Origin of the sequence: Microcoleus sp. B13-B6 (assembly GCF_036705405.1) — a bacterium.
Lineage (GTDB): Bacteria > Cyanobacteriota > Cyanobacteriia > Cyanobacteriales > Microcoleaceae > Microcoleus.
In genome coordinates, this window is sequence record NZ_JAUBUJ010000002.1 from 1 (window position 1) to 56,988 (window position 56,988).

At 44.7% G+C, this 56,988-nt stretch carries 57 protein-coding genes and 1 pseudogene (1 of these 58 only partly in view); 18 read left to right on the forward strand and 40 right to left on the reverse strand.

The genetic code is table 11. The annotated features are described in order from the left end of the window. Positions 1-235: 235 nt before the first annotated feature. Positions 236-2,281, forward strand: coding sequence for a S8 family serine peptidase (locus tag QUB35_RS01080; RefSeq protein ID WP_333138546.1), 2,046 nt, complete (start codon positions 236-238; stop codon positions 2,279-2,281). Positions 2,282-2,552: 271 nt separating this feature from the next. On the opposite strand, the gene QUB35_RS01085 is transcribed toward QUB35_RS01080, so the two are convergent. The 12 genes from QUB35_RS01085 to QUB35_RS01140 all read right to left on the reverse strand — a co-directional run bounded on the left by QUB35_RS01085 (position 2,553) and on the right by QUB35_RS01140 (position 15,851). Next, a complete protein-coding gene (locus QUB35_RS01085; RefSeq protein ID WP_333101727.1) occupies positions 2,553-3,032 on the reverse strand; it encodes a hypothetical protein in 480 nt (159 codons plus the stop codon). A 173-nt stretch (positions 3,033-3,205) separates the two neighbouring features. Continuing rightward, positions 3,206-4,876 carry a glycosyltransferase family 39 protein gene (locus tag QUB35_RS01090; RefSeq protein WP_333138548.1) on the reverse strand — a complete coding sequence of 557 codons (1,671 nt, stop codon included), beginning with the start codon at positions 4,874-4,876 and terminating at the stop codon, positions 3,206-3,208. Between the two features lie 36 nt (positions 4,877-4,912). After that, entirely contained in the window at positions 4,913-6,457 is a 1,545-nt protein-coding gene (locus QUB35_RS01095) for a glycosyltransferase family 39 protein (RefSeq protein ID WP_333138550.1), read from the reverse strand. A 191-nt stretch (positions 6,458-6,648) separates the two neighbouring features. Continuing rightward, the gene (gene pruA / locus QUB35_RS01100; RefSeq protein ID WP_333138552.1) at positions 6,649-9,624 is read right to left on the reverse strand and encodes an L-glutamate gamma-semialdehyde dehydrogenase; all 2,976 of its coding nucleotides are present in this window, start codon (positions 9,622-9,624) and stop codon (positions 6,649-6,651) included. Between the two features lie 83 nt (positions 9,625-9,707). Continuing rightward, on the reverse strand, positions 9,708-10,631 hold the full coding sequence (locus QUB35_RS01105; RefSeq protein WP_333138554.1) for a hypothetical protein: 924 nt from the start codon (positions 10,629-10,631) through the stop codon (positions 9,708-9,710). A 193-nt stretch (positions 10,632-10,824) separates the two neighbouring features. Next, positions 10,825-11,151, reverse strand: a complete 327-nt coding sequence (locus tag QUB35_RS01110; RefSeq protein ID WP_333138556.1) for a DUF433 domain-containing protein — start codon at positions 11,149-11,151, stop codon at positions 10,825-10,827. A gap of 59 nt (positions 11,152-11,210) precedes the next feature. After that, positions 11,211-11,348, reverse strand: coding sequence for a hypothetical protein (locus tag QUB35_RS01115; RefSeq protein ID WP_333138557.1), 138 nt, complete (start codon positions 11,346-11,348; stop codon positions 11,211-11,213). 30 nt (positions 11,349-11,378) lie between these two features. Beyond that, complete coding sequence (locus QUB35_RS01120; RefSeq protein ID WP_333138559.1) at positions 11,379-11,648, reverse strand: FitA-like ribbon-helix-helix domain-containing protein; 270 nt, start codon at positions 11,646-11,648, stop codon at positions 11,379-11,381. Positions 11,649-11,971: 323 nt separating this feature from the next. Continuing rightward, a complete protein-coding gene (locus QUB35_RS01125; protein ID WP_333138561.1) occupies positions 11,972-14,674 on the reverse strand; it encodes a protein-arginine deiminase family protein in 2,703 nt (900 codons plus the stop codon). A 101-nt stretch (positions 14,675-14,775) separates the two neighbouring features. Then, positions 14,776-15,117: a DUF5615 family PIN-like protein gene (locus QUB35_RS01130; protein ID WP_333138563.1), complete on the reverse strand. Its 342-nt coding sequence runs from the start codon at positions 15,115-15,117 to the stop codon at positions 14,776-14,778. Positions 15,118-15,120: 3 nt separating this feature from the next. Next, on the reverse strand, positions 15,121-15,468 hold the full coding sequence (locus QUB35_RS01135) for a DUF433 domain-containing protein (protein ID WP_333138565.1): 348 nt from the start codon (positions 15,466-15,468) through the stop codon (positions 15,121-15,123). 56 nt (positions 15,469-15,524) lie between these two features. Next, positions 15,525-15,851 carry a DUF433 domain-containing protein gene (locus QUB35_RS01140; RefSeq protein WP_333138567.1) on the reverse strand — a complete coding sequence of 109 codons (327 nt, stop codon included), beginning with the start codon at positions 15,849-15,851 and terminating at the stop codon, positions 15,525-15,527. 424 nt (positions 15,852-16,275) lie between these two features. On the opposite strand from QUB35_RS01140, the gene QUB35_RS01145 reads away from it, so the two are divergent. Further along, on the forward strand, positions 16,276-17,532 hold the full coding sequence (locus QUB35_RS01145) for a GUN4 domain-containing protein (RefSeq protein ID WP_333138569.1): 1,257 nt from the start codon (positions 16,276-16,278) through the stop codon (positions 17,530-17,532). A 285-nt stretch (positions 17,533-17,817) separates the two neighbouring features. Here QUB35_RS01145 and QUB35_RS01150 read toward each other — a convergent pair whose 3' ends face one another. Next, the gene (locus tag QUB35_RS01150; protein ID WP_333138571.1) at positions 17,818-18,432 is read right to left on the reverse strand and encodes a COP23 domain-containing protein; all 615 of its coding nucleotides are present in this window, start codon (positions 18,430-18,432) and stop codon (positions 17,818-17,820) included. Positions 18,433-18,558: 126 nt separating this feature from the next. Between QUB35_RS01150 and QUB35_RS01155 the strand changes: the two genes are divergently transcribed. Continuing rightward, positions 18,559-18,759 (forward strand): type II toxin-antitoxin system HicB family antitoxin, encoded by a 201-nt coding sequence (locus tag QUB35_RS01155; RefSeq protein ID WP_333138573.1) that lies wholly within the window; start codon positions 18,559-18,561, stop codon positions 18,757-18,759. A 317-nt stretch (positions 18,760-19,076) separates the two neighbouring features. After that, entirely contained in the window at positions 19,077-19,391 is a 315-nt protein-coding gene (locus QUB35_RS01160; RefSeq protein ID WP_333138575.1) for a hypothetical protein, read from the forward strand. Between the two features lie 145 nt (positions 19,392-19,536). Here the strand turns inward: QUB35_RS01160 and QUB35_RS01165 are convergent, their stop codons facing one another. Further along, positions 19,537-20,232, reverse strand: a complete 696-nt coding sequence (locus QUB35_RS01165; protein ID WP_333138577.1) for a hypothetical protein — start codon at positions 20,230-20,232, stop codon at positions 19,537-19,539. Positions 20,233-20,493: 261 nt separating this feature from the next. Between QUB35_RS01165 and QUB35_RS01170 the strand changes: the two genes are divergently transcribed. Next, complete coding sequence (locus QUB35_RS01170; RefSeq protein WP_333138579.1) at positions 20,494-20,646, forward strand: hypothetical protein; 153 nt, start codon at positions 20,494-20,496, stop codon at positions 20,644-20,646. 59 nt (positions 20,647-20,705) lie between these two features. Here the strand turns inward: QUB35_RS01170 and QUB35_RS01175 are convergent, their stop codons facing one another. Together QUB35_RS01175 and QUB35_RS01180 are read right to left on the reverse strand one after the other, a co-directional pair. Further along, on the reverse strand, positions 20,706-21,296 hold the full coding sequence (locus QUB35_RS01175; protein ID WP_333138581.1) for a PIN domain-containing protein: 591 nt from the start codon (positions 21,294-21,296) through the stop codon (positions 20,706-20,708). Next, the gene (locus QUB35_RS01180; RefSeq protein WP_333138583.1) at positions 21,274-21,753 is read right to left on the reverse strand and encodes a helix-turn-helix domain-containing protein; all 480 of its coding nucleotides are present in this window, start codon (positions 21,751-21,753) and stop codon (positions 21,274-21,276) included. The genes QUB35_RS01175 and QUB35_RS01180 overlap by 23 nt, the downstream gene beginning before the upstream one ends. Before the next feature lie 111 nt (positions 21,754-21,864). On the opposite strand from QUB35_RS01180, the gene QUB35_RS01185 reads away from it, so the two are divergent. Both QUB35_RS01185 and QUB35_RS01190 read left to right on the forward strand, forming a co-directional pair. Beyond that, complete coding sequence (locus QUB35_RS01185; RefSeq protein ID WP_333138585.1) at positions 21,865-22,206, forward strand: DUF433 domain-containing protein; 342 nt, start codon at positions 21,865-21,867, stop codon at positions 22,204-22,206. Next, entirely contained in the window at positions 22,206-22,568 is a 363-nt protein-coding gene (locus QUB35_RS01190; protein ID WP_333138587.1) for a DUF5615 family PIN-like protein, read from the forward strand. Before QUB35_RS01185 ends, QUB35_RS01190 begins: the two co-directional genes overlap by 1 nt. 203 nt (positions 22,569-22,771) lie before the next feature. Here the strand turns inward: QUB35_RS01190 and QUB35_RS01195 are convergent, their stop codons facing one another. The 4 genes from QUB35_RS01195 to QUB35_RS01210 all read right to left on the reverse strand — a co-directional run bounded on the left by QUB35_RS01195 (position 22,772) and on the right by QUB35_RS01210 (position 25,925). Then, entirely contained in the window at positions 22,772-24,181 is a 1,410-nt protein-coding gene (locus tag QUB35_RS01195; protein WP_333138589.1) for an NAD(P)(+) transhydrogenase (Re/Si-specific) subunit beta, read from the reverse strand. Then, positions 24,178-24,471 (reverse strand): NAD(P) transhydrogenase subunit alpha, encoded by a 294-nt coding sequence (locus tag QUB35_RS01200; protein ID WP_006633295.1) that lies wholly within the window; start codon positions 24,469-24,471, stop codon positions 24,178-24,180. Before QUB35_RS01200 ends, QUB35_RS01195 begins: the two co-directional genes overlap by 4 nt. Further along, a complete protein-coding gene (locus tag QUB35_RS01205) occupies positions 24,410-24,613 on the reverse strand; it encodes a hypothetical protein (protein WP_333138591.1) in 204 nt (67 codons plus the stop codon). The genes QUB35_RS01200 and QUB35_RS01205 overlap by 62 nt, the downstream gene beginning before the upstream one ends. Before the next feature lie 163 nt (positions 24,614-24,776). Continuing rightward, entirely contained in the window at positions 24,777-25,925 is a 1,149-nt protein-coding gene (locus QUB35_RS01210) for a Re/Si-specific NAD(P)(+) transhydrogenase subunit alpha (RefSeq protein WP_333101701.1), read from the reverse strand. 583 nt (positions 25,926-26,508) lie between these two features. Here QUB35_RS01210 and QUB35_RS01215 point away from each other — a divergent pair. Next, positions 26,509-27,021, forward strand: a complete 513-nt coding sequence (locus QUB35_RS01215; RefSeq protein WP_333138593.1) for a DUF2808 domain-containing protein — start codon at positions 26,509-26,511, stop codon at positions 27,019-27,021. 20 nt (positions 27,022-27,041) lie between these two features. Here the strand turns inward: QUB35_RS01215 and QUB35_RS01220 are convergent, their stop codons facing one another. Continuing rightward, on the reverse strand, positions 27,042-27,218 hold the full coding sequence (locus QUB35_RS01220; RefSeq protein WP_333138595.1) for a hypothetical protein: 177 nt from the start codon (positions 27,216-27,218) through the stop codon (positions 27,042-27,044). Positions 27,219-27,347: 129 nt separating this feature from the next. Beyond that, a complete protein-coding gene (locus tag QUB35_RS01225) occupies positions 27,348-28,472 on the reverse strand; it encodes an RNA-guided endonuclease TnpB family protein (protein WP_333138597.1) in 1,125 nt (374 codons plus the stop codon). 34 nt (positions 28,473-28,506) lie between these two features. On the opposite strand from QUB35_RS01225, the gene QUB35_RS01230 reads away from it, so the two are divergent. After that, a complete protein-coding gene (locus tag QUB35_RS01230; protein ID WP_333138599.1) occupies positions 28,507-28,683 on the forward strand; it encodes a ribbon-helix-helix protein, CopG family in 177 nt (58 codons plus the stop codon). Between the two features lie 117 nt (positions 28,684-28,800). Continuing rightward, positions 28,801-30,072 (forward strand): MFS transporter, encoded by a 1,272-nt coding sequence (locus QUB35_RS01235; protein WP_333138601.1) that lies wholly within the window; start codon positions 28,801-28,803, stop codon positions 30,070-30,072. 258 nt (positions 30,073-30,330) lie between these two features. On the opposite strand, the gene QUB35_RS01240 is transcribed toward QUB35_RS01235, so the two are convergent. The 3 genes from QUB35_RS01240 to QUB35_RS01250 all read right to left on the reverse strand — a co-directional run bounded on the left by QUB35_RS01240 (position 30,331) and on the right by QUB35_RS01250 (position 34,596). Next, positions 30,331-31,098: an ATP-binding cassette domain-containing protein gene (locus tag QUB35_RS01240; RefSeq protein WP_333138603.1), complete on the reverse strand. Its 768-nt coding sequence runs from the start codon at positions 31,096-31,098 to the stop codon at positions 30,331-30,333. A 158-nt stretch (positions 31,099-31,256) separates the two neighbouring features. Then, the gene (gene glyQ / locus QUB35_RS01245; RefSeq protein WP_242720870.1) at positions 31,257-32,135 is read right to left on the reverse strand and encodes a glycine--tRNA ligase subunit alpha; all 879 of its coding nucleotides are present in this window, start codon (positions 32,133-32,135) and stop codon (positions 31,257-31,259) included. 112 nt (positions 32,136-32,247) lie between these two features. Continuing rightward, positions 32,248-34,596, reverse strand: coding sequence for an NACHT domain-containing protein (locus QUB35_RS01250; RefSeq protein ID WP_333138604.1), 2,349 nt, complete (start codon positions 34,594-34,596; stop codon positions 32,248-32,250). A gap of 140 nt (positions 34,597-34,736) precedes the next feature. Here QUB35_RS01250 and QUB35_RS01255 point away from each other — a divergent pair, with 140 nt between their 5' ends. After that, positions 34,737-34,916 carry a hypothetical protein gene (locus tag QUB35_RS01255; RefSeq protein WP_333138606.1) on the forward strand — a complete coding sequence of 60 codons (180 nt, stop codon included), beginning with the start codon at positions 34,737-34,739 and terminating at the stop codon, positions 34,914-34,916. 56 nt (positions 34,917-34,972) lie between these two features. Here the strand turns inward: QUB35_RS01255 and QUB35_RS01260 are convergent, their stop codons facing one another. Further along, a complete protein-coding gene (locus QUB35_RS01260; protein ID WP_333138608.1) occupies positions 34,973-35,299 on the reverse strand; it encodes an XRE family transcriptional regulator in 327 nt (108 codons plus the stop codon). Then, positions 35,296-35,670: a type II toxin-antitoxin system RelE/ParE family toxin gene (locus QUB35_RS01265; protein ID WP_333138609.1), complete on the reverse strand. Its 375-nt coding sequence runs from the start codon at positions 35,668-35,670 to the stop codon at positions 35,296-35,298. The genes QUB35_RS01260 and QUB35_RS01265 overlap by 4 nt, the downstream gene beginning before the upstream one ends. A 149-nt stretch (positions 35,671-35,819) precedes the next feature. Between QUB35_RS01265 and QUB35_RS01270 the strand changes: the two genes are divergently transcribed. Continuing rightward, positions 35,820-36,950 (forward strand): Rpn family recombination-promoting nuclease/putative transposase, encoded by a 1,131-nt coding sequence (locus tag QUB35_RS01270; RefSeq protein ID WP_333138611.1) that lies wholly within the window; start codon positions 35,820-35,822, stop codon positions 36,948-36,950. A 174-nt stretch (positions 36,951-37,124) separates the two neighbouring features. Here QUB35_RS01270 and QUB35_RS01275 read toward each other — a convergent pair whose 3' ends face one another. Next, on the reverse strand, positions 37,125-37,412 hold the full coding sequence (locus QUB35_RS01275) for an NfeD family protein (protein ID WP_333138613.1): 288 nt from the start codon (positions 37,410-37,412) through the stop codon (positions 37,125-37,127). 113 nt (positions 37,413-37,525) lie between these two features. After that, positions 37,526-37,813, reverse strand: coding sequence for an NfeD family protein (locus QUB35_RS01280; protein ID WP_333101688.1), 288 nt, complete (start codon positions 37,811-37,813; stop codon positions 37,526-37,528). A gap of 392 nt (positions 37,814-38,205) precedes the next feature. Between QUB35_RS01280 and QUB35_RS01285 the strand changes: the two genes are divergently transcribed. Further along, entirely contained in the window at positions 38,206-38,379 is a 174-nt protein-coding gene (locus QUB35_RS01285; protein WP_333138616.1) for a hypothetical protein, read from the forward strand. Positions 38,380-38,862: 483 nt separating this feature from the next. Here the strand turns inward: QUB35_RS01285 and QUB35_RS01290 are convergent, their stop codons facing one another. The 6 genes from QUB35_RS01290 to QUB35_RS01315 all read right to left on the reverse strand — a co-directional run bounded on the left by QUB35_RS01290 (position 38,863) and on the right by QUB35_RS01315 (position 43,556). Further along, positions 38,863-39,333, reverse strand: a complete 471-nt coding sequence (locus QUB35_RS01290) for a GNAT family N-acetyltransferase (RefSeq protein WP_333138618.1) — start codon at positions 39,331-39,333, stop codon at positions 38,863-38,865. Continuing rightward, on the reverse strand, positions 39,330-39,845 hold the full coding sequence (locus tag QUB35_RS01295) for a cupin domain-containing protein (RefSeq protein ID WP_333138620.1): 516 nt from the start codon (positions 39,843-39,845) through the stop codon (positions 39,330-39,332). The genes QUB35_RS01290 and QUB35_RS01295 overlap by 4 nt, the downstream gene beginning before the upstream one ends. 9 nt (positions 39,846-39,854) lie before the next feature. Then, positions 39,855-40,496 carry a type I restriction endonuclease gene (locus tag QUB35_RS01300; protein ID WP_333138622.1) on the reverse strand — a complete coding sequence of 214 codons (642 nt, stop codon included), beginning with the start codon at positions 40,494-40,496 and terminating at the stop codon, positions 39,855-39,857. A gap of 43 nt (positions 40,497-40,539) precedes the next feature. After that, positions 40,540-41,589, reverse strand: coding sequence for a DUF1611 domain-containing protein (locus tag QUB35_RS01305; RefSeq protein WP_333138624.1), 1,050 nt, complete (start codon positions 41,587-41,589; stop codon positions 40,540-40,542). A 73-nt stretch (positions 41,590-41,662) separates the two neighbouring features. Continuing rightward, positions 41,663-42,445, reverse strand: coding sequence for a Uma2 family endonuclease (locus tag QUB35_RS01310; RefSeq protein WP_333138626.1), 783 nt, complete (start codon positions 42,443-42,445; stop codon positions 41,663-41,665). 31 nt (positions 42,446-42,476) lie between these two features. Then, on the reverse strand, positions 42,477-43,556 hold the full coding sequence (locus QUB35_RS01315) for a dipeptide epimerase (RefSeq protein WP_333138628.1): 1,080 nt from the start codon (positions 43,554-43,556) through the stop codon (positions 42,477-42,479). Positions 43,557-43,989: 433 nt separating this feature from the next. On the opposite strand from QUB35_RS01315, the gene QUB35_RS01320 reads away from it, so the two are divergent. Both QUB35_RS01320 and QUB35_RS01325 read left to right on the forward strand, forming a co-directional pair. Further along, positions 43,990-44,391 (forward strand): hypothetical protein, encoded by a 402-nt coding sequence (locus QUB35_RS01320; RefSeq protein ID WP_333138630.1) that lies wholly within the window; start codon positions 43,990-43,992, stop codon positions 44,389-44,391. A gap of 48 nt (positions 44,392-44,439) precedes the next feature. Beyond that, positions 44,440-44,886 (forward strand): NADAR family protein, encoded by a 447-nt coding sequence (locus QUB35_RS01325; RefSeq protein WP_333138632.1) that lies wholly within the window; start codon positions 44,440-44,442, stop codon positions 44,884-44,886. Between the two features lie 454 nt (positions 44,887-45,340). Here the strand turns inward: QUB35_RS01325 and QUB35_RS01330 are convergent, their stop codons facing one another. Further along, complete coding sequence (locus tag QUB35_RS01330) at positions 45,341-46,045, reverse strand: hypothetical protein (RefSeq protein ID WP_333138634.1); 705 nt, start codon at positions 46,043-46,045, stop codon at positions 45,341-45,343. A 190-nt stretch (positions 46,046-46,235) separates the two neighbouring features. Beyond that, positions 46,236-46,505 carry a hypothetical protein gene (locus QUB35_RS01335; RefSeq protein ID WP_333138636.1) on the reverse strand — a complete coding sequence of 90 codons (270 nt, stop codon included), beginning with the start codon at positions 46,503-46,505 and terminating at the stop codon, positions 46,236-46,238. 300 nt (positions 46,506-46,805) lie between these two features. On the opposite strand from QUB35_RS01335, the gene QUB35_RS01340 reads away from it, so the two are divergent. From QUB35_RS01340 to QUB35_RS01350, 3 genes are all read left to right on the forward strand, one after another. After that, positions 46,806-50,084, forward strand: coding sequence for a tetratricopeptide repeat protein (locus QUB35_RS01340; RefSeq protein ID WP_333138638.1), 3,279 nt, complete (start codon positions 46,806-46,808; stop codon positions 50,082-50,084). Between the two features lie 167 nt (positions 50,085-50,251). Beyond that, on the forward strand, positions 50,252-50,968 hold the full coding sequence (locus QUB35_RS01345; protein WP_333138640.1) for a Uma2 family endonuclease: 717 nt from the start codon (positions 50,252-50,254) through the stop codon (positions 50,966-50,968). Between the two features lie 136 nt (positions 50,969-51,104). After that, positions 51,105-52,454 carry a 16S rRNA (cytosine(967)-C(5))-methyltransferase gene (locus QUB35_RS01350; RefSeq protein WP_333138642.1) on the forward strand — a complete coding sequence of 450 codons (1,350 nt, stop codon included), beginning with the start codon at positions 51,105-51,107 and terminating at the stop codon, positions 52,452-52,454. 192 nt (positions 52,455-52,646) lie between these two features. Here the strand turns inward: QUB35_RS01350 and QUB35_RS01355 are convergent, their stop codons facing one another. The 3 genes and pseudogenes from QUB35_RS01355 to QUB35_RS01365 all read right to left on the reverse strand — a co-directional run. Next, the gene (locus QUB35_RS01355) at positions 52,647-55,229 is read right to left on the reverse strand and encodes a penicillin-binding protein 1A (RefSeq protein ID WP_333138643.1); all 2,583 of its coding nucleotides are present in this window, start codon (positions 55,227-55,229) and stop codon (positions 52,647-52,649) included. Positions 55,230-55,467: 238 nt separating this feature from the next. Next, positions 55,468-56,478 (reverse strand): chlorophyll synthase ChlG, encoded by a 1,011-nt coding sequence (gene chlG / locus QUB35_RS01360; RefSeq protein ID WP_333138645.1) that lies wholly within the window; start codon positions 56,476-56,478, stop codon positions 55,468-55,470. Between the two features lie 86 nt (positions 56,479-56,564). Then, positions 56,565-56,988: pseudogene (locus tag QUB35_RS01365) on the reverse strand (RNA-guided endonuclease InsQ/TnpB family protein) (it continues 768 nt past the right edge of the window).

The window sequence follows — 56,988 nt, forward strand, 5'->3', positions numbered from 1 at the left end:
AACGGGCAAGATGCCCGTTCCACAAAAGATGAATTTTCTTGTGGAACAGGCATCTTGCCTGTTCCTAAACAAGTAATTGAGAAGGGTGGAACATCTCAGTTTAACCTAACCTATGCAGACCTCTACAGACTGTCTGTAATGCGCGCATTACAGACTATTTAGGGCGTTTTTAACCACAAACTTAAATTTAAAATCTAAAATTTAGATCGATATACCTCACTAGGAGTACATTTCTATGCCCGGCCCGAGCCCTGACGGTCTTTCCTATCTTTTAGATGATAGCCCCAATAGTTTCGCCTTGACTCCGGGCTTTGTGACTCCTTATCCTAACGGATTTTTTGCCCTCGGCGGCAACGATTTTATTGTCGGTTCGTCGGATGCCGAAATAATTAGCGGTGATAATGGTAACGATCGCATTCTCGGCGGTGGCAATTCCGATACGCTGTTAGGGGGTGCAGACAACGATGTACTTAACGGTGGTGTCAGCAGCGACATCTTGTTTGGCGATGCCGGCAGCGATACCTTGCAGGGAGGTAAGGGAGATGACGCCCTCAACGGTGACTCTGGCAGCGACGTTTTAGTGGGGGATGGTGGCAAAGATACGCTGACAGGGGGTTTGGGCCCAGATACCTTTGTCCTCCGCAGCAACTCCGCAGTCTCCGATCCGGCGGCTGCAGACGTTATTACTGACTTTAACAGTTTTGTGGATTCGATCGGACTGACTGACAATCTTACCGAAGCTGACTTAATTCTCGAAGAAATATCGATCGCCCCGGGTATTTCCAATACATTAATTAAAATTCGCCAATCCAATGCTATTTTAGGCTTGGTAGCCAACGCATCTCCACAAGACCTCGCCGATACATTCATCTCTGCAACTACCGTATTGGGCAACCAACTGGATCAAGCTCGCGATTTAGGCGTTTTGGGCGGCACTCAAACAATCGCAGACTCGCTTAGCAAGGCCCGGCCAGACGGCCTTTACCGCTTTACTTTGCCTGCAACTAGCGACTTTAAATTAACTGTTAGCGGTTTGACGGCGGATGTTGATGTTGCTCTAATTAAAGATCTTAACGGCGACAATTCTATTGACTTCACCGACATTATTGGTTCTTCTCAAGAATTGGATTTATCGCCGGAGTCGATCGATATCAATGGTTTAGACGCAGGAACTTACTTTGTTCGAGTTTATCAATACCAAGGCAGTACAGATTTCACCCTCAATCTGTCTGCAACCCCTGCAACTGTTTCTCCTAACAATGCGAGCAACTTGCAAGGTTTTGACTCTCGTTTTGGGTTCGGTTTGGTGAATGCAGCGGCGGCAGTTGCTAAAGCTCAAGGTACTGCAACTTTTCCTGATGTTCCCGATTTGGGCGGCGACGAGTGGGGCAGAGATTTAATTAAAGCTCCAGAAGTTTGGGCCCAGGGGTTGACTGGAGACGGAATTGTGGTGGCAGTTATCGACAGCGGAGTTGACTACAATCACCCGGATTTGACGGGGAATATTTGGAGCAATGCGGGGGAAACCGGCGTTGATGCGATCGGTCGCAATAAAGCTAGCAACGGGGTTGATGATGACAACAATGGGTTTGTTGACGATTTCCGAGGATGGGATTTTGTCAATAACGATAATGACCCGATGGATGATAACAATCACGGCACTCATATATCGGGTTTAGTTGCTGCGAAAAAAGATGGGGTTGGGATTACTGGAACGGCTCCGACTGCGAAGATTATGCCTTTGAAAATACTCGATCGGGCAGGGGTAGGTAAAATTCGGGATGAAATTAATGCGATTAATTATGCGGTGGCAAATGGAGCGAAGATAATCAATGTGAGTTTGGGCGGTCAACAGTTGAATGCTCAAGAATTGGATGCTATTCGAGCGGCTGAAGCTCAAGGCGCGATCGTGATTTCGGCGGCGGGAAATGATGCTCGCCCACAAGTAGATTATCCGGCTCGGTTTGCCAATGAGGTAGGAATTGCTGTCGGTGGTGTTACCCGAAATGGCTTGTTTGGGGAGTATTCTAACCGGGCGGGTACGGAGACTATTAATTATTTTGTTGCTCCGGGCGGCGATGGCGGCAGGGCGGATTCTGGTGATGTTTATTCAACTGTGCCGCTTTCTCAACCGGGGATTCCCTATCGATATTTTGCAGGTACTTCAATGGCAGTGCCACAAGTATCCGGCGTGATAGCTTTGATGTTGCAAGCTAATCCGAGTCTGACTCCTGCTGATATTAAGAGGATTCTTGCGGAAACTGCGAATCGAGCGGTTTGAATTAATTGATAATTGGTAATTAGTAATTGGGAATTGGTAATGGGATTGACATACTGTTACCAGATTTCGTAGGGGCGGGTTTCACCAACAATATCGAATTTCTACTAACAATATACATAAACCCGCCGCCACACAACTAACAATTTACATCAACATTGATTTGTATTGAATGCGAAAAATGTACAAGGGGTTTACCGTGGGATAGGGGCGGGTTTTATAGATTGTTAATTAACCTAAATATTGTTGGTGAAACCCGCCCCTACAAGCCAAATTAAAAATTGGCGGCGTAAGTTAAGTCAAATTGGCGACACAGGGTGATGCAGCAGTAGGTTGGTCGATCGAATACTAACTCGTAATTCATCTGCCCGTCAATTTTGGTGATCGGCTGCTTTAAGGGGATGCCCTGAATGTCGTATTGGCGGCGTTCTAAGGCACTCCAGTCGATAATTTTAACGTCGATTTGGTTCTGCAACTCAGTTGCGATCAGATATAGGTGCATCTTGTCTTGAACTTTCCCAGTCAGGGGAACTTTTATTAACACTGACTGGGTGACGAGGGGTTTTTGGTCGTTGGGATGCTTCTGGGTGTGGCAGCTTTTGAGTTCTATATCGTAAGGTTCTACCTTGAATTTCTCTCCACTGGCGATCGCAGATGAGTGCAAATCTTTCAGGCACTTTTCTAGGTGAGGAATCAGCCCTAAGTCTGGATCGCACAGCAGCTTACGAATGTTGGAGGTTTCAGTGACTGTCATTTGAGATTTTTGATGTTATTTTTTTATTCTTAACTTTTAGCTTACCACGAAAAGCCAACCTATCGAACTCTACTTGCGACATACTTCCACAAAGGCCGTTTATGGTTAATATGTCGCAGTGAACAAGACATTTTTTTGCACCAAACCCGTGTTTTTTGCCTTAATGTTTTAGATTATTTTTGGGTAAGTTTCCACAAATTAAGATCGACATCAGTGTCAGCCGGATCTATTTGATAGTTTTGTTGCTGAATTGCCGATCGCAAAGTAGAGGACGGTCTGTATAAAAACAACTCGCTGAAACCGCCGGGAATTTGCGGGGGTTGGGGTTTTTTCTTTGCCAATTCTCGATTTTTGTAGCAAGAAGTGTAACAGCGGGGTTCTATTAGCAGTTTGACTTTTGGTTCTAGGTAATAACTTAAAGGCATGATATGTGCGATATTGGCATCGCTGATAATTAGGGGATTGCTGGCTTGATTGACAGTCCCAGCTACTTCCAAGGCGCGCAACCAACCGCTGCCTTTATTCCACCAAATATCTGCTTGAGAACTAACTCCACCGGATATAATACCTGCGGCAAAAACTGTAACTATAACTATTTTCCAAAGTTTTTGCTGTTTAAACTTTTCCAAATTGTTACTAATTTTCGCAGACAGCAGGTAAGCCACTGCTAGCTGAATTCCCACATAACAAGGAACTAAATAGCGCGGATTTGCCGATCGCCTTCCACCCTTGATTATATCAGGGACTGCCAAAAATAAAGCAGTGGTTGCAATTAATAACAATACAATCAACCACACTCGCTTTGGTGTTTGTCGGCATAGATAATAAAGGGCATAGCCGACTAAAGCTAGAATTATGATCCCAACTGGAATTACCAAGGCTAGTTGGGTGGCGTTGGCAGTTCCATCGATGCCAAGATCAAAAAATGCTATGGTGACGGAACCAACCCACCTGCTGACTAATCTTAAGAAATTTGTTTGTTCTGTCCATGCTGTTGTGCTTCTAATTTGATTGAAGTTTTCTAAAGAATTTATCAGGGGAGGGATGGAGGCAATTAATGCTACTACAACTGCTACATAATAGGCAATAAATGTTTTAATATCCCGCCAGTTGGCAATGATTGCGATGTAGATTGCATGGGCGGCGGCGACGCAGACAAATAACAAGTGGGTGTAAAATCCCATTGCTGCTGTGACTGCGTACAGTGCCCAGTGAGACACAAGGGCGAGAGCATTTTGATTTTTGTCAGGGCGCGTGGCTCGCAGTAGGGCTGCACTGGATAAAATAGTAGTTAATGTCCACAAACTGTACTGTCTCGCTTCTTGGGCAAACAAGATGTGGTAGGGAGAAATTGCGAAAAGTGCGATCGCCATCCACGCTACGGCTGAAGATTCAAATAACTCCCAAGCCAGCCAATAAATTGCGGGAAATACTAGCAGGCTAATCACGGCGGCCAAACTTCTCATTGCTGTAACAGAACTGCCGAACCATTGCGCCCAATGTCGCGCTAGTATGTAATACAGCGGCGGGTGTTGGGGGTCTTCTGTTGCTAAAGAATGTAGCGTGTCAGTTAAATTGTGTTCTGAATTTATCTGCTGATATTTTTGTAAATCCGAGGGCGAGGTTATTTTCTGGTACGAAATTTCTGTGATTATTTCGGCTTCGGTGTAGCCAGAAACTCTCAAAGAAGTATATGTTTCGTCGAGCCAGTAAAATTTGCGATCTAGATTGGCGAAGCGAAATAAAACACCTATGACTAATACGGCTATAATTAAAAATCGCAGCCACTTGTCAAGTGAAGGGTTGTGAGAATTGAGTCGATCGCGATCTTTGGTAGATTCCATTTTAAACAAACTCAAGTGCTGTTACTATATAAAACATCATTTAGTGACTATTTTGCCTAGGATAATTTCGTCATTTTCTGCATAAATTGTTTGTATTTTATATTGATTACTTTGGGCAATTTTGGTCTTTAATTCGGGAGAAAGACTGTACAAAAATATCTCGTCAAAATTTTCCGGTATGTCAAGATTATTTGTAGGTGACATTAGTAATAATTTAGCTTTGGGATCGAGTTTGTGACTCAGACTGAGTAAATTGCCGATATCCCATACAATATACTCTGAAAAGTCTGTTATGATTAATGGCTTAGAAGCTGAGTTGATTGTGCGGGCGATCGAAACGTTAAGAAGAGAGCCAGATTTATTCCACCAATTATCTGCAGACACATAGAGGCAGCAAGACGCAATTCCAATTGAGAGCAGAACAACTAGAGCTAATCTCCACAGCTTTTGTAATTGGGCTGTAACTTGAACTTGAGTAAAAAGATAAGCAACAGATATCTGGATTCCTAAATAACAGGGAATCATGTAACGAGTGTTGACCGAGCGAATCCCTCCCCTAATTAAGTCCGCTGGTAATAAAATCCCTACTATCACGAACGTTAAGGTCACAACAAACAACCAAACTCGCCTTTCTGTTTTACTGACAAGTAAATAAAAAGAATACCCGACCATTATTAAAATCATTAAAATAACTGGCAGAGTAGATATCAAATAGGGTCGTGGCAACTCCCAGTAAAATCCCACATCAAAAAATTGATTGCTAATGTTCAATACCCAACTTTTCATCAAGTCGGAAACAGGTCTTCTCAGAGACAGCCAAGATGTTTTATCAGTGGCATTGCCCGAATTTTTTATAAAAGCTATCATCCAAGGACACAGAGCAATCAATCCTGCTATTGATGCTAGCAAATAGCCAATTACCGTCTTGTTAAACCGGAATTTTTCGATAATTAATACATAGATTCCATGTCCTATTGCAACTATTCCAAATAAGAGGTGAGAATAAAACCCAACTACTAATGTTACAGCATAAATTGCCCAACTACTATTAGTTTTTAGGCGCATTCCTCGTAGCAAGACCGCGCTTGACAGTAAAATTAACATGACAAACAAACTGTAAGGTCGAGCTTCCTGAGCATAAACTACCTGAAAAGGCGATACAGCTATTATGACAACTGCTAACCAAGCTGTCACCGATGACTCAAATAATTCTAAGCATAGCCAATACATACAAGGTAATGCCAGCACGCTAAAAACCGCCGACAAACTTCTAGTTACTGCGATTGAATCTCCAAACAGTTGCACCCAAAATCTCACTGCTACAAAGTACAGGGGAGTAAGTTGAGATTCTTCTATTGCCAATCCTTTTACGGTGTCAAAAACGCTTTTATCTGCATTTATCCGCTGATACTTTTGTAGACTTTTTATTTCCTTGATTTGACCGTCACCAAACTCTTGAACAAATTCCGATTCTGTATAACCCGAAATCCGCAGAGAAGTGTAACCTTCGTCTAGCCAGTAAACTTTTTTGTCGAGATTGGCGAAACGAAAAAATATACCCATGACTAATATAACTATCATTAAAAATCTCACCCACTTGTCAAGTGAAGGATTGTGAGAATTTAGACGAGTACCATTTTTTCTATATTCCATTTTAAGTAAATTCAATTAGAACAACAGAATAGGTGCCCCCGACTTTTTGGAACCATGATAGCATAGACCCGACTTCTTTAAGAAGTCGGGTATCAAATCTTAATCAAACGAATTTGAGATTAATCATCCACTCCTTCAATCGGTGCAAAACCCTGCCGCTGAATATTTTCGGTTATGGTGCGGGGTTCGAGGAATTGCAGCAAATAATCCGGGCCACCAGCTTTAGAACCAACTCCCGAAAGTTTGAATCCTCCGAAGGGTTGCCGCGATACCACAGCGCCGGTAATTCCGCGATTGATGTACAGGTTTCCGACTTCAAAATCGGATGCGGCTCGATCGATATGCGAAGGCGTGCGAGAATACAATCCGCCGGTTAAAGCAAAATTCGTGCCGTTAGCAATCGCAATCGCTTCGCTGAAATTATGAGCCCGAATCACCGACAAAACCGGGCCGAAAATTTCTTCTTGGGCGATAGTGGCTGTGGGCGATACTTCGGTAACAATGACTGGGCCGACAAAATAACCGGTTTCTGGTGCCGGCATTTCTAAAGCTATTTTAGCTTCGGCGCGACCTGTTTCGATGTATTCGCGGATGCGCGAATGGGCATTTGCATCGATCACAGGGCCGACTTGAGTGCCGGGATTTTCTGCAGGGCCGACATTGAGCGATCGCGTCGCTTCTACCAATCTTGCCACAAAATTATCGTACACCGATTCGACCACAATTACTCGCGAACAAGCGGAACATTTTTGGCCACTGTATCCAAATGCCGAATAAACTACGCCTGCAACTGCTTGGTCTAAATCCGCACTTTCATCGACAATAATTGCATTCTTGCCGCCCATTTCCGCAATTACTCGTTTCAGGTGTTTTTGTCCAGGCTGCAAAATCGCAGCATCGGCATAAATCCGACAGCCAACTTCCTGAGAACCCGTGAAAGTAATCATGTGAACGTCAGGATGTTTCACCATGTAAGCGCCCACCGTTGAACCTTTGCAAGGCACGTATTGAAATACGCCTTTGGGGATTCCGGCTTCTAGCAATATTTCAGCTATTTTCGCTGCAATTACTGAGGAAACTTCCGCAGGTTTGAGCAAAGTACAATTACCTGCAACCAGCGATGCAACTGTCATGCCGACGGGAATTGCGAGGGGGAAATTCCAAGGTGAAATGATTAAAGAAATGCCGCGCGGCTGATAGCTGTAGCGGTTAGTTTCTCCGGGAATATCGTAATTTTTCCCTTGTTCCAACCGTTCCATTTCATCGGCGTAGTAGCGACAAAAATCAATAGCTTCGGAGACTTCTGCATCGCATTCTCTGACTGGTTTGCCGACTTCAAACACCATCCAAGCTGATAGTTCGTGCCGCCGCTGTTCCATCAATTCTGCGGCTTTGCGGAGGACGCCGGCGCGCTGTCGGACGGGGGTTTTTCGCCAACTGGTGAAGGCTGCTTTTGCTGCTTCAAGGGCTTGTTTGGCCTGTTCTTCGGAAATCAATCCGATGGTGCCGACTACTTCTGTGGGATTGGAAGGGTTGAGTGAGTTAACTGTTGCTTCAGTATTTTGGTACTCGCCATTGATTAGCGGTAAATAGGTTTTACCTAAGTTGGCGCGCACTGATTTGATGGCTGTTTCTGCTTGTTGCCGCAATTTGGTATTGGCGTAGTCGGTATCGGCAACGTTGGGAAATACTTTGCTGTAAACTAGCTGGTCATTTCCACTAGCAACTGGTGCGGCTAACAATTGTTCGATCGGCATTTCTTCGGAACTTTGCCGGATGAAAGAACTGTTGGCGGTATTTTCCAGCAAACGGCGGATCAAATAAGCCATTCCCGGCAGCAAATCGCCGTAGGGGCAGTAGACTCGGACGCGATAACCCCGATCGACCAAAAGCTTAGCCAATTTGTCGCCCATGCCGTACAGCACTTGCATTTCAAAGCGGCGGCGCGGTATATTGAGAGTCTCGGCAATGGCGATCGCCCTCGCTTGCGATCGTACATTATGACTGCCAATAGCTGCATACAAATATTCGTGATTTTCTAACAGCAACTGCGTCATCTGCTCGAAATTGGCATCGGTAGCAACTTTGTCATTGTAGACCGGCTGCGGCCAATCTTTCTGCATGGCTTTGATAGTTTCCTGATCCCAGTAAGCACCTTTTACCAGCCGCACAGTTACCGGATTTCCGCGTTTTTTTGCCCAGGAAATCAGGTTTCGCAAATCTTGGGCACTGTCGCGCAAATATGCTTGCAATGTAATTCCAATATCCGTGCGACTGCGAAACTCTTCCTCTAACAATAAGTCTTTGAGAATTGTCAGAGTTAAACTTTTGTAAGCATACTGTTCCATGTCAAAATGAACAGCAGCGCCCAACTCCTTCGCGCGACGCAGTAAAATGCGAATTCTCTCGCTTACTTTCTCCTCACTACCTTTAGCATCCAAAGGGTCAAACTGAGAATAAAAAGCCGTTAACTTTACGGATACTTGCACTCGCGGCAGAGTTTCGCCGTCAGCTTTGTCAATTGCATCTACCTGCGGCCAATTCTTCGCTGCCTTCGCTAGTTCCTCCATCAATTCCAAATAGCGGTTAAGATAAATTTGCGCCTCAGTTTCAGTGATAACAGCTTCCCCCAAAAGGTCAACTGTAAAACCCATTTTATCTTTGCGAAGCCGCTCTAAAGTTTTAACTACCTGCTTGATATTTTCCCCAGAAATATACTTGTGCGCCAAAGTTTCCACCGCAGGCGCAACCGTCGTCGCGGCCAATTGTCCAGGAATCGACTCAGCGTTAGTAAAATTGAGCAATTTTTTCAAAGCTTCGGGCAATTCTACCTCTTCAGCGGTCAGGTATTCTTGCAAGTGGCGGGCAATTTCCGGCTTGCTGCGGAGTGCCGGCAAACAGTCAATGAATCGAAACAATTGCACCCGCAGTCCGGGGCTGGCCATCGCCCAATCCATCAGTTTGTCGTCCCACCGCATTTGGTCTTGGAGTTGACCGAAAAAAGATCGCTTTTTGTCTTGAGTTGCCTTCAGGATTTCTTTGGCAATTTCTTGGGTTTTTGCTTCGTAGATACTTGGAGATATTTGTGCGACCATTGGTAATAAGTAATTGGTAATTTGTATTTGGCAACAGGGGGGCTTATGTATTTTGTAACTACCCCCTGATACAATTATAGTTGCTATTTGACTTCAATTTTAACTTGGTAGTTTGCTTGGCGATCGCCTGAAATTTCAATAGTATAATCGCCGCTACTGGCTAATTGACCTTGCCACTGACCTGTGCTATCAGCAGTACCTAACTTTTCACCGTTAGGAGCAATAATTGCTGCGCTAACTTGACCTTCTTGAACATTTATTGTCATGCTTTGGCCGCTATTGCACTCCAGTAAGTAGCGCCTGGATATGTTGGCTCGCAAACTACTGCTTAGAGTAGTTCCCGTAGCACCAGCTTGAAAGTAAACTCGCTCGGTTACAGGGGTTTCAACCGCAGCGGGAGTTGGAGTTGGAGAAGGCAACGGCAAAGGAGAAGGCAACGGCGAAGCAAGTTGCGGAACACCAGACAGAGAGGGGATTTGAGTGGGACGGGGCGACGGAGGGAATGTGGCGGGCCGTCCATTTCCAGGGGCTGGGGGAAGTCCGGGCCGACGGTTGACGGGCGCTGTGGCGACAGGCGGAGGGCTTTCGGGGAGGGGTACGTCAGCGGGTAGTTTGATTTGAAGGTTCGCTCTTTCCTGATACATTCTCCACGCTAGCAAACTGCCGAGACTAAGGACGGAACCGACTAAGATTCCGCTGAGAAAAACTGCTAAGATTTGCCACGAGCGAGCTGGTTTGGGTTCGGGGTTGGCAGTTGGAATTGTTGGATGCGGATCACTTGTAATTTGAGTTGTTTCCGGCGTACTATCGGCGGTAACGGGAATTGTTTCGGCTGCGTCGATTGGCGCTGAAATATCTTCGGGCGCGCCAATTTCTGCGGTAGTTTCTGCTGATGCGGAAGTTGAATCAGCCCTGGCAATTTCACTGCGCTCGAACTCATCGCTGCTAGGGGAAATTATTTCCGGGTGCTGAGTCAAAATTTGTTTTTTTTCCTGTTCGTCGCTCATGGGGCTAAAATTATTTTACAAAGACCGCTTTTAGACATTTTACGTTACTGGTGCGATCGCCTGCACTGAAATTATCTAGCAGAAGGAAGAAGGCACTCTAAGAGAGTTTGACACGGATACACGGATTAATTATCGAGGGTTAGGCAAAAGTTAGAAGGAAGATAGTTCATCTGCATACAAACCTGCCATGATATTAGTCTATATTGTTCAACTTAATTACTGCTTCAATCTCGTCAGGAAATGCTTCAGCATAAGCCCAGGCATTTTTCAAGTCGCTAGCACTAAGATGCGGATAATCTTCTAAAAGTTGAGCATCAGTTGCACCTAATCGACGAGACTCTACCAATCCCCAAACAGAAATTCTAGTCCCTGCAATCCTGGCATTACCGCCGACTACACCGGGAGTTTTTTCAATTCCCTGCCAGGTGTTGGCTAAACTTTGAGCTAATATCTGTATTGCTTGAGCTTTCTCGGGCGGACTCAGGGAAAGCAGTTGCGGTTCTAATTCTTTTAGTGTCATAGTTAATCAGGAGTTTGGCTGCTGGGAAGGTCGTATCTCTATTATAGCGATCGAGCTTTTTACTGGTAAAAATAAACCACCCGACAATAAAATGGTACTTGTGTGGAACAGGCATCTTGCCTGTTCATAAAAATGGTACTTGTGTGGAACAGGCATCTTGCCTGTTGATAAAAATGGTACTTGTGTGGAACAGGCATCTTGCCTGTTCATAAAAATGGTGCAAGATATTATTTGTCGCGCTCCTCTCTAATTAAAGCGGTACTATCTAGTATCATCCCCATATTCGCCGGACGAGACTCGCGACGGTGGCTGATTTCTGCCAATATTTCTGTTACAGAGTTTTTATTTTTTCCTGAGAGGGGTTTTGTCTGTGTTGACAACTCGGCTTCTAAAATGGCGATCGCAAACGCGGTAATCGAGAGGTTTTGAGCCGCGGCTAACTCTTGCAGCCTCGTATACAATTCCTCTGGTATATTTTCTATTTGTAGGGTAGCCATCTGTTAAACTCCTAGCATAGTTTTCCTAAATATTAGCATAGGAATGCGGGTTTAGGAGGTATATTGAGATTTACTGTTGGGTGGGGGCGGGTTTACGAGATTGTTCGTTACAGCTCACATCTTGCACCATTCTCAAGAACGGGCAAGATGCCCGTTCCACAAAGAGTAGATTTTCTTGTGGAACAGGCATCTTGCCTGTTCCTAAAAGGCTAATTGAGAAGGGTGCAAGATGTCAGTTACAGGCGAGTATTGTTGGTGAACCCGCCCCTACAAATTACCCATTCCCCATTCCCAATTACCCATTCCTCATTACCAATTACCCATTAGTAATTATTAGGCAAAGACTGCCAAAAAGGCCGCTCTTCTGGCTTCCTCACAGTATTCGTCGCCGACTGCACGTTTCCTTTTAATTCTTGATAATACCTGTCATCCAGAAAACTAACGCTGACGCCAGCAGGAAGCAGCAGTTGGCGCAATCTTTCCTGAGTGTAATCTACACCGTCAATCATTGGCCCGCGCGGATTTGAAACTAACAACTTGCCGTTAACTGGCACCGAATTGACCATATTTGGCCACCAAGCATAACCGCTGTAGCCAAACATCACCGGAACTTGAATAATTTGGTCGTCTCCGAGTAAAAACTCTCTTTTCAACTTCTCTATAATCGGATTAAGTTTCTGATTTTGCAAATAGAGATTGTGTTGAATTAAAGCACGGTTTTTCAAAGCGGCGCTGACAGTTGTTTCAGTGCTCAAACCACGATTGATCGCCACATCGCCGTAACCTCTTCCCTCCAATTCTTCCAACAGCTTAACTCCAGCTTCGGGACTGGCGATCGCCATTACATATTGTCCGGGAGTTTGAGTGGGAATAAAATTGATAATTTCATCGACTTGGCGAGTCAAAAGCCAAGAAGTATCAATATCCACTGGCGGCCCTTGAATTCTCTGAGCTTGAATAAAATCAAGTACCTCTGGATTAAAACTAGCATTTCCCGAATTCCCGTAATAAACTCGACCCATTGGCTGTCCGGGAATCGGCGGCGTCACCTGCAAATTGCCGTATCCGTCAGACCACTGACTTACAGGGTCTAAAGAACGAGGATTGCCAATTTTAAATACTTTCAAATCCCGGTCTTGAGTTGATTTAAGAGGCGGGTTTTTCTCTGGCTCGCTATTGCTTTTTATGGCTACATTAAACTGGCGGATCTCCGATTTTTCTGGGAGTTGAACGTAGCCGTTTTTCTGGGTATCTTGCATCCAAGTGCGATCGCCCTGGAGAATTTTTACTTTAGCGCCCGTGGGTTCTACTGCTTGTTTTAGTTGGGAGATAAATTCGCTGTTGACCGAGCCTCTGTCGCTGACCTGAACTTCGGTTACTGGCGCTGTATTGGGCGCTATCATCCAAGGACTAACGCCCATTTGAATAGTTGTGGAAGCGATTTCTTGACCGTTGTTTTGGGCAGTTGCTTTGAGATTAACAGTGCCGTTCCAGTTGCGATCTGCAAATTGTTTGGCTTCGACACCTAAAACAATATTCGTGCTGAAAACTAGAGGTTTAGCACCGGATATATCTACCGGTTGCCAGCCGTCGCCCGTCTTCTGAAAAACGCTGATGTGAGGGCTAGCAATGCTGTCAGCAGTGATAAATAGTTGAGAGGTTTTGAAGTTTTCAGACAGTGTTAAGTTAACTTGAGAAAGCATTGCTGCACGGCGGGGAGCGCTAACTTTGGTTTGTTTCCAAGTCGGTATCTTGCCGCGATCGTTATTGCGATCGTTAAATAAAATTAGCGCGCCCTTGGACAAAGACCATTGTTCTTTTCCCGCTTCGTCTTGCTGGTTAATTTGGCCATCTCTGTTAGTATCTCCCACAAACAAAAAGTTCGACGGGGACGCAGCAGGCGTAACTGGGGCGGGAGTTGGTGTTGCAGTTGATTCAGGAGTTGGTTGAGAAGTTGCTTGCTGATTTCTCTCTAACTCTTGTCTTTCAAGTTCTTGTCTGGCTAATTCTTGTCTGGCTAACTCTTGCCTTTCAACTTCTTGTCTGGCTAATTCTTGTCTGGCTAATTCTTGTCTGGCTAATTCTTGTCTGGCTAATTCTTGCCTTTCAAGTTCTTGTCTTTCAAGTTCTTTGCGGGCTAATTCTTGCCTTTCAAGTTCTTGTCTAGCTAACTCTTGCCTTTGGAATTCTTGCCTTTCAAGTTCTTTACGGGCTAATTCTTGCTTTTCAAACTCTTGCCTTTCCAGTTCTTTACGGGCTAATTCTTGCCTTTCCAGTTCTTTACGGGCTAATTCTTGCTTCTCAAACTCTTGCCTTTCTAGTTCTTTTCTAGCCCGTTCTTTTTTCTCTTGCTCTTTTCTCTCTATTTCTCGACGAGCAATTTCTTTTTTCTCTTGCTCTTTGCGGGCTCGCTCTCTTATCTCTTCTTCCTCGGCTCTAATTTTCTCAATAGAACGTGCGACTTGCATTTCATAGGTAGCGACACTGAGGTTTCCTTGATATTCGATGGTTTTGTCGATCGCCCGATCTGCCAAAAAAGAATCGTGAGGAATGAGTCGCAGGGTATTGATAGCCAACTCCCACAGCCGCTGGGACTCTTCCCAAGTAGCAGAAGAAGGATTTGAAGTGCGTCCAATTACGACAGCTTGGGCGGCTAATTTAGCAGCATCGTCCCAATTATATTTTGCTCTTTCTTCTATTTGAATCTGACTTTGAACGTTTTGGAGTTGCTGCGTCAGAGTTTGGGATTGCTGGCGGTTGATTGCGGATTTCCAAAGTTCACCAGGAAACGGGGCGCTGTCGGAAGTTTTGGCAAGGTTATCTAATTGTACTTTCAGGCGATCGCGCAATTTGTAGAGCTCGGAAAGGGATTGCGGAGTTTCGCCCTCTGACTGTCGCCCAGAGAGTGCGAGTTGGTAGTTTAGGGAAGGTTGAGCCACTGTTGTGGGGACTGCAACCCAAATAATACCGATGACGACACCGAAACCATTGATAATGGCGATCGCAATATATCGAACCCAGCGCATATAGTTTATCCTCAGACACCCAAATGATTTTACCTAATATTGGGAGCAATGGGGGATTTAATTGTAAGATTTTAGAATGGGTTTGGGCTAGCAGCTTTTTTTCATGTGGAAGGACGGTTAACTCGAATCAATTTACCGTTCAAAGTATCGATCGCAGAAATAGCATCATTAATTCGCGTCGCCAGCCTTTCAAAATTTTGGTCTTCCGTGCAAACAACAATACCACTATGGTCAGAGTTTTGAATGTGTAATCGCATGAAATGACGCCGATTTCGTGTTAAAACTGTTCGGGAATTGCTCGCAGCAAAAGCTAACACATCTTCGTCAGGAATTTGAAGATTTGCATTCCCTGCTTCCCTCGCTGTTAATACATCGTGACCCAAAGCCCGCAGTAATTCTACCACTGCTAGCGGGAAGTTTTCATCTGTGTAAAAACGTGCCAACTTTTAATAAACCTCGCTTTCTTCCATAACTTCATCGTTTTCTCTAATTGTTTGTTCAATTTCCTCTGGGTAAGCATCAGCATAAGCCCACGCATTTACCAAGTCAGCGGCCGTTAGATCGGGAAATGATTCTAGGATGATACCATCGGAAGCACCTAAACGTCGATCGCACACCAGTGACCAAACTGGTATGCGAGTATTGCCGACACAGGCATCGCCTCCGCACACGCCGGGAGTTTTTTTAATGCCTAGAGAACCGTTGGTTAAAGTTTGAGTTAGGATGCTGATTAGTTTAGCTTTATCCGCAAGATTTAAGGTTAAGACTTGAGTTTCTAATTCTTGTATAGTCATAAGTGCGATCGTTCGGATTTGATATTAGTTAGATTATAGCAAATTCGCGCCATGTTTTAAGCTTCCTCATTTTCTTTGATTGCTTGTTCAATTTCTTCTGGGTAAGCCTCAGCATAAGCCCAAGCATTGACTAAATCAGCCGCAGTCAAATGGGGATAGCACTTAAAAAGTTCAGCATCGCTGCATCCGAGACGGCGATAACCAACAAGTACCCAAACTTGTATGCGAGTATTGCCAACGCAGGCATCGCCGCCACACACGCCGGGAGTTTTTTTAATGCCTATAGCACCAGTGCTTAAGGTTTGAAGTAAAATTTCTATAGCCGCTGCTTTGTCGGCTGAATTTAAGGATGCTAGATCGATTTTTAATTCTGTGAGTGTCATTATTTACTATCCCATTTTTACAGATAGAATATCCTAGCTAAATTATAACGGAATAGGGCTTAGCATGGGCCCAGAAACCGGGTTTTTTATGAAAAGACGCGTTGCTGTCGATAGATTAGCTATAAGTGAGTCCACAAAATCTCGATCCCCCCTAGCCCCCCTTAAGAAGGGGGGGGCAAGAGTGCAGTCAAAGTCCCCCTTCTTAAGGGGGATTTAGGGGGATCTAGACTTGGCTACCAGCGAGATATCGAGAGGCTTTAAATCTTCACTTCTCACCTTTGATCGCTCCAATCTCCTTACCCGTAACTACGATCGCAAAAAAATGGTATACTTTCATGTTAATCTCCTACCTGGAAAACAACACATCACTGTTGTAGAAATTATTCATTTACTCTCTTATTCCCTAAAAGTATCAGCAAAATCTATGAAATCCCGCTCTTGCTGGCTAATTTTTACCCTCATCGGACTGTCCTTAACAAGCTGCGGACAGCAGAAGTCATCTCAAGAAATTGCCGAAACAGTTAAAAAGAGCATTGTGCTGATTTCCTACCAGAATGAAGGCGGACACGGTACGGGTTTTATTGTGCCGGGGCCAACGGGAGTTTGCACGGTACTCACGGCACGTCATGTGGTGGAAGGGCGCAGTTTGAACCTGCAAACTAACGACCAAAAACTTTATAAAACTGACAGCATCCAAGCAAGTCCTAATCTGGATTTAGCTGTGGTAACATTTAAGCCTGCTGGGGAAAATTGTCCTTATCCGAGTCTCAATCTTGGCGATTCCGATAGCGTGAAACAAACAGACCAAATCTACATTTCTGGGTTTCCCGATAGGGTTGGAAGCCGCAAATTAGTACAACAATTTGTGCGCGGTTCGGTATCGGGGTTGGATGTCTTGGAACAGGGTTATGGGATTTCCTATGATGCTTCTACTTTTGGCGGGATGAGTGGCGGGCCTGTTTTAGATACTAGCGGGAAAGTGATTGCAGTTCACGGGAAGACAGACGCTCAAATTGTTGCGGATTTGCAGAGTCAGCAAGCAAGTTTGTCTCCGCAGCAGCAAGCTGTGCTGCAACAAGCGGCGGCAAGAGTTGCTGGAGGGGTACAAATTAATACTTTTCGGTGGGGAATTCCGATTCAAACTTATCTGGCAAATCAGTCGAATTTGGAAAATAAACTCATTGCTAAAGCAGACTATACTAAACTGGAACAGTTATTAGCGGCGGGGAAGTGGCAAGAGGCAAATAAGGAAACTGATAACAAAATATTAGAGGTGGCGGGGAGACAAAAAAAAGATGATTTAAGAGTGCAAGATATTGAAAATTTTTCCTGTCCAGATTTGCGAGAGATGGATCGACTTTGGGTAAAATATAGTGGTGGGCGCTTTGGCTTTTCTGTGCAGAAGCGTATCTACGAAAATCTTGGAGGCACTAAAGAGTATAATGAGAAAGTCTGGTATGCTTTTGGCGAGGCGGTCGGCTGGCTGGAGAAAGGAAAGAAAGAAAAATTCGCTTCGGAATTTCATTTTAATATCAATGCACCGGAAGCTCACCTCCCTATTGGGATAATAGGTAGCGGTGGTCGGTTGTGGGGGAGTAGATGGGGGTGTTACTTAAGCGAAGACCTAATGTGCTATTTTGGGTGGGGGTTCTTCTCTCATGCAGAGACTTGTAAATTGTAACCTATAAAAGCTTCAAGTTTTTATTAAGAATTGTGATAGAGTCTAAATCCACAAAGGTATGGAGTGTCTCGGTTTCCGATACCTGGCACTGTGACTTACCAGCCAGGATGTTGCCAGCAACTTGAGGGTTATAACAATTAGCCAAAATAAACTTTTCAATGAATCAGGACTTACGCACTCCGACCAAAGAAACCGGGGTTTTTTCCGAATCTGCGGGATGTGACGAAGTATTTTTGTAAAAAACCCGGTTTCTGAACCCCATGCGTAATTCCTATAAGTTTAATATCAATTAGCAGAATTAGATCCAGCAATCCGATCCTCCTCTGCCAAAAAAGGAGTTAAATCAATCGCTGGCGAAGCCGGAGAAAAATTAGAAGTGGCCACCTTACCATCGCTATTTTGATAAACCCCAGTACCGTTCCGCAAATCTTCAGTAATATCTCGCAACGAGTTATAAGCCTCTGTTTCGTTACCGGGCTTCAACGTCAGCAACAGCGGACAATTATCGCCACTCAACTTAGTTTTAGCACAAATCACATATTGATCCGGCGTATTAGAATCGCCTCGATAACCTAACTTAGTCAAACCATCTTTGCGATAGGTTTCCAAGCGTTCAGAAATTATTTCGCAGCGTCTTATCGGTGTATAACCACCACCCAAAGTTGTCACCATTTTTAGCCAAGGTTGTGCACCTTTCTCGTGACGGTACATGACAGTCCAAACCTCACCGCCCCGCTGAGTATCTGGGCGAAGTTCGCAGAAAAAATGGTCTTTTTTTCCAAAAATTACAGGCGGCCAACCTTGAACAAAAGCAATTCCCGCACCGACAACAGCCGCTAACAAACCCAGTACACCGACAGTCAGATTTGCGGCGTTAAAAAACTTTCCATTATTACTCACGGTACAGAATCCTCGATAAAATTTTGATCGACAACAAGAGCGATAATTAAGTTGAAAAGTTCTACATCAGCCAAGTAACGCATTCCCGAAAACTTGCCTGATGTCGAATAATGCTATTATAGTATTATGAACTCAACACAACAGTTTACAGCCATTATCGAACGAGAACGTGACGGATATATATCTCTTTGCCCAGAACTTGATATTGCCAGCCAAGGTGACAATATAGAAGAAGCGCGACGTAATCTGATCGAGGCGCTGGAACTATTTTTTGAGACAGCCGATCCTTCGGAAGTCAAAAATCGGCTGCATAGCGATCGCCCTTAACTACAACTTACGAAAATCATACACCGCTATTGTAGAAATTATTTGCAGGATTTACGAACTCAAACCAAAGAAACAGATTTTTTAAGATAATCTGTAGCTGTGTACGAAGTATTTCGCAAAAAACCCGGTTTCTGACCGCGCACTCAGACCAAAGAAACCGGGTTTTTCACGGAATCGGTCGCTGTGTACGAAGTCTGTTCGCAAAAAACCCGGTTTCTGCCTTCCCACGAGTCAGTCTTATATTCATTTAGTCGCTTTCTCCATAAATGGAAGTAAAAATCGTGAAATCGCCCTGTTATTTCCTAATTTTTATCCTTATGGGATTATCCTTAACAAATTGCCAACAGCAGAATTTATTTCAAGAAGTCGATCGCACATTTAAAAAGAGTAATGCGATAGAACAACACAATTTTAACTTGCAAGCGGGCGATCGCACGATCGATCGAACTAACAACATCCAAGCAAGTCCGAAGAGTGGGAAGTTCGATAGAACTACCAACTCACCGGAAGAAAGTGCGCTCGTGTTAGGAATCTTCGGGTTTTGTTTGATGTGTTATTTATTAGTTTGGAAGTTTCGCGGGAGGGAAGAAGCTAACAAGATGCTGAGAAGAATCAGAAGAAGAGTGAAGTGAGGATATAGCAATCCTAAATGATTCAGATACATTTGTAGGGGTAGTGCCCCCGTGCCTACCCCCTATCTATCGGGCAACCACGGGGGGATTGCCCCTACAATAATTATGCAAATGATTTAGGATTGCTATAGATACTTGCTAAACCTCATTTTTTCTTAGTGCGGTTGCGTTTTCTCGATTCAGCCGCCGTATTTTTTGCTTTTTTTTGTTTTTCTTTACTTGCTTTAGATTCATTGACAGCACTATCACTTATCGGTTGGCTGGAAAATCCCGATGTATCGGAGTTTTTAGCTGCAATTAGAGGAGCAATGCTAGCATTATATATCTCCTGAAATTGTGTTAGACCTTCCCTTGTACTTATATCAAACCCTGCTTGATGACCGATCGTTACAAAGGATTTGGCAAATCCAAATTTAGAGGAATCTTCCATAATCTCCTTAAATTCGGACTCGATATCCCGCAGGTATTTGATAATTGAAGTGGCATTTCGCAGTTTAAATTCTCGCTTCAAAAATTGCCATAACGCCAATAATTCTGGGATAGCATTTTCACCTTCTTCCGGCGAAAGCAAAGTCACTTTCCTGGGAAACAACTCTTCGACTACAGTTGCCACATCTTCCACTTTCATGCGAGGCAGCGTAAAACCTTCATAGCCGAAACCATAATAAATGAACTGCGAGATCCAAAATCCAACGTCTGGATAAGTTTTACAGTATTCTTCTCCTTCGGGAGAATTGACAAATAGCTCGATTAGCGTTTCCTGATAATCTTCCAGGAGTGGTTCTGCTTCGTCATAATCTAGGTCATTTAGTTGGCGGATGTTAAAAGGTTTATCTGACATAGTTGAAAATTTTTTAATTGAATTGACTTTAGCTCTAAGGTTAGTACAATTTTTGCCGTTATATTAATTCTTTAGGATTTCCTTATATTTAAATAATCTCCGATCGCAGGTATATTTGACTAGCACCGATCGCCCGTGACTATTTAAACCAAGCTAGCATTGTATAGGGCGATCGCCCGTCTCCACCGAACAGCGAAAGATGTGATATAATCTCAAGTAAAACTATAATTGTTTGAGCTTGGCAGTCCGCCACTTCAAATTATGAAGTCAACACAACAGTTGACAGCAATTATTGAACGAGAAGGCGACGGATATGTATCCCTTTGCCCAGAAATCGATATTGCCAGCCAAGGTGACAATATAGAAGCAGCGCGACGAACGAAATCTGATCGAAGCGTTGGAACTATTTTTTGAGACAGCAGATCCTTCAGAATTCCAGAATCGGCTGCATAGTGATCGCCCTTAACTACAACTTACGAAATATTTTCATAATAACGTTGAATCTTATCTGCAAAAACCGGAACTTCTTCCCTCAACCTGACAAGTAATTCATCAACTGTCAGGGGTGGATTTTTCAAATCCTCAACTTGTTGGCTGACTACATTAGCCATCAAATCCGGTGCAACCTCATAAAGACGATTCAGAAAAACATCGGGGTGCATAGCCGTAATTCCCCAAGGATTTAAAGACTCTCGTGGAAAATCTCTCAGGTTGGATGTAACAAGAACTTGAGCTTTAGCAACTACCGCAGCCGCAGCGACATGACGATCGCCTGGATCGTTAGTCATCTGTTGAATCAAATTCTCTGGAACTTCAACCATTGCATTAGGAAAAGCTTCTTTAAGTGCAGCCTCAAAACGCGCCGCCCTCTCACTTTTCATCCTTCCAGTATTAACAAGATTGCGAGTTGCACCGTCTAAAATTTCTTGCGACCAATATAAATCATACAACCCAATCTCCGCAGCACGGAAGAGCGTATCACGCAAGTGCATAGGAAATATCACGCAGGAATCCAAAACTACAGGATAAGGAATCAACCTGCTAGCTGTATACTCTAGTCTCATGCAATTCCTCTTCTTGGCTAAACTCAGCTAATTCCTTGAGAATTTCACGGCGCTTAACACTACGCTGCTGTTTATAGGCGATCGCACTTGCCAAACTTATCCGCCGCTGGTTTCCTACTTTTCCATAGGCAATTTCCCCATCATCGAGCAATTTGACTACAAATTGTGGCGACACATTGAGCAAAGTCGCAGCTTCTTCAACAGTCATATCTTGCTCAATTAGCACTAAAGACACTGCTTTACCAGCCGCCATTAAATGTGCAGCTTGACACAACAATTGATAGAGAGATTCAGGAAGTGCGATCGCTTCCCCGCCAACTTCCACAAGTTTTACTTTGGATCTCTCAGTATCACCATTTTCTTTCTTGAGACATAGCATTTTATCCAATAATTGGATAGCTATTGTTTCTTCCTCAGTCGGTAAAACTGGATCTAGGAGTATTTTTTGCCGCTTCATGAAAATGTTTCCTGAATTCGTTTAATGCTATTATAGTATCAACTCAAGCTTGTAGCCAATGTGTTACACTCAGTATACACTCAAGACTCACAGGAAAAATGCTCGAAAATCATGCAATTAGAAGATTACTTTGAATTTTTAACACCAGAAGATATCCGCATCAAAGGAACCCGCGTCGGTATCGAACACATTCTCTACGAATACATCCACCGCGGCCAAACTCCAGAAGCCATAGCTCAAAAATTTCGGACAGTGACTATGGCTCAAGTTTATGCTACCATTCTCTACTATTTGGAAAATACAAAAACTGTAGGTAAATATGTAGGAGATTGGTTAGAATATTGCCTCAAATCTGAAGCTGAATACGATCGCAATCCATCACCCTTTGTCTTGAAAATGCGTCAAATTAAGGAACAAAAGAACATATCTACACAACGGGATAGAGTTCATTAATGACTGTTAAATACCTGTTAGACGAAAACATAGACCCTGAATATCGGGTGCAGCTTTTGTATCATCAATCCGATATCGTCGTTTTGATGGTTGGCGATGAAGGTGTTCTGCCTAAAGGAACGAAAGATCCAGAAATCTTGTGTTGGTGCGAGGAGAATAACTTTATCCTCGTTACTAATAACCGACGTTCAATGCCAGTTCATTTGTCAGATCATACAGCCCAAGGTCGCCACGTTTTAGGAATTCTCACAATCCGCTTGAATGCAGATATGGGCCAAGTGATTGACGAGTTAATTGAAATTGCGGGAGCATCTTTTGAAAATGAATATCAAGATAGGATTGAATTTATCCCACTGAGATAATTCGCAGGGCGGACAATATAGCAGTATCTTTTTATAAAATTCGGCGATTAAAATTGCTTCTTGTCACACGAATTCCCTCTCTAAGAGACTGAAAGAAAGAGAAGTATTAGCATCTATACAAACCCAAAACAAAAACCCGGTTTCTACAAGAAACCGGGTTTAATCATCAGCGTTAATCCGCCTTCATCAGCGGTTAAAAAATCCTACAACTGCTTCACCTCAGAAACCAATTTGGCAACCACATCCTTAGCGCTACCAAACAACATCATCGTCTTATCCTTGTAGAACAACTCATTATCTACACCGGAAAAACCAGCACTCATCCCGCGCTTAATCACGATCGTATGCTTAGCCTTATCAACCTCCAAAATCGGCATCCCATAAATCGGGCTCGCCGTATCGTGACGCGCCGCCGGATTCACTACATCGTTAGCCCCGATTACCAAAGCAACATCCGTTTCTTCAAACTGCGGATTGATATCGTCCATATCGTACAACTGCGGATAAGGCACGTTTGCTTCCGCCAGCAGCACATTCATGTGCCCCGGCATCCGCCCAGCCACCGGGTGAATTGCGTATTTCACGTCAACACCCATTTTTTCCAAACCGTCGGCTAACTCGCGCACAGCGTGCTGTGCTTGCGCTACAGCCATCCCGTAGCCGGGAATAATCACAACCGATCGCGCATAGCCTAACATCATCGCACTTTCTTCGAGATTGATACTGCGAACAGTTTTGTCGATCGCATCACCAGCAGCCCCAGCAGCCCCAGCACTACCGCCACCGCTACCAAACGCGCTAAACAGCACACTACCCAAGGATCGATTCATCGCCTTGCACATGATTTGCGTCAAAATAATCCCCGACGCGCCCACCAATGCACCAGCGATAATCAGCATATTGTTCATCAAAATGAACCCAGCCACACTCGCCGCAATCCCCGAATAAGAGTTAAGCAGCGACACCACCACCGGCATATCGCCGCCCCCAATCGGGAGCACAAACATGATTCCCAAAATATTGGAAATCGCCACCAAAGCCAGAAATACTGGCACATCCTCCGGGTTAAACAGCATATAACCGCTGCCGGCTAAAAGTGCGATCGCCAGCATGGCATTAAACGGCTGTTGCAGCGGAAACGTCATAGGCGCACCCGGTAGCAATTCTTGCAGTTTCGCAAACGCCACAAGGCTACCAGTGAAAGTAATTCCGCCAATCAACACACCCAAAAGGATCGTGATTGTCGCATCAGGCGTCGGCGATTGGGGGATGCTGAGATAGCGCCAGAATTCGCCCACAGCAACGAGTGCAGAAGCCGCGCCCCCGAAACCGTTAAGCAAACCCACCATCTGCGGCATATCCGTCATCGCGACGGTTTTTGCCATAATTGTTCCCAAAATCGAACCGATGATAATTCCGACAGCAATCAATTCGTAGCTGATGACTTGCTTTTCCAGCAAAGTACCGACGATCGCAATTAACATCCCGATCGCAGCTAACACATTCCCTTGACGCGCAGTTGCAGGGGAACCCAACTGTTTCAAACCGATAATAAACAAAGATGCGGCAACTAAATAACCTAGTTGAATGCCACTGGGCAGAAAATCGCTCACGCTTTAACCTCTTTTTTCTTGAACATTTGCAGCATTCGATCGGTTACTAAGAAACCGCCGACTACGTTAATTGTGGCCAGGGCGATCGCGATCGTCCCCAAAATCGAAGTAACAGTCACATTGCCTTGGCCAGAAATCAGAATTGCACCTAAAACGGCAATTCCAGAAATCGCATTCGATCCCGACATCAAAGGTGTGTGCAGCGTCGGCGGGACTTTATTAATTACTTCAAATCCCACAAACGACGCTAGAGTAAACACCACTAAACCTGCAATCAATCCTTCTGCCATAACAATTGGTAATTGGTAATTGGAAATAACTCGTTCCCGGTTGCGTCCGCCAGTCCGCCAGGGAATGAATTCCCTGACTCATAGCAAAAGTCCTCTTAAGAGGACTAATAAACATCTCCCATAATTCTTGTGGAACAGGCATCTTGCCTGTTCAAAAAAGCCTTTTTTGGAGATATTTAATCAGTTCTTCAGTCCTCTTCAGAGGACTTGAGCTTTGAGGCAGGGGTTTCAACCCTTGCCGGACTATCGGACTATCGGACTGCCGGACTATCGGACTGCCGGACTTTGCCTCATAACGACAGAATCTAACTGACGGCTGAAGCCTGAGCTGCCAAAGCATCCCGAACTCGCTGATTGCTAATTTCACCGTCGCGGGCAACACAAGCACCAGCAATGATATCGTCTTCAAAATTCAAATTGAGTTCCTTATCTTTCACCATCAACTGAAGTAAAGAGGAGATATTCTTCGAGTAAGTTTCGCTAGCGTGGACAGGCATAGACGAGGGCACATTAATCGGGCCGATGACATTAACGCCGTTCCATTCAACATCTTTCCCCGCTTCCGTGCATTCGCAATTGCCGCCTTGTTCGCCCGCGAGGTCAACAATTACAGATCCGGGCTTCATTTGAGAAACCATTTCTCTAGTAACTAAAATAGGTGCTTTTCTGCCGGGAACTTGAGCGGTTGTAATCACTGCATCGGAAGCGCTGACGTGTTGGGTGAGCACTTGGCGGGTGTATTCTTTAGCCGCTTCTGATAGCTCTTTAGCATAACCTCCGGCGGCGACGGTTTCTTCCTTGAGTTCGACATCAAGGAATTTAGCGCCCAAACTTTGCACTTGTTCTTTTGTTTCCGGGCGGATGTCGAAGGCTTCGACTACCGCACCCAAACGACGCGCCGTGGCGATCGCCTGTAAGCCAGCAACGCCCACACCCATTACCAATACTTTCGCGGGGCGAATTGTACCCGCCGCCGTTGTCAGCATCGGAAAATATTTCGGCAAAGCGGCGGCTGCGATCAATACCGCTTTGTAACCGGCAACGTTGCCCTGAGATGACAGTGCATCCATGCTTTGAGCGCGGCTGGTGCGCGGGATCATTTCCATGCTGAAGGCCGTTACTTGGCGATCGGCTAAACGCTGCACTAAAGCTGGATCTCCCAGAGGATTCAAAAATCCGATGAAAACGCCTCCTTCCCGGAGTTGATGAACTTCTGATTCTTGCAGGGCCCCGATTTTGACTACGACATCGGCTTCGCCCCACAGCCTAGCGGTATCGGCGACAACCTGAGCTCCCGCTTCTTCGTAAGCAAGATCCGAGAAAAAGGATTGTGCGCCGGCACCGGCTTCAACCCAAACTTCGACGCCCTGTTTGACTAATCGGGCTACAGCGTCGGGTACTAAAGCCACCCGGCGTTCCCCTGCTGCTATTTCTTTTGCGATCGCTAATTTCATGAACTCTCCTTATTTAAGCCTTCCCAGGGCGGTTGAAGCCGCGCCTACACAGACAAAACCTGCCTCCGCAGGTTTCTTGAAGTGCGATTTTTAATCGCCCGATGCCTTGCTTTACATTGAAGCAGCCCTTGCCCTAAACTTCTCTCGTTGATACTAAAGCCGATCGCCCAAATTCGACCCGTATCTTTAACTTATCTTATACATTCAAATTCGCTAAATGGTTAAGTTGGCCACCGATTATGATATAATTTTATGTCGCCTAATTCTGTAGTTAGAATGTCAGTTATCAGTATTACGCAAAAATTACGCAAAAAATAATTGACGATCGAGCAATTTGTTCGGAGGTTCCCAGATTCAGCGTTTCGGAGACTTAGGATGGAGGCACAGAAAAGCGTCGGGTTCTAACCAGCCCCCAGATTCATTCTCAAAGCAGACGGGAGTAAATCTAAAATCTAAAATCTAAAATCTAAAATCGGCTCGCCCTCATCAAATTGCTGAGAGATTCGATATATTGTAGGCACGATCGCAAATTTCGGGCGAGCAATATTAAATGTTCACCAAGAGTTTAATTAGAGGAGTTGTTATGCGACGATTATTTTCAGCACTAGCGGTTACAGGTTGCTTGGTGGCTGGATTACCCGCCATCAGTTTAGCCCAGTCAATGCCAGGATTCACGATTTTCGGCGGCCCCGATCGCGCCAACCAATTAAACTATCGCTTGGATTACGGTACAGCCGGGATGAGTGGCGATAGATATCGGCTGCGAATTCCTTCCAAAAAAGTAAGTTTGGCGATCGCCCAACTCAACATATCCTATCCCGACTACTACAAAGGCGAATTTGACCAAAAAGACATTAAAGTGCGCGTCAAAGACAAAACAATAGAATTGCAAGAAGTAATCTGGGACAAAGAAAATCGATTCATAGAAATTTATCCCAAAGAACCAATTGCCGCCGGCAACAATGTTGAGGTTGTACTCTCCAACGTCAGAAACCCATCTCCCGGCGGAATGTACCATTTCAACGTCCGCATCCGCACCCCTGGCGACGTTCCCTTGCTGCGTTACCTCGGCACTTGGCTGTTGAGCATTAGTTGAGGGAAGGAATTTCTCGTTAGTCAAGCGATCGCGACAGAAAAATTTAAATGTGGCGATCGTTTTGCTACGGGCAAAAATTTAACTCTACTCAAATCTTGGTTTTCCTCACATCTTGCACCATTCTCGCTTAACAGGCTTTTCGGCCTGTTCCACAAAGAGTGAATTTTCTTGTGGAACAGGCCGGAAAGCCTGTTCATAAAAAGCTTATTGAGAATGGTCAACATCTCAGTTTTCGGCAGTTGTGAAAATAGAACCTCCGGCTCATATCGCAATTCTCAATGATTCTTGACATACTCCCCCGGCTCTTATCACGGGGGATTCTAAGCTCAGACAGCGATTGCAGGCATAGCCTGTCTAACATCGCCTAACTTAACGGTTGATGCCCCAACCGCACAAATATTCTTAGCTGCATTCTCGTCTCTGTCGTTCACGTTCTGACAGGACGGACATCGCCATTCTCTCGTATTCACATCCAACTTTTTTAGGACGTGTCCACAATGATTGCAAGTCTTCGAGGATGGATACCACTGATCAATGAAGATCACCTGCTTATTTTTTTTCTTGGCAACCCATTCGAGAACTTGGAGAAATTCGCCGAATGCAATGTCTGAGATTTTACGTCCCCAAAGTCGTTGCATTCCTTTTAGATTCAACGTCTCAAAGCACAGCACGTCGAACTTATCAGTTAGTTCGTGAGCCAATTTCCAGAACCAATCAGAGCGACGATTCACTACATCCTCGTACTTGCGAACTAAATTGAGTCTTGCTCTTTCCCGGTTCGCTGAGCCTTTCCGTTTTTTGGAATGCTGACGATTTGCTTTCTTAATAGCGTTAAGGGACTGTTTCAGAAATTGCGGTGATTCGATTTTCGTTCCATCTGAGCAGGTGAGAAACGTTTTTAAGCCGAAATCAAAGCCAGCGATTCTACTCGTCTCGACTTTGGTTTCAGGTTCTTCAACGCTGTCAACGACCACAACCATAAATAGCTCTCCTAATGTCGTGCGTTTAATGGTTAACGTCTTGACCGTCCCCTCTATCTCTCTGGAATTCCAATACTGATAAACGCGATTCCCAATCTTAATTCGATTGCCGCCTAAGAATTTGTAGCCAGCTTGCTTGAGAGTGAACGATTTGTATCTGCGAACTTTCTTGAATCCGGGCGGTCTAACTCCTTTCTTGTGATGCTTAAAAAACAGTTGGTAGGCTTTCTCAATTCGTTGGCAGATATCCTGCACAGCTTGAGAGCCGACCGTTTGCCAGAACGCTTTACGCTTTCTCTGTTTGGCAATATGCGATTGAAGTTTTGCACAATTCAAATGCTTTCCCCACATTCGGTAGTACCGTTTATGGAGTGCAATGCAATGGTTGTAGATCACCCCGGCAGCATTGATACTTCGCTTGAGGTGTCTATTCCGCTTGCTTTGATATAGCTTAAACTTCAATGTTTTCATGCTATTATTGTAGATCATCTAGCTATACTTTGCCATGAAAAAGAGCGTATTTCTTAGGCTGACTGATGAAGAGTTTGAGAAGCTAGAATCTTACTGCGAATCACGCGGTAGATCGAAATCAGATGCTCTAAGGGAGCTCATTAGAAGCCTTAAGCTCAAAAAAAGCCGTCAAGCGAAGGACGAGGCTTTAAACCCAATTTTTCGGTCATAATGAGTCTAGGGGCCGTCCCCCGATGATTGCCCTTAGCTAATTAGGGGTAGGCTCAGGGACGCTACCCCAAAAAAATGTTTACCAATCAAATAGGATTGCTAAGGCCGTACTTGCAGCATGAATCTACTAGCAAAAATCAAAACAATAGAACTTCCTCCAGCGCTGCGATCGAGAAATTATCGCCTGTTTTTTGCAGGACAAGGCCTCTCACTGATTGGCAGTTGGATGACGCAAGTCGCTACTGTTTGGCTTGTCTACAATTTGAGCGATTCACCTTGGATGCTGGGCGTGGTGGGATTTACAAGTCAAATCCCCACATTAATTTTACTGCCTTTTGCAGGAGTTTTAATCGATCGCTGGAACCGCCACCGAGTCATAATTGCCACTCAAATATTAGCGATGGTTCAATCCTTAGCGCTAGCATTTTTAGCGCTAACAGGAGTCGTTAACATTTGGCAGATCCTGGTACTGAGTTTCTTTCAAGGCGCAATTAATGCGTTTGACGCGCCGGCACGGCAAGCTTTTGTGCCGGAACTTGTAGAAAAGAAAGAAGATTTAGCAAATGCGATCGCCCTCAACGCTTCCATGTTCAACGGGGCCAGATTAATCGGCCCAGCAATTGCAGGTTTGCTGATAGCTACAGTCGGCCCAAGTTATTGCTTTCTCATTGACGGACTCAGCTACATCGCTGTAATTGCAGGCTTATTAGCGATGCAGATCAAAGCCCGTAATATTGCAGCAACTAATACCAAACCCTTACAAAGATTAAAAGAAGGATTCGTTTATGCCTTCGGATTTCCCCCGATTCGAGCAATTTTACTGCTATTAGCATTAGTCAGTTTTGCGGGAATGTCCCACACAGTTTTAGTCCCGATTTTTGCTACCAAAATCCTGCACGGCGGCCCAGAAGCCCTAGGCTTTTTGATGGCTGCTTCGGGAGTCGGAGCCTTTGGGGGGGCGATTTATTTGATTTCGCGCAAAAGTGTAGTTGGCATCGGCAAATGGATTGCGATTTCACCAGCAATTATGGGATTCGGGCTGATAGGTTTGGGTTTGTCTCGCGTCTTATGGCTGTCATTAATCATGATGTTGTTTGTGGGGTTTGGTTTCATTTTGCAATTTGCAGGAGGAAACACATTTTTGCAAACAATTGTGGAAGATGACAAACGCGGAAGAGTGATGAGCATATACACGATGGCATTTTTTGGAGTGACACCGTTTGGGAATTTAGTTGGCGGCGGATTGGCAAATTATATCGGCGCTCCCAATACAGTCATCATTGGAGGTATAATTTGTGTTTTAGGCTCGATAGTTTTTACCAAACAGTTGCCAGCTTTAAAAAACTTCGTCCGGCCACTTTATCAAAAAATGGGTTTAATTCCGCAGTAACAATTTAGCGTAAAAGCACAAATGCCAACATTAAACAACATTCCCAAAGCTAATATCTGACTGTATCTCTAGCAATCCTCAACAATTGGTAAACTTCTCTCTTTATCTCTTCTCTTCTCTTTCTCTGCGCCCTCTGCGCCCTCTGCGGTTAAAACATCCAAATTAATTACGCAACCAGAGGTTAAACCAAGCGAATTTAGAAGAAGGTTCTGGGATTTCCACCGCGTATCTAGTCGCAGAAAATGTTTTTTAGTTTGTTCACCATTCTTGTTGAGCTTCTGCTTCTGCTTGGATTAAATTTTGCCGCAGTTGCACCCAATTTATTTGATGAGAGGGCAAGTCTTCGATGAGCTTTCCGCGCTGTAAATGCAGAATTCGCGTGCTAAATTGCTCGGCTAATTCTAATTGATGGTTTACCATTACAATTGTGGTTTGGCCGTTTGTTAGCTGTATCAATACTTGCAAAAGGTGGGCGGCTTTTCCTGCGTCTAGGGCAGATGTTGGCTCGTCTAAAAGCAAGATTTTTGGTTGTAGGATGATGCCGCGGGCGATCGCCACGAGCTGTTTTTGGCCTGTGGAAAGCTGGAATTCGCTGCGATTGAGCCATTCTTGGGGTATGTGCAGTTGTTCGATCGCCCCGCTAATTCTCTCAGCAATGTTTGATGAAGTCACGCCCCGCAGCTTCAAAGGATAAGCCAATGCTTCTCGCACCGACATTCCCAAAAGCTTGGATTCTTGCAGGATGAGGGTGATTTGTTTGCGGAGTTCGATCGCAGGTATTTGGCGATATTCTGTATTTTCCAGATAAATCGAGCCGCTGGTGGGACTGCTGAGCCGATTTAGCAACCGCAACAGCGTTGTTTTCCCCGCACCTGAAGGGCCAACAATTGCCACGCGAGATCCCTTCTGTACCTGAAATGATATATTTTCCAACAAATGACTTGAGGCGATCGGTGTTTTTAAACTAACATTATCAATTCGCAGTTGAGGATTTGTTTCTGTATTATTTTCCGAATAATTAGGCATTTAATTAATTAAAAATATGGCTTTCGTGGAACGGGCATCTTGCCCGTTCTTGAGGCAGGCAAGATGCCCACTCCCCAATCCAACTCACTCTTTGTGGAACGGGCATCTTGCCCCTTCTTAAGGCAGGCAAGATGCCCGCCCCACAATCCAACTCAAACTCAAACTTTTACAGCTTTTTCTAAAGGAAAACCCAGTTTTTCGCGCTGTTCCAAATAAAGCTGAGCAACTCGCCGGGCCAAATTGCGAATTTTGGTGATGTAGCGGGTTCTTTCCGTTACCGAAATCACACCTCTAGCATCGAGTAAATTGAAAGTGTGAGAACATTTTAGCACATAATCAAGACTAGGCAAAACCAATCCTTTTTTGGTCAATTGTTCTGCTTCTTGCTCGTACAGTCCAAATAGAGTAAACAGCAATTCGGGATTGGAAGCTTCAAAGTTATAAGTACACTGTTCTATTTCTCCTTGCAGGTGAACGTCGCCGTAAGTGATGCCATCTTTCCACTGAATTTTCGTCATGGCATCGACTTCTTGGAGATACATTGCGAGGCGTTCTAGTCCGTAGGTAATTTCAATGGAGACGGGGCGACAGTCAATGCTACCGCACTGTTGAAAGTAGGTAAATTGGGTGATTTCCATGCCATCGAGCCAGACTTCCCAGCCGACCCCCCAAGCTCCGAGGGTGGGCGATTCCCAGTTGTCTTCTACGAAACGAATGTCGTGGTCTTCTGGGCGAATTCCTAATGCTCTGAGGGAGTCTAAATAGATGTCTTGGATATTGGGAGGAGAGGGTTTAATTAAAACTTGATATTGATAGTAATGTTGGAAGCGGTTGGGATTTTCGCCGTAGCGTCCGTCGGTGGGGCGGCGACAGGGTTCTATGTAGGCGACTGACCAAGGTTCGGGGCCAATTGCTCTGAGAAAGGTGTGGGGATTCATGGTTCCTGCACCTTTTTCTGTGTCGTAGGATTGGGCGATCAGGCAACCGCGATCGCTCCAGAATTTGTTTAAGGTGGCAATGACTGATTGAAAGTTCACTGGTTTAAATATGGTTAGCGAGTGTCTAAGATTATTTAAGCATACTCAAGGCACGGTTTATTGAAATAAACCCTGCCGAAATTAGATAAGACAGGATTTATAGCGAATTGCCCTACTCTGCTTTTTCCAGTTTGCGTTTTTCGATTTCCGTGATCGGTAATAGTAGAGCGTCTTCAATTTGTTGCCTAATTGCGAAGCTGCAATTACTTGAATGCAAGCAATTCCACAACAATACATTGGCATTATAATACTTGTCAAACAGACTTTGCTGAGAATTAGTAAATCTTTTATGTTGTCCAATGTTACGATACTTAATCATGATAGAGCGCATTATACTTCTACATCTTTTCCACTCTGTAGGTGAGGTAACTAGAGCAAGTAAAATATCATCTATAAGAGACTGTAGAACGAGTTTTAACTGAGGAGGGGTTTCAAGCTCAACTATAGCTTGTTGCATATACCTGATAGCCCAAGTTAATAGAACATCGGCATCAAAAAGAAGAGCAAAAGCAATATCAATTGCAATGTCATTTGACAGACTAAAGACAAATTCGCTAGGAGCGGTATTGTGGCGTTTGTAACTATCAGCTACATCTTGCCTAAAATTAGGATCGATTTTATAGGCAAGAATATCCCTAATAGCAGGATGAAGAAAATATTGAATACAATTAAAATGAATCTCTGCAAAATAAATATAAAATGACCGTATGGCTGCTGGTTTATATCGGGCATCTCGGAGAGAATCAGTTTTATTTTGTGCCCAAAGCAAGAATTTTTGAAGCTGCTTATTATGTTTAATTAAATCATTAATACGATCTTGGAGCAATGTCAATAACTTTTCTGAATCAGAAGCTGATAACATACTTACGATTAGTGGGAATACCTCCTTCCAATGTCCTTGATACATATAACAAATGAGTTGCTGCAAATCTTGATGCTGAATGAACCATTTTGCTACAAGAAATTCTTGAAATGTCAAGTGCGAAAATGACCATATTTGTTGCGATCGCTCAATCAACAATCCATGCTGCGCTTCCATCGCCCTCAACACCGATCGACTATCCCGCTGCCCAATTCCCAAAAACTCCGCAATATATCTCTCAATTTCCGCCTGCTCAAACAACACATATTGCTCTTGCTCAAACTTCTTCACTGCTAGAAAGCTCAATAACTCCAGCTTCCGCTCTAGCAACAAATCACGATAAATTTCATCCCGATCGATCGCCCGATCCTTATCCCATTGCTCCAGCAATAACTTCAACCCTTCTTCATAAAGCTTAGAACGCTTCGAGTGAAACTTCCCCGTCGGGTGAAACACTGCACAAGTCAAACTCAGCAAAATCGGCGTAATTGCCAAGTCCCGAATCGGCTTATTTGCCTCTAAAAATAGTTGTTCTAAAAACTCCTTCGCTTTTGCCAGTCCCCCCGACTCATCCCGCATCACCGCCTTATACCAATGTTCTGAAAACGATCGCACCTGCGACTCATTAAAATCAGCTACTTCCACATAATCAAATCGCTCAAACTGTGATTCCTGACTCTGCGTTCGACAGGTCACAATTACCTGCACCTGCGGATAAGTGCGAGCAAACCGCTTGATTTCCTTGGCGATGCTCTTCCCATCTTCTCCCGTCACTTCATCCAACCCATCCAGCAGCACCAGCGCCCGACCTCGATCTAACGCCAATTGAGTTTCGGCATCCGATAACCGCCAGCACCCTTCTAGATAACGCTCTAGCGAGTAGGCAACCTCACCCCCATCCTCGACAAAATCTCGCAGTTTAATCAAAACCGGAATGCGGTGCGCTTGTAAATTACCTGCGTTGCACTCCATCACCACTCGCTGCAAATACGTGGTCTTTCCCGAACCCGGTTTGCCCACTACCATCAGGTTCGCATTCTTTGCCAGCACCTTTAAACCTGATACCCGTTTTAGCTTTTTGCCCAAACCAATGCGATCGAAACTGCGGTAGCTGCGATTTTGGCTAAAGTCCTGCCACAAGTCATCCAATTCCGATCTACGACTACTACTGAGTTCCTCCAGAATATTGACATCCACAAACAAGTCACTCAACGGCACGCAACGATCGACACCCCAAAGCGGCATTCTGCCGTGCAAGGGTTGGATGTCATCGTGGAGGCGCGATCGTACCTGCTGAACCAACGCATCAACAGGATCTTTGACGCTCTCGGCAGGCAGATTTGACAGTGAATTCGGTGGTTTACCTTTCTCCTGAACCTGTTCAGCGTCGGGTTCCCATTTCAGTTTGAGCTTTTTGCAGATGCAAAGAAACTGCTTGCGCTGAACAGCTTCACCTTTGAAAAATTTGTGGATGGTAGTACGCGACATCTTTAATTCAGCAGCCAAATCGGATTTGCTACCAAATTTTGCTAATGCGCTGTCCGCGTTTTTCAGTTGAGTTGGCGATAACCTCAGAGATCGCCCGGTACGTTCTGTCATGTAGTGGTTTCAGGTTTCTCCAATTATAGCGACGCGATCGTAACTTGGACAAACTTGTACATAACCTGAGCGGTAGGCGATCGTATCTAAAACCAGCCTCCTATCTTGCATTTGGCAGATTGTTGAGAGTTTCAACAAAGATGACCAACATGAAGAGTTCAAATAAGAAAAAATGGCTCAAAGTAATCGAGTTTACTGTAGTGGGTGTTGCCACCTGGCTCAATCCCCAAGCAGGATTTCTGCTCTTTCTGCTTCGGCTGTGCTTTCAAATCTTGGCTGCGTTGCAGAAAGATGAGGAGAGTGAAATAGATAAAAGCTAGAAGTCCCCGATCGCCTTTGCGAAAAAATTCAACAGGGCGATCGGTTCCCCAAAGTCCTATAGCGAGATCGCAATTTCAGCAGATTGATTTCCCTTATTACGAGGGCGAAGATGTAAAGTAATTTCCGTATCGAGTCGCTTGAGGAAAAGCAGTAGTTTTCCCTCGCTGAACCGTTGAAACTCTCCCTCCATTAAATGAGAGACTTCTGGTTGTGGAATGCCCAGTAACTCGCTCATTTCACGCTGTTCCAAGTTGCGCTGTTTCAACAGACGAAGTACCTGAATTCCGATTTTACCCCGCGCCAAAAGTTCGTCAGCATCTGCCAATCCAAGGTCAGCAAATACATTACCGCTGCTTTCTTCAAAAATGGTTTCTTCTGTCATAATTGTTCCTCCCTCGCTAGTGCGTCTTGATAGCGTTTTTTAATTAAGTCAACATCAGCCTGTGGGGTTTTAATCCCTTGCTTTGATTTCTTCTGAAAAGCGTGCAACACATAGATTTTGTCACCAATCTTGAGAGCATAAACCGCCCTGTAAGTATCCGTATCGTAACGTTTGACGATTTCATACACACCGCTTTCCACCCCTTTAAAGGGCTTGGCTGACAAAGGTGTTTCCCCAGCTTGCACCAGTTGTAGCGCATAACCTACCGCTTTTTGTACCTCTTCAGGAAACTCGCGGATATTTTTGCGAGAGTCTCCCATCCAAACAAGAGGTCGTAAAGGCACTTCTATAGTATCTTTGTTATCGACCATTTTATACCAAATTTCCTGTAAAAATCAAGTTTGACAATAGCATAAAATGTTGCCCTGCCTAAAAATCGATTTCTCCCATAATGGGTTCTTGTGTCATAGTTCTCTCTCGGCATGGTATAGTACCCATCTTCGATTCGCATCGACAACTCATGAAAACAGACACCATTTTCTACAGCCTGTTTCAGGAATTTCCCCGCTTCTTCTTTGAACTGATAGATCGTTCCCCAGACGAAGCCACCGCCTATGAATTCACCTCCCGCGAAATCAAACAACTCGCATTCCGCATCGATGGCTTATTTCTCCCCAAAACCGAAGAACCTGAAAAACCATTTTACTTGGCTGAAGTTCAGTTTCAACCCGATGCCGACTTGTACTACCGCATCTTTGGCGAACTCTTTCTCTATCTGCGACAATACAAACCCCTCAATCCTTGGCGCGTGGTTGTCATCTATCCCAATCGCCGCATCGAACACGAACAGATGCTGCAATTTCAGGAACTCTTAACGAGTCAGCGCGTCCAACGGATTTACCTCGATGAATTGCCAGAAGCCGCAGATCGATCGCTGGGAGTCAAAGTTGTTAAACTGGTAATCGAGCCAGCAGAGACAGCAGCAGAACAAGCACGCCAGTCGATCGCAATGGCCCGACAACAGATATCCGATCCCACCGTTCAACGCGATTTAATTAACCTCATCGAAACAATTATCGTCTACAAACTCCCCCAGAAAAGCCGCGAGGAAATTGCCGCCATGTTGAATTTAAGCGAACTCAGACAAACTCGATTTTACCAGGAAGTCAAGCAAGAAGGTTTAGAAGAAGGACTCGAACAAGGTGAGCGGCAGGCGAAGTTAGAAGCCATTCGTCGCACGATAGGGTTGGGGATAAATTTAGAGACGATCGCGCAATTATTAGATTTGTCTCTCGAATTTGTTCGCCAAACAATTAACAAAATCCAACGGGAATCGATGTCACTCCCCGAACAAAATATCGACTCGTTTATCGAACTATTAACTCAGCAGCGATCGCTCTTCGGGGTCGAACAATTAACCGAACTAGCGCAGCTAATTGAACCCTTATCCGATGATATCGATGTCCTTTCAGAAGCGATTTCATCCTGGGCTGAAAATTACCCTTCAATTCAGGAAGCTCAAGCCCAACTGCTCGAACCACTACCGATCGCTAAGGCATCAGAAAAAGCAGCAGTCACCCGAGAAAGTAGCGAATCTCAACTCGGCGATCGCCTCAACAAACAAGCTCTCAAAAATGCCATTTTATTGTAGCGCGATCGGCCATATTTCTACTGGCAAATAAACTGAGGCAGATATTGCTGTCTTGCGTCAGATGTTGAGTGGAAGCGATCGCCAAATAGCCACAAAAAAACAGAATAGTCAGAACCCCGACTTCTTGAATAAGTCGGGGCTCAGACAGTGAAAAAGTTGAGATTACTTTCTAGTTTAGTTTGCAGGAGCGAGGGAAACTAACAGAGTGATGTTGTCAACGCCGATGACATAAACCGTGTCTCCCGGTGTGAGGGTGATTTGGCGATCGCACCGTGCGGGCCACCAGCTACCTTGGAAGCGGACGCGACCTGTTTGATTCGGGTAAATCGATTCATCAACTACTGCTTCTTCGTTGAAGTAGTGGAAATTGGTGTTGATGTAGTTATCCATTAAGATATTCTTTTCTGTGCTGTAGGTGTGAAGAGAAAAAATAGAACCGAAAGCTTTTACTACGTTAAACATTTTGTTGACTCCTTTTGTGTTAAAATATATCGAAGTTTTATGGCCTATTTGAGGCTCTTTGAAAAGTAGCATTTCCTGGTTGAAATTGATTACCAGGTCTCTCATGCTCTGATTTAGTCTGCCGGAGCGAGGGAAACTAACAGAGTGATGTTGTCAACGCCGATGACATAAACCGTGTCTCCCGGTGTGAGGGTGATTTGGCGATCGCACCGTGCGGGCCACCAGCTACCTTGAAAGCGGACGCGACCTGTTTGATTCGGGTAAATCGATTCATCGACGACAGCTTCTTCGTTGAAGTAGTTAAAATTGGTGTTGACGTAATTTTTGATAAGCATATTGTTAGCTGTGCTGTATCCTTGGGTAGAGAAAATCGAGCCGAAAGCTTTTACTACGTTGAACATGATATTTACTCCTGTTGTGTTAAAATATATGGGGATGTGTAATTGTCGGTTTATGCTATTTGAGAGGCTGCATTTCCTCGGTTAAGATTGATTGATTGCCTTGATATTTCATTGTTCTTGCCTTCCGTGGTTTTATCAGGATAAAAGGCAAAGAATTTTTGAAATGTTGAGGGGATTTGAGAAGCGGTTGCGGGGAGTCTAAATCCCGTAATTCCGAGGTATTGAATTAAGGATTTAGTGGTTGAGCAGTTGGTGGGATTTACCTTAAGGGTAGATGTTGTTAGCTACATTAGAGATTGGCTGATTCCGCATTACTGCTGCTGTGAAAATGTTTTATTTTTGGGTTTTATGTTTTGATTGGGTTGTGACTCACTTGCTTTACACTTACTAATTTGCCAGGAGTCCAATATCTTTGGGGCGATCGCCAGTCCACTTTCCGAGTCTGGTACTGGCACATGACACTGAGAAACCTGCAAACAACGATTTTGCAGAGGTTTCTGCCTACCTATCAGGCTGCTGGCTGTGCCAATTTAGCCAACTGGACTACCGCCAACAGTGAATTATGAGCTTACGCAGTCTCGATCGCCCAATCCGGAATATCCATACATATCTAGTCCGTAACTGACGCACCAAACCCCTAAAAACCCGGTTTCTGACACCCAGTGCGCCATTAGGGGCCCGTAAGCGGATCTATGATATAAGCAAGTAAACTTGGCAACTCACCCGCCCTCCCCATGCGATATTGAGGTGTACCTACCTATTTAGGCCTAGACAATAGACCTCTTGCAAAAATCCTTTTCATCAATTGATGGGACGGGCTCTCCGGCCCATCTCCCAAGAAAAAATAACTCTTGTGGGATGGGCCGGAGAGCCCGTCCTAATTATTTTTGCAAGAGGTCTAATAGGCGATCGAGAGTTACGCAGATATCAGGAGGCGGTAGGAGTTTTTGATCGATGCAGGTCGATCGCACCCTGTTATCCAATTATTGAACAGGTCGAACTTAAAATCCATTCATAAATTCAGAATCTTAAATTCATAAAAGTCATACTTATAGACAACCTGCTGGATACTGCATAATTGTTACAGGAATTTTGAATAAAGTTTTAGCTAATTGAGACAAAGCGAACTTTAATTTAAGCGACTGTGGCAATTCTTGTACGGAAACTTCTACGAAGCCAAAGCGAGTATAAAATGATGCGAGTCGCTTTCCCAAACATTCTAAATATAGCGGTTCTGTAGCTTGTTGAATTAAATATTTTGTGAGGTAACTTCCCAAACCTCGATCGCGCCAATTTTTCGCCACCACCAAACTGCCCAATTCTTGCGCCCCCGCAAATTTCCGCAACTGTCCGCAAGCTGCCAATTTTCCCTCGCATTGGATGACCCAGAATTGCTCCCAGCGCAACTGAGTTGGATCGAGTCTGGCGCTCCACACTAAGATTCTAATTGATTTGATGTCTTGAGCACAGGCCGGGCGGATAACGCATTGTGGCGGCCACGAAAAAGAACTTTCATTCATTGTGATTCCTGTTGACTGTCTCGTTTGGATTGAGCTTTCAACATCCTTTCTTTTAACCGCACATTTCTCTCGGCAATTTCGGGATTTCCCTTATACCAAGGCGGAACATCGTCATAATCGGGAATTCCATCATCTATCAGATAGCGCGCGTTGGGCTGCTTGGGATAACCTGCAGCCAATCCTCCAGTACAGATAACAAACAAGGCTGTATTTTCAGCAGCTTTTAATGCTCTCTTTGCTGCGGGAGAAACTCTCACAATATCGCCGCCCTCAAGTGTCAATAGTTCCCCATCTACAACCATCAGGCCTTTGCCTTCAACTACAATATAAACTTCTTCTTGTTCTGCGTGGCTGTGAGTAAATGTGTAGCCATCGCCAGCAGGCAAGCGAATCAAACCTAAAGCTACTCCTTGTAGATTTAGCTGTCGCCAAGGGTTGGTGAGTTGGGGCAAATTGTTAAAGTCAAAGTGAGCTTTAGTGAATTTATTGTTACTTTCAGAATCTAGTTCCATATTATGTATTTAAGTATAAGAGGTGTTACTGGAAATTATACCAGCTAGCTGCTTCAAAATGCGAAAGACTTCGTAAAGTTCGTTTCCTGGACTCCCAATATCGAAAAGTTTAGACACGGCATACTGCGGTGTGCCTTGTTTGGTCACTTTGATAAATCGAAAGCTGCTGCCATTTGTCAGAAGCCCAAATGTTACTGGTTCTGGGCTGGGGTCATTCAGCATATAAAATAGTAACTGAGGAAGCCCAGCTTCAACGGAATATTGAGAGCGTTTGGCTTCGATCGCAACTACCCAAAAAGATTTCAGCAATAGCAGGACATCGATGCTACCCCTGACAATTGTATCTTCATCTTCAATAGTCAGTTCTACTGATTTTTCTGCCTCTATATGAAACGGAGTCAAGTAGAAATCTGCTAAAAATAGCAAGGGAGCCAGTACCACCATTTTTACGGTATCTTCCAGCATCGCGTACTTGACACTGTTGATATAACCTGCTTTTACGTTGTCGAGCGCTCGCTTTTTGTCATCGCTAATTTCCGGTAAATCGTCAATCCACTCCCGGAAGAATTGCTCATCTTCACAAAGTTGAAAATTAAATTTTGTTTCGACATCTAGCAGTGTCAGTGTTTTTGCTTGAATGCTTTGTGTCATAGTTTTATGTAGCTATTTGCTGGTTGGTGTTAATTGTAGCATATCAACTGTCGATCGCCTCCCACAAAACCTCCGCGCCAAACCTTACCGGATCGGTACAAGGCAATCCCGTTTCTGCTTGAACTTCAGCTATTGCTAACAGCGCATTTGCCTCATTTAAGTGATGAGTGTTGAGGGCGATCGCGCTCACTTTTCCCCCTGCAAAAGCACCCGCAGCAGCAGCTAACATTTCGTACAATTCAACCACTTTTGATAACCTGGGAATCGATACGTGCGGGTGATTGCGAATGCTAGTTTGTCCGGCTCGGTGCGCTAAAATTAAGTGAGTTGGCTGCGAACCCCGCAGCAGCGGCAGAGTCGCCGTCGAACCCGGATGCAATAGCGAACCTTGCCCTTCTACGTGCAGAATATCGCACTCAGAACCCAATTTAATCACCATTTCTTCGACAGCACCAGCCGCAAAATCAACTCGCACTGCATCCAAAGGAAGGCCTTCATTTCCAATCATTAAACCAGTTTGTCCCGTTGCTAAAAATTTGGAACGCCAACCCCGCCGCAAGCAAGTGCGATTGAGTTCCAGACTGGTTGACATTTTGCCAACGCTCATATCTGTGCCGACAGTTAATACGCGGCGACAACTTAATTTAGCTGCGGCAGCAGAGGCGATCGCACCCACAGATTTCGGTTCCTGACGCACGTCCCAAATCCATTGATTTTCGGTTAAAGGAACTGTTACCAAAGGTGCAAGTTTCGCGTGCAAACCATTGACAACTGACAAACCCGCTGCTACCGCTTGATTAATTTCTGGCAGCCATTCTGCAGGCAAAACACCGCCGGAAGGAGCGATACCAATTAGCAGAATATCCGGCGCAAATTTCAGTGCTTCTGCAACGGACGCAACTATCGGTACTTGTTGAGGAATGCCCGTTAATTCAGCCAAAGATTGTCCTGCACATTGGCGGTCTATTACTGCTACAATTTGTGCTTCGCTGTAGCGCAAAAATGCTAAACCTGTTTTGCCGGAATAACCAAGAATACCCTCGTGCAGCAGGATTGCAACTTTACCATTTTTGATCGGATAGTTTTTAGTCATTGATTCACTTTCAAGAGGGGGATTTTAGATTTTAGCTTCAATCTAAAATCTAAAATCTAAAATCGATTAGGTGTTAGCTGTGATTTGGGTTCAGGGTAAGATCACTCGGATCTTCTCCCAATTCTCGCAATCTGGCCTCTAGTCGCGAGGCTCGCTGGCGTTCCTGTTCCGCTTGCTGTTGAGCGGCTTCGGCTTGCTGTTGAGCGGCTTCCTCTGGCAACAAAACTAAATTGCCAGATTCATCGAAAAAACGCACCCAAGTCGCTGTTTCTCGATCGACAATTCCTTCCCAAGTGCCCAACCAAAAACCTAGGGTTTCGCACCACAGCCAACCCCGCTCGTTGGGCACTAACGGCTGATAACGCAGGGTGACATCTAAACGCCATCCTTGCAAAGAATTCGGCTCGAAAGGATCGAAAACAAAGTAATCAGGAGTTCTAAAAACCTGCTCGTAAATATCCTTTTTTTTGCCTGTGTCCTGATTTGCCGTTGACGGCGACAGCAGTTCCACAATGACATCCGGGTAACGTCCGTTTTCTTCCCAAACTACCCAGCCTTGTCGGGAAGTATTGCTGTCAACACCCAACACAGCGAAAAAATCCGGGCCTCGGAAATCCTGATTCCGAATCTGTTTAGCGCTGTAATAAATAAACATATTGCCACCGACAAAAAAATCGTTCCGGTTAGCTAAACCTTGTTCTACGGAACGGATTAAAACGGTCATTGCTATACGGTGGCGGTTGCTTTCCATTTCTGCACCATCATCAAAAATTAAATCAGTCGGCGGCTTGTGTTCTTCAAAGAAAAGCTTGGCTTCTCTATTAATTTGCTCTCCTATTGATTCTACTGGTATCATACTATCTCCAGATTGGTTTTGAGCGATACTTCTATTCTACAATCTCAATTCGTCGCACTCCCAATCCCGATCGCCCGTTTGGCAGCAAACACCCATTTTCGACGATCGCACCGGTGAAAGGATCGTCTAATAAATTTAAGTGACTGTCCAAATCCAAATAGTCAGCTAGTGGTGAAAGTTGTGCTGCTGCTGTATTTGCGATCGCGCTATCTGAATAGCAGCCGAACATTACTTGCAAATTGCAGGCTTTTGCTGTGTGAATCATCCGCATTGCTTCAGTCAATCCCCCTGACTTCATCATTTTGATATTGATGCCGTGGACGCAGTGCGCTAACTTGGGTATATCGGCACTATTAAAGCAACTTTCATCAGCAAAAATTTGTAGGGGCGATTGACGGTACAGTTCTGAGAATTCCTCCATATCTGCGACGGGTGAAAGTGGCTGTTCAACATAATTTATCTGGTATTTTTCCAGCCAGTGACACATCTCTATTGCATCTTTTAAACTCCAACCACCGTTAGCATCTACACTGATTTGAATGTTAACTGGTGCTTCGTCTAGCACTGCTATTAACATAGCTTTGTCGGCTTCGATTCCTTCGGGATTTCCTAATTTAATCTTAACGGCGCGGTATTTGATGCTTGCTGGATCTGTCGCATCTTTACCAAACCAATCGCGCACTCTTTCTCTTGCACTCCTCGGCGAATTAATGCCGATTGTGACGGAGGTGGGCACGATGCGCGATCGATCTAATCCCCACATTTTCCACAGGGGCAAGCCGGCTTTTTTGCCCAGCCAGTCGTGCATTGCCATGTCGATGCCGGCGCGGGCGGCTGAGGGTAAGTTGACCTCTGTTAATACTTGTTCGATTTTTTGGCGATCGCACGGAGTAAACTTTTCTAGCAGCGGTGCAACTTCCTGCAATGCGGCTAGCAGAATTTCGGTAGTTTGGGGTCGAGAACCTGTGGAAAACGGCGAAGCTTCTCCCCAGCCTTCGATGCCTTCGTGTGCTAATTTTACCCATAAATTGGTACTTTGGGCTGTTGTACCGCGGCTGATGGTAAGGGCAAACCGCTTGCGGACAGTGAAGGTTTCAATTTGAAGGTGCATTGTCAGTGATTGGTAATTTTTTATAGATAAAAATCAGAGGTGGCGGATTGCGCCGCTATTGCCATTTTTAACTTTTTACTTTAGAGTTTGATTTTGCTTGTTCTAGTTTATCAAAAAGTTGAGGAAATTCCTTATTTCTGTTTCGCCGAAGAGAGTTGCTTTCTCTCTCAGCATTTGGGTTCTATTCTTTGCTGTTGCTGGTTGCATCATACAAGTTCTGCGCTACGTTTTTAACTATTAAGAACGCTGGATTAGTTGATTTAAATTAGACAGATAAATAAATTATCCTTCGTGGTACTCGTCATTTACTTTGCTGTTTTGCGCGATTTGGCTAGGTATTATTGCTACGGCTAAGAAGAAGCAGGGCGATCGCTATTTTGGGCAATGGAAAGCGCTGGGGTTCATGTTTGGATTTTTTTGTTGACATGAAATCTTGAGTCTGCACGAAATATTAATTATTAACGATTTGGGAAAAGCACTGCATTTAGGAGGATTTTTTTACTTCATTTGGGTAATTCCGGGGGCGCTTTTTGTGGTGGTTACTGGGCTGGCTTATCTCAAGTTTCTCCTGCACCTACCCCGGAAAACAAGGGATTGTTTTTTACTGGCAGGCAGTATATATGTCGGTGGAGCACTTGGCATGGAAATGGTTACTGGCTATTATGCAGATGCGGTAGGTCAGCGAAACTTGATGTACGGTTTGATGACTTCTGTTGAGGAAATTATGGAAAGGGTAGGGGTGATCGTATTCATTTACGCCCTGCTGTCTTACATCGGTTCCCATCTTGAAACTATTGATTTGCGGTTGAAGATAGTGGATAATCGAGAGAGGTAAAACTGACGATCAACCAAGATTATTAACGAAATAGAAATCGCAGACTTTATGCCTATCTACTTCTACACCACTGGCAGCGAATACGGCTGTTTTTCTAATTTTTCCACTCATGGATTCGAGTTAGACGGAGAATATTGGCCAACTACTGAGCATTATTTTCAAGCACAAAAGTTTCCCCAAACGGCTCATTGTGACCAAATTCGCCAAGCAAAAACGCCGAAAGATGCCGCAAAAATGGGGCGCGATCGCTCTCGTCCCCTCCGCAAAGATTGGGAAAAAGTAAAAGATGATATCATGAGAAAAGCCGTACTCCGAAAATTTGAAACTCATTCCGAAATTAGAGAAATTTTACTAGCTACTGCGGATGAGGAAATAGTCGAAAATTCCCCGGTTGATTACTATTGGGGTTGCGGTAAAGATGGCAGCGGCAAAAATATGTTGGGCCAGATTTTAATGGAAGTAAGGGAAATATTGCGAAAACGCACGTCAGAGTAAAACAGAACTTAAATTTCCCAAACTAAAGCAGGACTTATTTAATCCTAAGTCCTGCAATGCTCGTCAGCGAGCATTTCCTCAATTTTCTTAAACACTGAACTTAAAAATCGGCATGAGCAACTGTCAAAACTTGTGTCAATCTCGTCGGGCTGTTCTAGTAGAGGGTTTAGCCTCTCCTCAGAGACTGCGAAGCAGGGGAAACGGTAAAAACCCTGCACCACTTTTTTTGTTTTAACAACTACTCTCAACCGGAATTAACTTTTATGGTTGGAAGTACAGCATTGTTAGCCAGTCGCCTCCCGGACACCGTTCCCCTAAAGTTGGCGATTCACAGGTAAAACAGCAAAACACCTGTTCTGGTTAAAGTTTGTTTTTTATTTATGCTGTATCTTTACTATTGTGTACGATTTGTGGAAAGTGTCAGCAGTGCTACAGAATTCTTTACATTTGTGATTTATTTGGATACCATCGCGCCACTCTGTCGCAGTTGCTGTTGAATTTTGTTAAATTCTTTCTGTTCTGCGCTTAGCAAAGTATTGTCGATCGACGATTGCATATCCCACTGCCATTCTGACAGCAAAATTAGACTGCCTGCCAGAACAATTCCCGTTGTCAAATACTGCCAAGGTGCGACAAAGGGCAATAATCCGATGCTAAATAGATGAGTTAGTCCGCTGAGGATAAAAGTGCGCGATCGCAAACCGAGTCCCGTCAACAAATAGCCGATCGCGCTCAACCCCAACCACAAATCGCAAAGGTGCAGCAACAAACCTGCCCAACCGGCAAAAATACTGCAATCGGTCAAAACCAAACCAGTTATCATCAAAATCGCCCAAGAGTAAAGAATCCAGCTAACTCGCTCGACTCTTACCCAAAACAAAGTCAAAACAGCCATTACCGCAGTGCCAACTAAAGTCAAAGTTGACCACAAAATCGCCTGAAAGCTCCAACTGATGGGGAAAAACTGAGCGGTGAAAAAAATCCCCCCTGTCACCAAACCCCAAAGCAGAAAAGTTTGGTCGATGCGGGTATAAAATCCTGAGAAAAGAGTAATATTTCCAATTTGCCAGCGGAGTTGCAACAGGCCTTCGATGTCTTGTACGTCGAGATGTTCCTGTTTGCAGCGGATTAGGGGTTCGGAGGCGTTGAAAAAGGTCATCCAGTGTTGGGGAAAGTATGAAGTTTTGTGTATTGTAACAAGTCTTAAGGAATATTTTTCAGATTTTTTCTTGTTCCCTGGCTCTGCCTGGGGACGCAGATTTGGAGGCTCTGCTTGCTGTTTTCCTGAGCAACCGAAGAGGCAGAAGGCTGCGTTAAGCTTTGGACTAACGCAGCCTTGAGATTTGAGCTCAAGCAAGTCTCCAATTCTTATCTGTTGGAGAATAAATGATGGCAACATTCACAAGAATTGAGCCATCTTTTTTGCCTGTCGAGTCAATTTGCCATGTACCTGTATCACCCTTCCGTAGATACGGTTTATTTTTCCTGAGTTGGTAGTAGATTGAGTTTGGTGAGCGGTCTACTATTTGGGCGGCACGTTTAACAGTGCAACCAAGTTCCACCGTAACTGCGATCGGCTGGGTGAACAGATTGAGCTGTTCGCTGTTATAATTAGTCATGAGAAATCCTTGGTCTATATAGACCATACACAACATGAGAGTGCTACTGGTTGCAGCCAGTGGCTCCCAAAAACTGATAAGCGATCGAAAGCGTCTCTAGTAACAGCTAGGGGCGCTTGTTTGCTTGTTAAGGGCAGTCTAACACTGCTTTAAAAAATATACAATACAAATAACGTACATTTTTTAAATATATGGTAAATTAGACGTACCAACTTCAAAAGCCTTGTATAACAAGCATTTCATGGAAAACGTATCAACCAGAATTTCTCGTTCCCAGTTACTATCCAGGGGGTTGACAGTATGAAAGGTACACTTGTTTCTCGCTTCACGCCCAGTCTGATGAAGCACGAAGATTTAGAGGAGATGTTGGTGCAGCGTCACGATTTGGCAAACGAGCTAGTCGAGTCAATCCGGTTGAGCATCCTCCAGCCGATCGAGCAGCATCACCTATTGATTGGGATGCGAGGTATTGGGAAGACGCACTTAGTCTCGCTAATGTATCACCGCGTTTCCAAAATGGAGGATTTGCGGGAAAAAGTGCTGATTGCTTGGTTGCGGGAGGAAGAGTGGGGCGTCACGTCGTTTCTCGATTTGCTCCTGCGAATTTTGCGATCGCTCCAATCAGAATATCCGGCTGAATACAAGGCTGAATTGTTCGATCGGGTAGAATCGCTTTACGGTGAATTACCCGATACCGCTCAACAGAAAGCAGCAGAATTGCTGAAAGATTTTGCGGCCGAGCGCACTCTGCTTTTACTTGTAGAAAATTTGGATGACTTGTTTGAAGGGTTGGGCGACAGCGGGCAGCAGCAATTCCGAGACTATTTAGAAACTTATCATTTCTGTACGATTTTCGCGACATCTCAGCATTTATTCAAAGGAATTGACAATAAAAAAGCGCCTTTCTACAACTTTTTCAATCTCCATTATTTAGAAAAGCTAAATTTAGAGCAAGTTGTCGGCTTATTGAAAAATATCGCTAAATTAGAGGACAACAAAGAACTAGAGTTATTCATAGAAACGCCAAAGGGACGTTCTCGAATTGAAGCAATCCATCACTTGGCTGGCGGCAACCACCGCGTTTATATGATTTTTGCGGAATTTTTGACCCGCGACTCGCTCGATCGACTGGTAAAACCGTTTTTGCAAACGCTGGATGAATTGACACCGTACTATCAGGCGCGGATGGCGTGGCTTTCGCCGCAGCAACGAAAGATAGTTGAATTTTTGTGCGATCGGCGCGGGGCTGTGATGGTTAAAGAGATTGCCCAACGCTGTTTTATGACGCATCAGACAGCATCCAGCCAACTCAAACAACTGTCGGGAATGGGTTATGTGACGAGCGAGTCGATCGGGCGCGAGTCGTATTATGAACTTCAAGAAGTGCTGATGCGCTTTTGCATGGATGTGAAGAAGCATCGGGGCGAGCCGATTAGTTTGATTGTGGATTTTTTGCGGTTGTGGTACACGCAAGAAGAGCTGAAACAGCGATTGTATACCTTGGGAGTAATACCATTTCCCAAAAATTATATGGCAGTAGCTAGGGTAGATCGAAGGTCATCCCATCCGGTTCAGGAGGTGATTATACCATTCCCAAAAGGTAAGGGCATAAGATTTACTCCTATCGGGAAACAGCTAGTTGATAATAGCTCTGAAAAAAGTCATTTGAATTATCATCTCAATCTGGAAAGACTACCGCCTAATGCTGTAGTTGAGCAAGAATATTTGCTGCGTGCACTTCAGGCAAGAGAAGCAGATGATTATGAAAACCTTCGCGTGGCAGCTTACGTGCAGGAAATTGAAAATTTAAAAGAGAAGAAAGACTATGTTTCGGCTTTGAATATAGCAAATAAACTGTTGGCAATTCGCGGTCAGGCACATGATTGGTTGGAAAAAGCAAGTTGCTTGCACAAACTCGAACGTTATGATGAAGCATTAGAATCCTTAGATCGGGCGAGCGAGCTAGACCCCAATGATTGGGAAGCTTGGATGATGCAAGTCAGTGTATTCTACAAGCTCGATCGCTATAAAGAAGCCTTAGCGTCCTGCGACAAAGCGATCGAGCTTGAACCCAATCGTGCGATTATTTGGCATATGCGAGGCATTGTACTCAACAACCTTGAACGCTATGAAAAAGCCTTAGTATCTTACGACAAAGCGATCGAGCTTGACCCCCATGATGCGTCGGTTTGGGACAGTCGAGGTAGTGTACTTGAAAACCTCGGACGCTCTGAAGAAAGCTTAGTATCTTACAACAAAGCGATCGAGCTTGATCCCAATGATGCGTCGGTTTGGGAAAGTCGAGGCAGTGTACTTGACGACCTTGAACGTTATGATGAAGCTTTAGCATCCTACAACAAAGCGATCGAGCTTGACCCCAATGATGTGTGGAGTTGGAACAATCGAGGCTCTGTACTCAACCACTTCAAACGCTACGATGAAGCTTTAGCATCCTTAGATAGAGCGATCGAGCTTGAATCCAGTCATGCAATTACTTGGTGTATGCGAGGCTATGTACTCAAAAATCTTGAACGCTATGAACAAGCTTTAGCATCTTGCGATAAAGCGATCGAGCTTGAACCCAATCGTGGGAGTATTTGGCATCTTCGAGGCAGTGTACTAGACAACCTTGAACGTTATGAAGAAGCTTTAACATCTTACGACCAAGCGCTCCAGCTTGAATCCGATCGTGCGAGCAGTTGGTATCTTCGGGGTCATGTACTCCAGAACCTCGGACGGTATGAAGAAGCCTTATTATCTTACGACAAAGCGATCGGGCTTGAACTCGATTATAACTCGGTTTGGGTTGACCGAGGCTTTGTACTTAATCACCTCGATCATTATGAAGAAGCCTTAGTATCTTACGACAAAGCGATCGAGCTTGACCCCAATCGTGCAAGTATTTGGCATCTTCAAGGCAGTGTACTCAACAACCTCGGACGGTATGAAGAAGCCTTAGCATCTTACGACAAAGCGATCGAACTTGATGCCAATTATAAGTCGGCTTGGTTTAGCCGAGGCTGGACGCTGGATAATCTCGGCCGCTATGAAGAAGCTTTAATATCTTGCGACAAAGCGATCGAACTTGGCGATCGATATTCATATGTCTTCTTCCATCGCGCCATTGCCATTCTCGGATTAAATCGTTGGGATGAAGGCCTCGCCGCCTTAGACGACGCATTCCAACGCATTGAATCAGACGAGGAAGTTAGTTCTGAAGATGCCAATTTAATTACCCGCAACCTATTTGCAAACACGCACGAGCCGATAACTAAAACTCGCATTATCAGCCTAATTGCAGTTTACGAAAAACACAAATGTCTCTCAATATTAGGAAATGGGATTGTGCGAAACATCCCCGCGCTAATGTCAGAAATGGTAAGCGACAAAGCCGCACGCACTTGGTTAGAATTGTGGCAAGAATTAACCAGCAAGTACGAAGAATTTCAAATTCCCATCCGCCTGCTGAAAGCGGCTGTCCGCTATAAGGAAACCAAGGGCGACAGACGAGTTTTGCTAGAACTTCCCATTGAAGAACGCAATTTATTAGAACCGTTGGTGTCAACAAAACCCGAATAAGTAAAACAGGACTTACGCACTCCGACAAAGAAACCGGGTTTTTTACCTAATCTTCGAGTACGAACGAAGTATTTTCGTAAAAAAAACAGGTTTCTGGGTCCCGTGGGTAAGTCCTATAAAATAGGTATAAAATAGAAATTGATGATACTAGCAAAGGACTCATCCCCATGACCGCAACAATTCCAACTAAAACCTCAGTAGAAATCATCTACCCAGACAGCGACGGCAAACCCATGTCAGACAATACAAAACAGTTTGAACTAATTGTCACCATTCAAGGCGGAATAGATGCCTTATACAAAGACAACGAAAATGTCTTTGTAGCAGGTGATTTGCTGTGGTATCCCGTGGAAGGAGATAACAAAACTCGCCAAGCACCTGATACGATGGTAGTGTTTGGCAGGCCGAAAGGTTACAGAGGTTCCTACCAACAGTGGCTTGAAGATAATATCGCCCCGCAAGTAGTCTTTGAAATCCTCTCGCCCGGAAATCGAATCGGAGCACTGTTTAAGCTGTTTAATTTCTACCAGGATTATGGAGTCGAAGAATATTATGTCTACAGTCCAGAGGATAATGAATTAATTGGTTGGCTGCGTTCTGATGGAAAACTCAACTATATTGAATTAATGGATGGTTGGGTGAGTCCGCGTTTGCAGATCCGTTTTCAAACTGAATCGGGAGACTTGGAAATTTATCGGCCTGATGGACAGAAGTTTTTGTCTTATGTGGAGTTGTCAAGACAACAAGAATCAGCACAGCGACAAATGGAACTAACACAGCAACAAATGGAACAAGAACGGCAAGATAAAGAGTTAGCACAGCAAAAAGCCGATCGCCTATCCGAGAAATTGCGAGAAATGGGCATCAATCCAGAGGAAATTTGAAACTTTTAGAGACCACCGGCGGTTTAAACCGTTAGGTTTCTTCAACTAGCGAAGGCGAGTTTTGTCTGTGTAGACGCGGTTTCAACCGTCGGGTATTTGAATCACCTATAATAACTTGACATATCAACAATTCCCCATGCAAAATCCCCGCCAAATAGCCTTTCTCGCACTCCGCGAAGTCCACCGCCGCGGTGCATTCGCAGATGCCGCACTCGATCGCGCTTTCAGCAATTCTCAACTCAACGACCTCGATCGGCGTTTAGTGACAGAATTAGTTTACGGTAGCGTCAGGAGAATGCGATCGATCGACTTCATCATCGACAAACTAGCAACAAAGAAATCCTCCCAACAACCGCCAGAACTCCGCACCATCTTACATTTAGGTTTATATCAACTCGAATATCTCAACCAGATTCCCCCCTCCGCCGCCGTCAACACCACCGTTCAACTAGCAAAAGAAAACGGATTTTCAGGACTCAGCAGTTTTGTCAACGGTTTGTTGCGCCAATACATCCGTTTAACAGATAATAACTTAAACCCATTAACAGTTACGAATTATAAATCAACCGTCGAACGCCTAGGAATTCTGCACAGCTTCCCCGAATGGTTGGTAAAATTGTGGATCGAACAAATAGGCGAAACCGAAACCGAACAACTCTGTGAATGGTTCAACCAATCCCCCACAATTGACCTGAGAATCAATCCCTTAAAAAGCTCGATCGCCCAAATTGAAACCGCCTTCAAATCCCACAACATCTCAACTAGCAGAATCCCCAACTTGCCCCAAGCATTAAGACTAAATGGCAGCATCGGCGCAATTCAAAACCTCCCCGGATACAGCGAAGGTTGGTGGACAATCCAAGACAGCAGCGCTCAATTAGTCACCCATTTACTAGCGCCCCAGCCAGGGGAAACTATTATCGACGCCTGCGCCGCGCCGGGGGGAAAAACCACCCACAGCGCCGAATTAATGCAGGATGAAGGGACAATTTATGCCTGCGACAAAACCGCCAGCAGACTCAAAAAACTTAAAGAAAATGCAGACAGACTCCAGATGAAATCTATTAAAATTCATACCGGAGACAGCCGCCATTTCCCAGAGTTTGTCAACCTCGCAGACAGAGTTTTACTAGACGCACCTTGTTCTGGCCTCGGAACCCTCCACCGCCGCGCCGACGCCCGCTGGCATCACACGCCCGAAAACATTCAACAACAATCTCAACTGCAATCGGAATTGCTAGCAAATGCAGCGACATTTGTCAAGTCCGGCGGCGTATTAGTTTATGCAACTTGCACAATTCATCCCTTGGAAAATGAAACTGTTATTCGATCGTTCTTAGACAACAATCCTCACTGGGAAATAGAACCGCCAACAATTGATTTACCCGTACAGCCATCACCCGAAGGATGGGTGAAAGTGTGGCCGCACAGACATCACATGGACGGCTTTTTTATGGTGAGGCTAAAGCAATTAAAAAACGAGTAATACCAATTTTTTATGAGGCCCCGTAGAATCCGATCCCCCCTAGCCAAGGGCGGGCACGGGGGCACCGCCCCTACTAAGGGGGGGACAAGATTCCGATCTTTCGTCCCCCTTCTTAAGGGGGATGCGAGGGGGATCGAGATATGTGCAACTTCACATTAAATTGGTATAAAGTCCTTACTCCAAACCGATAGTTTAATAAGCCGGTTCTTGATAAGCTGGCTCTTCATAAGCAGGCTCTTGATAAGCCGGCTCTTGATAAGCTGGCTCTTGATAAGCCGGCTCTTGCGGTGGGTAATACTTCGGTTCAGGATTAGGATTGTACGGTACGATCGCACCATCCTCATTCACAATCATCCCGCGAATAATCCTCTTAGGCTCCACCGGTTTGGGCTTAATACTGCGTTTGCGGCCCTCCAACTCCGGCAACTTCGGAAACTTCTCAACCGGCATTCCCTTAACAGCTTGACTCATAAAATCGCGCCAATTATAGGCCGCCGTACCGCTAGTTCCCCAGGTGGGATAATTGTCATCATTCCCTAGCCAAACCCCAGTCACAACCTGTGGAATGTAACCAATAAACCACAAATCCCTGACATTTTCCGAAGTACCGGTTTTGCCGGCTACAGCGCGATCGTTTAAAGCCGCAGGCCCCCCCGTACCGTCTTGCACCACACCCTCCAACATCCAAGTAGTAATCGCAGCACTATCCTTATCCAAAACCCGCTTCGGTTTAAAATTCGCCTGATAAATCACATCTCCCCGCTGATTAATCACCCGCTTAATTCCGTGGGCTTCAATAAAATTCCCTTGCGATGCTAAAGTACCGTAAGCATTGGTTAACTCCAGCAAATTCACCTCCGAAGAACCCAAAGCCAAGGAATAAATCGGACTCAATTTCGACTTAATTCCCATATCGTTGGCTAATTTTATCGCCGGTTCAAACCCCACATCCATCAACACCTTCACAGCTACGACATTCACCGAACTCGTCAAAGCATCCGAGATCGATCGCCAACCGCTAAATTTTTTGCCATAATTATTCGGTTGATAGCCGTCGATAATAATTGGTTCGTCTTCGTAACTGTCATAGGGAGAAAAACCAGCCGCCATCGCTGCTGCGTAAACCAACCCTTTAAACGTCGATCCGGGCTGCCGCAAAGCCTGCGTAGCACGGTTAAACTGACTTTCCTTAAAATTTCCACCTCCTACCAGCGCCTTAACTTCCCCAGTCTTAGTGTCCATAGAAACTAAAGCCGCCTGTTCAAAACCCTGACGGCGGCCATCAACTTCGATCGCATCTTTAACCACCTTTTCCGCTATTTTCTGCCACTTCAAATCCACCGTCGTCTCGACAGTCAAACCGCCAGCTTCCAAAGCATCCTGAGAAACATAGCGCGGCAATTCCTTCCGAATGTAACTAGCAAAATAAGGCGCGACTACTTTAAATCGCTTCGGCGGACTTGGTTTAACGGCGATCTGTTCCGCCATCGCCTCCTTCGCCTGAACCTCTGTAATTACCTTTGCTTCCTGCATTTGTTGCAGCACCAGATTGCGGCGTTTCTTAGCAATATCGGGATTAACCAAAGGCGAATATTCGCTCGGTGCCGGCGGCAAGCCCGCCAAAGTTGCCATCTCGGCCAAAGTTAATTTATCGACTGTTTTGCTAAAGAAAACCCAAGCTGCATCTGCCACTCCGTAGGCATCCGAACCCAAATAAACCAGATTTAAATATCTTTCTAAAACTTGGTCTTTACTCAACTCCCGCTCTATTTTTTGAGCTAAAAGAGCTTCCCGAACCTTCCGCCTAATACTTCTTTCCTGATTGAGAAAAACAACGCGAGCCAATTGTTGGGTAATTGTACTGCCGCCCTGCACTAAATCTCTTGCTATCAAATTAGAAACAATCGATCGCACAATACCTTGATAATCCACCCCGCGATGTTGGTAAAAACGGCGGTCTTCTATGGCAATAAAAGCTTTAACCAACATTTCGGGAATTTCTTGAAGTTTCAGTTTATCTCTAGTTGCAGGCCCCGACTGCAACAAAATCGTATTATCTGCCGCCTTAATTGTCAGTGTCCCGTCGCGGTTAAAGGCCGACAAATCGTTAACATCCGGCAAACCTTTGTCTAAGGTGTACAAAATCCATAAACCGTAGATTAAAGCGCCCCCGCCTATACTGGCCACACCTAAACTTATCCAAAATCTAGGGCGACGGGAGATCCGTTTTTTAGGATTTTCCTGCGGTGCGCTATTTTCCTGCGGTGCGCTAATTTCCTGTAGTTCCGTATGTCTCTGCAGTTCGGTGTTCTGCGGTGCGCTATTTTCCCGCAATTGGCTACTATCCGATTTTTTGGGTGATTTAGTTCCCAGCAAACTTAATCCCGGCCGCAACAATTCTTTTCCCTTGGTTTGCAAGCTGGTAACTTGAGGTTCAATTTCCAACCAAGCGATTAAGCGCCTCAACCCTTCCCACCTGCGGTTGACTATTGGATATCGAGCGTATTCTGGTTCTAAATATTCTGATTCTAAATATTCTGATTCTAATTCAGACTCTTCTAGAGGTGCAGCATCTTCTGATACCACATACTCCGATCTTTGGGCCGTTGTCCCTGTATAAAATTCCGCCTCCGATTCCGGCGAGTTGAGCTTATTGCCCTTCGCAGGCTTCGGCGGTTCTCGATCGGAATTACCGCTTATTGCGTTAGTGACTTTGCTCAATGTATCTTTGATATTTGAGAAAAATTCTGCCACGTTCAGACCTTCACACCTCATCAAGTCCGATTAAAAACTAAGAATTGAAAAAAGCTAGCTTTTTTAATTCTTAATTTTTAATTCGACATTTTTTCTTGAATAACCCGCTGCCTTGAATTAGATTTTTTGAATTAAAAACTTTTTAATTCAAAACTCAAATTCAAAACTTTTCTTAACAATGCAGAGCTTGGTATTTTTTTGAGAAGTGAATTAGATTTTTTGAATTCAAAATTTTTTAACTCAAACCTCAAAACTCTGCTTAACTCGCATGACCCAGTGCCAAGGCTGCTACCAGCATACCCAAAACCAGGAAAGGCTGAGCACTTGCCTGATATTTAACATCATTTTCCAGGGGATTACGCAAAAAGTACATATCCTGAAAAGTAATTTGGGGAATTATCAGCAGCAGCAGAATGACAGCGTAAAGGTTTTGGTGGATGCTGATCAGGTAGCCTGCAATCCCAGCTTGAAAGATGTCTATCATCAACACGCAAATCCAAGCTGCGGTGCTGATGCCAAACATCACTGGCAAAGATTTTAACCCTAATTGCCGATCGCCCTCAACACTTTTGAAATCGTTGACGATCGCAATCCCCAGCCCTGCCAAACTGTAAAACAGGGTCAAGATCATAATCGTGGGATCTAGTGTACCAAACAAAGCTTGACCCGCCCACCAAGGCAGGGCAATGTAGCTAGCACCCAGGGCATAATTTCCCAACCAGCCATTCTGCTTGAGTTTCAGCGGGGGCGCAGAGTAGATATAAGCTAGAAACGCGCCACCGAGAGTCAAAACAGTCATTATCGGGAATTCATGACCCGCCCACAAGTCTAGAGCATAAGCCACCCCAATGCCAGCGGCTAATAATACCAATATTTGCGTTACTACTTGGGGAATCGAGATGATACCGGAGGGAATCGGACGGTAGGGTTCGTTAATGGCGTCGATGTCGCGATCGTAAAAATCGTTCAAAGTTTGAGTGTACCCGGTCAACAACGGCCCTGACATCAACATACAAGCGGCTGCGATCAAGAAATTCTCTAGGTTCCACACATAGTTTCCAGAAGACGCCGCCCCGCACACCACGCCCCAAATTAAGGGAATCCAGGTAATCGGTTTCATCAATTGCAAGCGAATCTTCCAGATGGAAGTTTCCCCGCTAGCTGCCCCTTTCATGCCCAACAGTTGCCTAGTTTTGGCACTGCGGTTTTCGGTAGCAACACTTTCCGGTGCAGCTTCTGGGGAGATTTGGGATGGAGGAGAGTCAGACATAATTTGATGTTAGCGGTACTGCTACTATTGTGTCGTTTTGCATTTCATTGACACTCTCCGGGCTAAAGCCACAGAGATTCTTTGATCTACGAGTCAATTTGCTGAGACAGGATTTCTCCAGCCAAAGTAGAGATTGATTCTCCCAAAGCGTTACTTGCATCAAGTGCAAAGGTTCCGGTATGCCCTACCGTACCCAATCCTCGACTTAGGATGTTTTTGGCTGCATTGAAATCTCTATCCAAGGTACACCCGCACTTGCAGACGTGCGTTCTTGTGGACAGCGTTTTCTTAACAACTTCTCCGCAGTTAGAGCATTCTTGGCTGGTATATTGCGGATTTACCGCAACCGTTACCCGCTCAAATACTTTTCCAAAATATTCAAGCCAGATGCGGAACTGATACCAAGATGCGTCGTTAATAGACTTAGCTAAGCAATGATTTTGCACCATATTCTTGATTCTCAAATCTTCGTAGGCTATCAAGTCGCTTGACGCTCACTACGCACCGTGC

Excerpts from the sequence above, each read along its gene's own strand:
- QUB35_RS01080 (WP_333138546.1), top strand. The coding sequence starts at position 236 with ATGCCCGGCCCGAGCCCTGACGGTCTTTCCTATCTTTTAGATGATAGC.
- QUB35_RS01085 (WP_333101727.1), bottom strand. The coding sequence starts at position 3,032 with ATGACAGTCACTGAAACCTCCAACATTCGTAAGCTGCTGTGCGATCCA.
- QUB35_RS01090 (WP_333138548.1), bottom strand. The coding sequence starts at position 4,876 with ATGGAATCTACCAAAGATCGCGATCGACTCAATTCTCACAACCCTTCA.
- QUB35_RS01095 (WP_333138550.1), bottom strand. The coding sequence starts at position 6,457 with ATGATAGTTATATTAGTCATGGGTATATTTTTTCGTTTCGCCAATCTC.
- pruA (WP_333138552.1), bottom strand. The coding sequence starts at position 9,624 with ATGGTCGCACAAATATCTCCAAGTATCTACGAAGCAAAAACCCAAGAA.
- QUB35_RS01105 (WP_333138554.1), bottom strand. The coding sequence starts at position 10,631 with ATGAGCGACGAACAGGAAAAAAAACAAATTTTGACTCAGCACCCGGAA.
- QUB35_RS01110 (WP_333138556.1), bottom strand. The coding sequence starts at position 11,151 with ATGACACTAAAAGAATTAGAACCGCAACTGCTTTCCCTGAGTCCGCCC.
- QUB35_RS01115 (WP_333138557.1), bottom strand. The coding sequence starts at position 11,348 with ATGCCTGTTCCACACAAGTACCATTTTTATCAACAGGCAAGATGCCTG.
- QUB35_RS01120 (WP_333138559.1), bottom strand. The coding sequence starts at position 11,648 with ATGGCTACCCTACAAATAGAAAATATACCAGAGGAATTGTATACGAGG.
- QUB35_RS01125 (WP_333138561.1), bottom strand. The coding sequence starts at position 14,674 with ATGCGCTGGGTTCGATATATTGCGATCGCCATTATCAATGGTTTCGGT.
- QUB35_RS01135 (WP_333138565.1), bottom strand. The coding sequence starts at position 15,468 with ATGACTATACAAGAATTAGAAACTCAAGTCTTAACCTTAAATCTTGCG.
- QUB35_RS01140 (WP_333138567.1), bottom strand. The coding sequence starts at position 15,851 with ATGACACTCACAGAATTAAAAATCGATCTAGCATCCTTAAATTCAGCC.
- QUB35_RS01145 (WP_333138569.1), top strand. The coding sequence starts at position 16,276 with ATGAAATCCCGCTCTTGCTGGCTAATTTTTACCCTCATCGGACTGTCC.
- QUB35_RS01155 (WP_333138573.1), top strand. The coding sequence starts at position 18,559 with ATGAACTCAACACAACAGTTTACAGCCATTATCGAACGAGAACGTGAC.
- QUB35_RS01160 (WP_333138575.1), top strand. The coding sequence starts at position 19,077 with ATGGGATTATCCTTAACAAATTGCCAACAGCAGAATTTATTTCAAGAA.
- QUB35_RS01165 (WP_333138577.1), bottom strand. The coding sequence starts at position 20,232 with ATGTCAGATAAACCTTTTAACATCCGCCAACTAAATGACCTAGATTAT.
- QUB35_RS01170 (WP_333138579.1), top strand. The coding sequence starts at position 20,494 with ATGAAGTCAACACAACAGTTGACAGCAATTATTGAACGAGAAGGCGAC.
- QUB35_RS01175 (WP_333138581.1), bottom strand. The coding sequence starts at position 21,296 with ATGAGACTAGAGTATACAGCTAGCAGGTTGATTCCTTATCCTGTAGTT.
- QUB35_RS01180 (WP_333138583.1), bottom strand. The coding sequence starts at position 21,753 with ATGAAGCGGCAAAAAATACTCCTAGATCCAGTTTTACCGACTGAGGAA.
- QUB35_RS01185 (WP_333138585.1), top strand. The coding sequence starts at position 21,865 with ATGCAATTAGAAGATTACTTTGAATTTTTAACACCAGAAGATATCCGC.
- QUB35_RS01190 (WP_333138587.1), top strand. The coding sequence starts at position 22,206 with ATGACTGTTAAATACCTGTTAGACGAAAACATAGACCCTGAATATCGG.
- QUB35_RS01200 (WP_006633295.1), bottom strand. The coding sequence starts at position 24,471 with ATGGCAGAAGGATTGATTGCAGGTTTAGTGGTGTTTACTCTAGCGTCG.
- QUB35_RS01205 (WP_333138591.1), bottom strand. The coding sequence starts at position 24,613 with ATGCCTGTTCCACAAGAATTATGGGAGATGTTTATTAGTCCTCTTAAG.
- QUB35_RS01210 (WP_333101701.1), bottom strand. The coding sequence starts at position 25,925 with ATGAAATTAGCGATCGCAAAAGAAATAGCAGCAGGGGAACGCCGGGTG.
- QUB35_RS01215 (WP_333138593.1), top strand. The coding sequence starts at position 26,509 with ATGCGACGATTATTTTCAGCACTAGCGGTTACAGGTTGCTTGGTGGCT.
- QUB35_RS01220 (WP_333138595.1), bottom strand. The coding sequence starts at position 27,218 with ATGAACAGGCTTTCCGGCCTGTTCCACAAGAAAATTCACTCTTTGTGG.
- QUB35_RS01225 (WP_333138597.1), bottom strand. The coding sequence starts at position 28,472 with ATGAAAACATTGAAGTTTAAGCTATATCAAAGCAAGCGGAATAGACAC.
- QUB35_RS01230 (WP_333138599.1), top strand. The coding sequence starts at position 28,507 with ATGAAAAAGAGCGTATTTCTTAGGCTGACTGATGAAGAGTTTGAGAAG.
- QUB35_RS01235 (WP_333138601.1), top strand. The coding sequence starts at position 28,801 with ATGAATCTACTAGCAAAAATCAAAACAATAGAACTTCCTCCAGCGCTG.
- QUB35_RS01240 (WP_333138603.1), bottom strand. The coding sequence starts at position 31,098 with ATGCCTAATTATTCGGAAAATAATACAGAAACAAATCCTCAACTGCGA.
- QUB35_RS01250 (WP_333138604.1), bottom strand. The coding sequence starts at position 34,596 with ATGACAGAACGTACCGGGCGATCTCTGAGGTTATCGCCAACTCAACTG.
- QUB35_RS01255 (WP_333138606.1), top strand. The coding sequence starts at position 34,737 with ATGACCAACATGAAGAGTTCAAATAAGAAAAAATGGCTCAAAGTAATC.
- QUB35_RS01260 (WP_333138608.1), bottom strand. The coding sequence starts at position 35,299 with ATGACAGAAGAAACCATTTTTGAAGAAAGCAGCGGTAATGTATTTGCT.
- QUB35_RS01265 (WP_333138609.1), bottom strand. The coding sequence starts at position 35,670 with ATGGTCGATAACAAAGATACTATAGAAGTGCCTTTACGACCTCTTGTT.
- QUB35_RS01270 (WP_333138611.1), top strand. The coding sequence starts at position 35,820 with ATGAAAACAGACACCATTTTCTACAGCCTGTTTCAGGAATTTCCCCGC.
- QUB35_RS01275 (WP_333138613.1), bottom strand. The coding sequence starts at position 37,412 with ATGTTTAACGTAGTAAAAGCTTTCGGTTCTATTTTTTCTCTTCACACC.
- QUB35_RS01280 (WP_333101688.1), bottom strand. The coding sequence starts at position 37,813 with ATGTTCAACGTAGTAAAAGCTTTCGGCTCGATTTTCTCTACCCAAGGA.
- QUB35_RS01290 (WP_333138618.1), bottom strand. The coding sequence starts at position 39,333 with ATGAATGAAAGTTCTTTTTCGTGGCCGCCACAATGCGTTATCCGCCCG.
- QUB35_RS01295 (WP_333138620.1), bottom strand. The coding sequence starts at position 39,845 with ATGGAACTAGATTCTGAAAGTAACAATAAATTCACTAAAGCTCACTTT.
- QUB35_RS01300 (WP_333138622.1), bottom strand. The coding sequence starts at position 40,496 with ATGACACAAAGCATTCAAGCAAAAACACTGACACTGCTAGATGTCGAA.
- QUB35_RS01305 (WP_333138624.1), bottom strand. The coding sequence starts at position 41,589 with ATGACTAAAAACTATCCGATCAAAAATGGTAAAGTTGCAATCCTGCTG.
- QUB35_RS01310 (WP_333138626.1), bottom strand. The coding sequence starts at position 42,445 with ATGATACCAGTAGAATCAATAGGAGAGCAAATTAATAGAGAAGCCAAG.
- QUB35_RS01315 (WP_333138628.1), bottom strand. The coding sequence starts at position 43,556 with ATGCACCTTCAAATTGAAACCTTCACTGTCCGCAAGCGGTTTGCCCTT.
- QUB35_RS01325 (WP_333138632.1), top strand. The coding sequence starts at position 44,440 with ATGCCTATCTACTTCTACACCACTGGCAGCGAATACGGCTGTTTTTCT.
- QUB35_RS01330 (WP_333138634.1), bottom strand. The coding sequence starts at position 46,045 with ATGACCTTTTTCAACGCCTCCGAACCCCTAATCCGCTGCAAACAGGAA.
- QUB35_RS01335 (WP_333138636.1), bottom strand. The coding sequence starts at position 46,505 with ATGACTAATTATAACAGCGAACAGCTCAATCTGTTCACCCAGCCGATC.
- QUB35_RS01340 (WP_333138638.1), top strand. The coding sequence starts at position 46,806 with ATGAAAGGTACACTTGTTTCTCGCTTCACGCCCAGTCTGATGAAGCAC.
- QUB35_RS01345 (WP_333138640.1), top strand. The coding sequence starts at position 50,252 with ATGACCGCAACAATTCCAACTAAAACCTCAGTAGAAATCATCTACCCA.
- QUB35_RS01350 (WP_333138642.1), top strand. The coding sequence starts at position 51,105 with ATGCAAAATCCCCGCCAAATAGCCTTTCTCGCACTCCGCGAAGTCCAC.
- QUB35_RS01355 (WP_333138643.1), bottom strand. The coding sequence starts at position 55,229 with ATGAGGTGTGAAGGTCTGAACGTGGCAGAATTTTTCTCAAATATCAAA.
- chlG (WP_333138645.1), bottom strand. The coding sequence starts at position 56,478 with ATGTCTGACTCTCCTCCATCCCAAATCTCCCCAGAAGCTGCACCGGAA.